The sequence below is a fragment of the Escherichia sp. WS568 genome, assembly GCF_046486085.1.
Classification (GTDB): domain Bacteria; phylum Pseudomonadota; class Gammaproteobacteria; order Enterobacterales; family Enterobacteriaceae; genus Escherichia; species Escherichia coli.
Window position 1 is genome coordinate 113,532 of record NZ_JBJQMC010000011.1, and the last position, 49,205, is coordinate 162,736.

The window sequence follows — 49,205 nt, forward strand, 5'->3', positions numbered from 1 at the left end:
GCTGGCAGAAATGTTGGCACGAATGGAAAATCGTGGCTTAGTCAGACGAGAACATGACTCTGCTGATAAGCGGCGACGCTTTGTCTGGCTGACTGCCGAAGGAGAAAAGGTACTTGCTGCGGCGATACCGATTGGTGACAGTGTGGATGAGGAATTTTTGGGGCGTTTGAGTGCAGAAGAGCAGGAGCTGTTTATGCAGCTGGTGCGCAAGATGATGAGCAAATAGGATGTTGATTGCCGGGTGGGACGCTGACGTGTCTTATCCAGGCGACAAAACACACCGACTCCCAAATAAAAGAAAAAGGCCAGCCTCGCTTGAGACTGGCCTTTCTGACAGATGCTTACTTATTCGCGGAACAGCGCTTCGATATTCAGCCCCTGCGTTTGCAGGATTTCGCGCAAACGGCGCAGGCCTTCAACCTGAATCTGGCGAACACGTTCACGGGTGAGGCCAATTTCACGACCTACATCTTCCAGTGTTGCCGCTTCGTACCCCAGCAAACCGAATCGACGTGCCAGCACTTCACGCTGTTTGGCGTTCAGCTCGAACAGCCATTTGACGATGCTCTGCTTCATATCGTCATCTTGCGTGGTATCTTCCGGACCGTTCTCTTTTTCATCGGCCAGGATGTCCAGCAACGCTTTTTCGGAATCACCACCCAGCGGGGTGTCTACCGAGGTAATGCGCTCGTTAAGACGAAGCATACGGCTGACGTCATCAACTGGCTTATCCAGTTGCTCTGCGATCTCTTCCGCACTTGGTTCATGGTCCAGTTTATGGGACAACTCGCGTGCGGTTCGCAGGTAAACGTTCAGCTCCTTTACGATGTGAATCGGCAAACGAATAGTACGGGTTTGGTTCATAATCGCCCGTTCGATCGTCTGGCGAATCCACCAGGTTGCGTATGTTGAGAAGCGGAAACCACGTTCCGGGTCAAACTTCTCTACCGCGCGGATCAGCCCCAGGTTGCCCTCTTCGATCAGGTCCAGCAACGCCAGACCACGATTGCCATAACGGCGGGCAATTTTTACCACCAGACGCAAGTTACTCTCGATCATCCGGCGGCGAGAGGCAACATCTCCACGCAGTGCGCGACGCGCAAAATAAACTTCTTCTTCGGCCGTTAACAGTGGTGAATAACCAATCTCACCAAGGTAAAGCTGAGTCGCGTCCAGCACACGCTGTGTGGCTCCCTGCGATAACAGTTCCTCTTCGGCCAAATCGTTATCACTGGGTTCCTCTTCTACTAAGGCCTTTTCGTCAAAAACCTCAACTCCGTTCTCATCAAATTCCGCATCTTCATTTAAATCATGAACTTTCAGCGTATTCTGACTCATAAGGTGGCTCCTACCCGTGATCCCTTGACGGAACATTCAAGCAAAAGCCTGGTTCCGCCGATTTATCGCTGCGGCAAATAACGCAGCGGGTTTACGGATTTCCCCTTGTAACGAATTTCAAAATGCAAGCGTGTTGAACTGGTTCCGGTGCTACCCATGGTTGCTATTTTTTGCCCCGCCTTCACTTCTTGTTGTTCCCGGACCAGCATTGTGTCGTTATGGGCGTAGGCACTCAGGTAATCATCATTATGTTTGATGATAATCAGATTACCGTAGCCGCGCAGCGCGTTACCGGCATAAACAACGCGGCCATCTGCAGTCGCGATAATTGCCTGTCCTTTGCTGCCTGCGATATCAATCCCCTTGTTGCCCCCCTCAGAAGCGCCAAAGGTTTCGATCACTTTGCCCTCAGTCGGCCAGCGCCAGGTGGAGATAGGCGTACTGGTTGATGTACTGCTGACAGTCGGCTCGGTTGTGCTTGCTGTTGGTACCGTTACAGGCGCTGTGACCGTGGTCGCAGTTGGCTTGTTGTTCGGCAACATTTTGTTAGCACTCTGTTCACCCGAAGACTCAGAATACGTAATTGTCGGTTGCGAAGCAACAGCAACGGTGGAATTTTGTGCAGGCTTGATCACAACTCCTTGCTCTGCTGCGTCGGCCTGGGTAATGGCATTTCCGCCAGTGATTGGCGTACCGGAAGCATTCCCCACCTGTAAGGTCTGACCGACGTTCAGCGCATATGGTGCCTGAATATTGTTGCGCTGAGCAAGGTCACGGAAATCGTTGCCAGTAATCCAGGCGATATAGAAAAGTGTGTCGCCTTTTTTCACTGTATAGGTACTGCCGCTATAACTGCCTTTCGGAATGTTCCCATACTGACGGTTATAGACGATGCGTCCGTTTTCCATCTGTACCGGCTGCTGAGCTACTGGCTGCACCGGCTGGATTTGCGGTTGTTGAGTGGCCTGAATTTGTGGCTGCTGTACCGGCTGAATTTGCGGTTGCTGCGCTGTAGACGTCGTCCCCATTTTCGGCGGCGGCGTAATCAACATACCAGAATTGGTATTTGCAGGCGCATTGCCATTAACGGAGCTGACCGGGGCCGGTGGATTTGAAGTGTCAGAACAGCCTGCCAGCCATAGCGAAACCAGTGACAAAGCCGCAATGCGGCGAACGGTGAATTTTGGGCTTCCCGCGCTCATTTATCCCCCAGGAAAAATTGGTTAATAACCAGTGACATAATTACCGTGCAAGGCACCATACTGAACACTGGAAAAGATGTTCACGATACGCTGACCTGCGGCAAAATAACCAGGAAAAATCCAGGTATTTCCTCACGTTTTAAGCCAGCTCACCCTTCACTAAAGGGACAAAGCGCACGGCCTCCACGGTATCGATAATAAATTCGCCTCCCCGACGACGCACCCGTTTCAAATACTGGTGCTCCTCCCCTACGGGTAAGACGAGAATCCCGCCTTCGTCCAGCTGCGTCATTAGCGCAGTTGGAATTTCCGGCGGTGCCGCCGTAACAATGATAGCGTCAAACGGCGCACGTGCCTGCCAACCTTGCCATCCATCGCCATGACGGGTTGAAACATTATGTAAATCAAGATTTTTCAGGCGGCGACGTGCCTGCCACTGCAAGCCTTTAATCCGTTCAACCGAGCAAACATGCTGGACAAGATGCGCCAGGATTGCCGTTTGATATCCCGAACCGGTGCCAATTTCCAGCACCCGCGACTGCGGCGTCAGCTCGAGTAATTCGGTCATTCGCGCCACCATATACGGCTGCGAAATTGTCTGCCCCTGACCTATCGGCAAGGCGATATTGTCCCAGGCTTTTTGTTCAAACGCTTCATCAACGAATTTTTCACGCGGCACGGCGGCAAGTGCATTCAGCACCTGCTCATCCTGAATACCTTGCGCACGTAATTGATCCAGAAGTGCTTGTACGCGTCTGCTTACCATTGCGTGCCAACTCCCACGCTGTTTAACCAGTCTGAAACCACATCTTGCGCGCTATGCGCAGTTAAATCCACATGCAGCGGCGTGATGGAGACATAGCCCTCATCTACCGCAGCAAAATCGGTCCCCGGACCGGCATCACATTTACCGCCCGGCGGGCCAATCCAGTACAGCGTATTGCCGCGCGGATCTTGCTGCGGGATCACCTGATCTGCCGGATGTCGTGTACCGCAGCGCGTCACGCGAATACCTTTGATTTGATCCAATGGTAAATCCGGAACGTTAATGTTAAGAATACGTCCGGTGCGCAGCGGCTCTTTACACAGTGCGCGCAAAATTGAACAGGTTACCGCCGCGGCAGTGTCGTAATGTTTATGCCCGTCAAGCGAGACGGCCAGCGCCGGAAAACCTAAATGACGGCCTTCCATCGCGGCGGCTACCGTACCGGAATAAATAACATCATCCCCCAGATTCGGCCCGGCGTTAATTCCGGACACAACAATGTCCGGGCGCGGACGCATCAGAGCATTCACGCCAAGATAGACGCAATCGGTCGGGGTTCCCATTTGCACAGCAATATCACCATTTTCAAAGGTAAACGTGCGCAGGGAGGATTCCAGTGTCAGAGAATTTGAAGCGCCGCTGCGGTTACGATCGGGGGCGACCACCTGAACGTCAGCAAACTCACGCAAGGCTTTCGCCAGCGTTTGTATACCGGGTGCATGTACCCCGTCATCATTACTCAGCAATATGCGCATAATCACCTGTTGTGTTGATAAGTTCCCTGACAACGCTGGTTGCAAAACTACCCGCCGGAAGCCAGAAACGGATTTCTACGGTGACGTCATCCCACCAGTTCCAGCTTAATTGTTGCGGATACAGCAGCATCGCTCTGCGCGCGGCTTCAACTTTTTCGCGCACCAGTAAAGCTTGTAATTCAGTTTCTGCGGCGACAGCTGCTTGTTCGAATGCCAGCGCTTCACGCTGAGTTCCCCATTCGCCACTGCCCGGCAATGCGGCGGTTATCATTAGCTCTTTATCGTTGACGCGACGCTGTAATTCCGCCACTTCTTCGGTGGTTGCAACAAACCAGCTACCACGTCCGGCTAATTGTAGCGCATCGCCGTCAACAACTTGATTAACGTCTGCTTTTTTGAGGCGCTCAGCAACAATCTGATTAAACAACGCACTGCGGGCTGCCGACAACCAAAAACTCCGTTTATTGCGATCGCGCACCGGAGTATTGGTTTGCGCCCAGCGCAGCGCGCCCTGCAAGTTGCTACCGCCAATCCCAAAACGTTGGGCACCGAAGTAGTTCGGTACACCTTTTACGCAAATATCGATCAGACGTTGTTCAACGTCATCGCGATTGCTCACTTCGCGTAGTACCAGGGTAAAGGCGTTACCTTTCAGCGCCCCTAAACGCAGCTTGCGCTTGTGCCGCGCATACTCCAGCACCTGGCAGCCTTCCAGTTGAAAGGCGCTCAGATCGGGCATCTCTTTGCCCGGCACGCGAGCGCATAACCACTGTTCCGTAACAGCATGTTTATCTTTTTGCCCAGCGAAGCTGACTTCACGGGCATGAATTTTCAGGAATTTCGCCAGTGCATCCGCCACAAAACGGGTATTGCAGCCGTTTTTGAGGATTCTAACCAGAATATGCTCACCTTCACCATCAGGCTCAAAGCCCAAATCTTCCACCACCACAAAGTCTTCCGGATTCGCTTTCAGCAGCCCGGTGCCTTGCGGTTTGCCGTGGAGGTAAGTGAGATTATCGAACTCAATCATTTCGTTGCCTTAATGAGTAGCGCCACCGCTTCACAGGCAATCCCTTCCCCACGTCCGGTAAATCCCAGTTTTTCCGTAGTAGTGGCTTTCACGTTAACATCATCCATATGGCAGCCGAGATCTTCGGCAATAAACACGCGCATTTGTGGAATGTGCGGCAACATCTTCGGTGCCTGAGCGATGATAGTGACATCGACGTTGCCGAGGGCATAACCTTTCGCCTGAATACGACGCCAGGCTTCGCGCAACAGCTCGCGGCTGTCGGCACCTTTAAATGCCGGATCGGTATCCGGGAACAGTTTGCCGATATCCCCCAGCGCCGCCGCGCCAAGCAATGCATCGGTCAACGCATGGAGCGCCACGTCGCCATCAGAATGCGCCAGCAGCCCTTTTTCGTAAGGAATGCGCACGCCACCAATGATAATTGGGCCTTCACCGCCAAAGGCGTGTACGTCAAAACCGTGTCCAATTCGCATTATGTATTCTCCTGATGGATGGTTCGGGTGAGGTAAAATTCGGCCAGCGCCAAATCCTCCGGGCGCGTGACTTTAATGTTATCCGCGCGGCCTTCGACCAACTGCGGATGAAATCCGCAATATTCCAGCGCCGAGGCTTCGTCAGTAATAGTCGCGCCTTCATTTAGAGCACGCGTCAGACAGTCATGTAACAGCTCACGAGGGAAAAATTGCGGCGTCAGCGCGTGCCATAAGCCGTTGCGATCAACGGTATGAGCAATGGCATTTTTGCCCGGTTCGGCACGTTTCATCGTATCGCGCACTGGTGCGGCGAGGATCCCTCCCGTGCGGCTGGTTTCGCTCAACGCCAACAATCGCGCGAGGTCATCCTGATGCAGACAAGGACGAGCGGCATCATGCACCAATACCCACTGCGCGTCGCCAGCGGCTTTCAAACCTGCCAGCACGGAATCGGCACGCTCATCACCGCCATCTACAACGGTGATTTGCGGATGATTCGCCAGAGGAAGTTTTGCAAAACGGCTATCGCCAGGACTTATGGCAATGACGACACGTGTCACCCGGGGATGCGCCAGCAGCGCATGCACCGAGTGTTCAAGAATGGTTTGATTACCGATTGAGAGATATTGCTTAGGACATTCCGTTTGCATTCGACGGCCAAATCCGGCCGCCGGAACCACGGCGCAAACATCCAAATGAGTGGTTGCCATGTTAATTCCTGGGCTGATTTATCGATTGTTTTGCCCCGCAGACTGTGCGCGCTTCGACGCGTCAGGCACCAGACGATAAAAAGTTTCGCCCGGCCTGGTCATGCTGAGTTCATTACGCGCACGCTCTTCGAGCGCCTCCTGGCCGCCATTGAGATCGTCAATTTCGGCAAAAAGTTGATCGTTTCGCGCTTTAAGTTTAGCGTTTGTAGCTTGCTGTGCCGCCACATCATCATTGACGCGGGTATAGTCATGTATACCGTTCTTACCGAACCACAGCGAATACTGTAGCCAGACCAGAATAGCCAGCAACAGCAGCGTTAGTTTACCCATCCTGCCCCCTGAAAAACGGCATCATCATCCCATGCATCCGAAGACGACTCTACATCCTCTGTTGGGGATACCGCGACAACGCGGGCAAATGTACCACATTTGTCCATTGTTACGTATACCCAGGGCGTGCAGAACATAATCTCATTATTAGTTACGGTTTGAATTATGAACAGAGGAGACAAGAAAGTACAAATTAGCCCAGTAGCCACATAAACAGTGCGCCAAACATAATGCCTACTGTCACCAGGGTGAAAACAATACTGTAGCGTAGCTTTCCGTCCATCAATGAATGCAGCGCAATCCCCACCACTACCGCGACAGGCATCAGTGCCAGAAAGAAAGGCCAGGTGTAGATAAAGAAGAACAGCGTGTTAGAGCCATAAATCAACATCGGCATCGCCAGCGCAAATAACCATGAGATAAAACCGACCACGGCACCAGGCAGTGACCATGTGGTTTCTTCATCCTCAGTAAGGCTGTCGTTATTTGTTAGTGTAATGTTATGGCTATTACGCATATTTGATCCTGTTACTTTGACGAACCGGGCATGGAAACCCGGTGGTGTCTCAGGATCTGATAATATCGTTCTGTCTCAACAGATCTAATAATTGCTGTACCAAATTTGTTACTAATTGTTCACCATTGAGATGAATTTCTGCCGATTCAGGCGCTTCGTAAACAGAATCTATTCCCGTAAAGTTACGCAGTTCACCGGCACGCGCTTTCTTATATAAGCCTTTTGGATCGCGGGCTTCGCAAATCGCCAGCGGCGTATCGACAAACACTTCGATAAAGCGCCCTTCTCCTACGCGTTCGCGAACCATCTGGCGTTCGGCGCGGTGTGGCGAGATAAATGCGGTCAGCACCACCAGTCCGGCTTCAACCATCAAATTCGCCACTTCACCGACGCGACGGATATTCTCTTTACGGTCGGCATCGCTAAAACCGAGATCGCTGCATAATCCGTGGCGAACGTTGTCGCCATCCAGCAGATACGTACTGACGCCAAGTTTATGTAACGCCTCCTCCAGCGCCCCGGCGACCGTTGATTTACCGGACCCGGAGAGGCCGGTAAACCACAGCACTACACCACGATGACCGTGGTGTAGCTCGCGTTGTTGCACAGTGACTGGGTGGCTATGCCAGACGACGTTTTCGTCATGCAGAGCCATTATTTATCTCCCAGTAAATCGCGCGCACCCCAATGCGGGAAATGGCGGCGAACCAGGGCATTCAATTCCAGTTCGAATGCACTGAATTCAGATGGCGCAGCAGTTGCCTGGCTAACTGGTTCGTGCACCATACCGGCACCTACGGTCACATTACTCAGGCGATCGATAAAAATCAGCCCACCGGTAACCGGGTTTTGCTGATAACGATCTAACACCAGCGGCTCGTCAAAGGTGAGATCTACCAGGCCGATGCCGTTCAGCGGCAGGTTTTCAACTTCGCGTTGGGTAAGGTTATTGATATCAACCTGATAACGAATGCCATCAACACGAGCACGCGTCTTCTTACCGGCAATTTTGATGTCGTAACTCTGGCCTGGGGAAAGCGGCTGTTCCGCCATCCATACCACATCCACCGACGCGCTCTGCACAGCCGGTAACGCTTCGTCTGCCGCCAGCAGCAGATCGCCACGGCTGATGTCGATCTCATCCGTCAGCACCAGGGTGATCGCTTCTCCGGCAAAGGCTTCTTCGCGATCGCCATCAAAAGTCACGATCCGCGCGACGTTTGATTCCACACCAGAGGGCAACACTTTTACACGTTGCCCGACTTCCACGCGACCGGATGCCAGCGTTCCGGCGTAGCCACGAAAATCGAGATTCGGGCGGTTAACGTACTGCACCGGGAAGCGCATAGGCTGTGCATCCACCACTCGCTGGATCTCCACGGTTTCCAGCACTTCGAGCAGTGTCGGACCGCTGTACCACGGCATACTTTCACTTTGCGAAGCCACGTTGTCGCCTTCCAGTGCGGAGAGCGGCACAAAGCGGATATCCAGATTACCCGGCAGCTGCCCGGCAAAAGTCAGATAATCTTCACGAATACGGGTGAACGTCTCTTCACTGTAATCCACCAGATCCATTTTGTTGATCGCCACGACCAGATGTTTGATCCCCAACAGTGTGGAGATAAAACTGTGACGACGGGTTTGATCGAGCACGCCTTTACGGGCATCGATCAGTAAGATCGCCAGTTCACATGTCGATGCGCCAGTCGCCATATTGCGGGTGTACTGCTCGTGCCCTGGGGTGTCGGCGATAATAAATTTACGCTTCTCGGTAGAGAAATAGCGGTAGGCCACATCAATAGTGATGCCCTGTTCGCGCTCAGCTTGCAGGCCGTCCACCAGCAGTGCCAGATCCAGCTTTTCGCCCTGGGTGCCGTGACGCTTACTGTCGTTATGCAGCGATGAGAGCTGATCTTCGTAGATTTGGCGGGTATCGTGTAGCAGGCGACCAATCAGGGTACTTTTGCCGTCATCGACGCTACCACAGGTCAGAAAACGCAGCAGGCTTTTATGTTGTTGCGCAATCATCCAGGCTTCGACGCCGCCTTCATTGGCGATTTGTTGTGCAAGTGCGGTGTTCATCTTAAAAATACCCCTGACGTTTTTTCAGCTCCATAGACCCCGCCTGGTCGCGGTCAATCACGCGGCCCTGACGTTCACTGGTGGTGGAAACCAGCATCTCTTCGATGATCTCCGGCAGTGTTTGTGCATTTGACTCCACCGCACCGGTCAGCGGCCAGCAGCCCAGCGTACGGAAACGCACCATCCGTTTTTTAATCACTTCGCCCGGTTGCAGGTCGATACGGTTGTCATCAATCATCATCAACATACCGTCGCGTTCCAGAACCGGACGTTCCGCAGCGAGATACAGCGGCACAATGTCGATATTTTCCAGCCAGATGTATTGCCAGATATCCTGCTCGGTCCAGTTAGAGAGCGGGAAGACGCGGATGCTTTCGCCTTTGTTAATTTGCCCGTTGTAGTTGTGCCACAGCTCCGGGCGCTGATTTTTCGGATCCCAGCGATGGAAGCGGTCACGGAAAGAGTAGATTCGCTCTTTAGCGCGGGATTTCTCTTCGTCACGGCGCGCACCACCGAAGGCGGCATCAAAACCGTATTTGTTCAGCGCCTGTTTCAGGCCTTCAGTTTTCATAATATCGGTATGTTTCGCGCTGCCGTGTACGAATGGATTAATCCCCATCGCCACGCCTTCCGGGTTTTTATGCACCAGCAGCTCGCAGCCGTAGGCTTTCGCCGTACGATCGCGGAACTCATACATCTCGCGGAATTTCCAGCCGGTATCGACATGCAGCAACGGGAAAGGCAGCGTACCTGGATAAAACGCCTTGCGCGCCAGATGCAGCATGACGCTGGAATCTTTACCGATAGAGTAGAGCATCACCGGATTTGAGAATTCTGCCGCCACCTCGCGAATAATGTGGATGCTTTCCGCCTCCAGTTGCCGCAGGTGAGTAAGTCGTATTTGATCCATAACCGTTCCTTTGCAATACCGCTATTTTCTTGCCATCAGATGTTTCGACTATAGGGAGCGTAAGAGAACGAATGAAATTACCAATTAGAATGAGTAGTTCCTTAACGGAATAACGATTTGGCAAAGCTAATATCAAAAAGTGCTTAAGGCACCGGATTTCGGGCGTTTAGGAAGATTTGAAATTGTTTTAGCGCAGCGGCAGTTTCATACTATGGCGGTAAAAAAATTTGCATGGTATTTAAGGACTCACTATGTTTTCCGCATTGCGCCACCGTACCGCTGCCCTGGCGCTCGGCGTATGCTTTATTCTCCCCGTACACGCCTCGTCACCTAAACCTGGCGATTTTGCTAATACCCAGGCACGACATATTGCTACTTTCTTTCCGGGACGCATGACCGGAACTCCAGCAGAAATGTTATCTGCCGATTATATTCGCCAACAGTTTCAGCAAATGGGTTATCGCAGTGATATTCGGACATTTAATAGTCGGTATATTTATACCGCCCGCGATAATCGCAAGAGCTGGCATAACGTGACGGGAAGTACGGTGATTGCCGCTCATGAAGGCAAAGCGCCGCAGCAGATCATCATTATGGCGCATCTGGATACTTACGCCCCGCTGAGCGATGCTGACGCCGATGCCAATCTCGGCGGGCTGACGTTACAAGGAATGGATGATAACGCCGCAGGTTTAGGTGTCATGCTGGAATTGGCAGAACGCCTGAAAAATACGCCTACCGAGTATGGTATTCGATTTGTGGCGACCAGCGGCGAAGAGGAAGGGAAATTAGGCGCTGAGAATTTACTCAAGCGGATGAGTGACTCCGAAAAGAAAAATACACTGCTGGTGATTAATCTCGATAACTTAATTGTTGGCGATAAATTGTATTTCAACAGCGGTGTAAAAACCCCTGAAGCAGTAAGGAAATTAACGCGCGACAGGGCGCTGGCAATTGCGCGTAGTCATGGAATTGCCGCAACGACCAATCCGGGTTTGAATAAAAATTATCCGAAGGGTACTGGCTGTTGTAATGACGCCGAAGTTTTCGACAAAGCCGGTATTGCGGTACTTTCGGTGGAGGCGACCAACTGGAATCTTGGAAATAAGGATGGTTATCAGCAACGCGCAAAAACAGCTGCATTCCCTGCGGGAAATAGCTGGCATGACGTAAGACTGGATAATCAACAACATATTGATAAGGCACTTCCTGGAAGAATAGAACGTCGCTGCCGTGACGTTATGCGGATAATGCTACCTCTGGTGAAAGAGCTGGCGAAGGCGTCTTGATGGGTTTGAAAATGGGAGCTGGGAGTTCTACCGCAGGGGCGGGGGGAACTCTAAGTGATATCCATCATCGCATCCAGTGCGTCCGGTTTATCCCCGCTGGCGCAGGGAACACGCGGTTATCCGTTACTTCCAATTCATCACTCCCGGTTTATCCCCGCTGGCGCGGGGAACACATACAGAGGAAGTTAAGGAACTTAAGGCGCAACGGTTTATCCCCGCTGGCGCGGGGAACACTGTTGCGTACTCTGGTCCGGTCGCTAAAACCCCGGTTTATCCCCGCTGGCGCGGGGAACACGCGGAATGGTTGAGGAGCAGCCAGTTACCCTGCGGTTTATCCCCGCTGGCGCAGGGAACACGTACCGGTGCTGGCTGGTAGCGAATACACAGAGGGTTTATCCCCGCTGGCGCAGGGAACACTCGTGAGCGCGAGAACGCGCGAACGTTTACTGCGGTTTATCCCCGCTGGCGCAGGGAACACAGCATTAATCCCCACCAGCTCGACGTGTGCGGCGGTTTATCCCCGCTGGCGCAGGGAACACGGCCAGTTGATAGCCTCGCCGGATTCAGTCGTCGGTTTATCCCCGCTGGCGCAGGGAACACTTTTTTTTGTACACTCATCACACCATCAACGACGGTTTATCCCCGCTGGCGCAGGGAACACCATTTGAGCGACGTAGCGGAAAATACGATCGCCGGTTTATCCCCGCTGGCGCAGGGAACACTCCTGGAGTGACTACATTCCCGTTAATACCAACGGTTTATCCCCGCTGGCGCAGGGAACACCGCACCAACAAACGCACTACACCACGGAGTTTCGGTTTATCCCCGCTGGCGCAGGGAACACTCATACTGCTCCCACACCGAAAGCGCGGCAGCCGGTTTATCCCCGCTGGCGCAGGGAACACCGGAGGAAGTACCACGCCTGACCAGCGTTGACCGGTTTATCCCCGCTGGCGCAGGGAACACGCGTGTCGGCAAATCCCGAGGAAATAGAACCCCGGTTTATCCCCGCTGGCGCAGGGAACACCCTTTCAGCATGGCCACAGCTTCGCTCCCTGGCGGTTTATCCCCGCTGGCGCAGGGAACACTTTACGTCTATTTTTGCGTAAGGTGCGCCAGCCGGTTTATCCCCGCTGGCGCAGGGAACACTTCACCATCAACGCCCGTTTCGAAATTAATTTCGGTTTATCCCCGCTGGCGCAGGGAACACGCTGAACTGGAACCCGCTTTACCGCTTCTTCCCGGTTTATCCCCGCTGGCGCAGGGAACACGACGTTTCTGTCGCGGGCGTTGTCACGTTCACCGGTTTATCCCCGCTGGCGCAGGGAACACAGCAAGGCAGTATGAAATGCCCTTATGGTCACCGGTTTATCCCCGCTGGCGCAGGGAACACACTAAGCATACGTATCTGTTTTTAAACAATTTTATTCCACAACAACAATCTACCAACTAAATTCAAACTTTTCCTTATTTTTAAAGAACGGGTAACTTATTGATTCTCAACAGGAAGAAACGAAACCAACCGTAACCCATCCAAATCCACCGGAATACGTCTGTTTTCACCCCAGGTCTGAAATTCAAAACCCGACTCGGTATTGGTCGCCCAGGCCATGACCACATTTCCGCAACCTGCCAGTTGGGAGATTTGCTGCCAGATCATCTCCCGAATACGTTTTGATGTATCACCAACATAAACACCGGCACGTACTTCCAGGAGCCAGATTGCAAGCCGTCCACGTAAGCGCGGAGGGACATTTTCTGTAACAACCACGACCATGCTCATCCGCTGCGCCCCCGGTGACCACTATCACCTAGCAATTCAGGTTCCGGGATAGCTGGTGGTAACATATCCGGCGCAGGTTGTGGTGGTTCAATTTCACCGGCGGCAAGGACTTCCTCAATTAACGGAATTAATTTGCCCGTTAATTTACTACTACGGAAAATATCACGGCAGGCCAGTCTCACTTCTTTATCAGGTTCTGCCGGGTGTCTTGCCGCTATTTCAAATGCCTTTGGCACAACCAAATCAAATTTAATGATATCGGCTATGTCATAAACAAATGAAAGCGGTTTGCCACTATGGATAAATCCAATAGCGGGCGCATATCCCGCGGCTAATACCGCCGCTTCAGATATACCGTACAGGCATGATGTGGCAGCACTGATGCAGCGATTGACAACATCGCCTTTTTCCCAGTCTTTAGGATCGTATTTGCGACCATTCCATTTCACACCATATTGCTTCGCCAGTAATGCATAGGTCTGGCGAACACGGGATCCCTCAATTCCCCGTAACTGCTCCACTGAACGGCGAGCTGGCGGTGGTTCACGAAAACGTAATTCATACATTTTGCGCACCACCTTCAACCGTAGATCTTCCGTTAAAGCCAGCTTTGCCTGGTAGAGTAATTTATCTGCCCGCGCCCCTCCGGGTTGTCCGGAGGAGTAAACGCGAACGCCCGCTTCACCGACCCAGACCAGCAGTGTTCCCACCGTGGCGGCCAGATGGACTGCCGCGTGGGAAACTCTTGTTCCCGGTTCGAGCATAATGCAGGCGACCGATCCCACTGGAATATGCGTGCGGATCCCGGTTTTGTCGATCAGCACGAAAGCGCCGTCCAGTACGTCGACCTGACCGTACTGGAGGAAGATCATAGATGTGCGATCTTTTAACGGGATCGGACTCAGTGGTACAAACGTCACGCCTCTGCTCCGGGTTTGATTAACATCAGACCACAGCCGAACGCCCGGCTTTTGCCATACCCCAGGCAGAGACGTTGCAGAAATAACCCTGGATCGGTGACTGTAAGCATCCCTGTATAATCCACGCTACTGAACTGGATCAGTTGCCGGGAGTTTTCCCGCCGCAGTTGCTGTTGTCGGTAGGCATCGACCGAGGTATCCAGCAGTGTAAAACCGCTTCTCTCCCCCTGCGCTGCCAGCCAGTCCAGCGCCGCCTGTTGTTGATGCAACCAGACATTTCTTCCTTCCGCCTGCCCCCTCACCTGCCGTTTCGCCTCCATCAGCAGATCGTGGCGCTTACCCGCTTTACAGACTGTTGGATTCGCCCGCAGGTTGAAACAAAGGGATTGTCCGGTATGCAGTTCAGGCGCAAATGACCGGCATTCGATGGTGAACGTTTCACTTTCCGCCGGGCGTTCCTGCGACAGGACAAAAAAGCGAAACGCGCCCTGGAGTTCTTCCCGACGATAAAGAAATTGCCTTTCTTTGCCGCCAGGAAAAAGATCCCACAGCCACTGATGCATCACATATTCCCCGCGATCCACCAGATGCAGCAACTGCGCAGGCGAAAGCTGGCCGGTATGTAAGGTTATTCTTGAGAGGTACATGGTTCCTCCTTGCTGAGCCACGGCCCCTGATTGACGGTGCGTTCCCCAAACAGCCACTGCTGACGATTTAAAGGAACATCCCGGCGGCGTAATATTTTGCTCGAGACCAGGCCATCGTGCTCCCCTTCCCACCAGCATTCATCCTGAAGTTTCGGGAGTGAGACTTTTAGTTCGTGGAAACGATCCTGATACTGTTGGTATGCGTTACGTAAGGCATCAGACGCGTTGCCTTCGAGCAGTAACGGCGCAAGGGGTAATGCCAGCGGATGGCTTTTTCGCCCCAGATAAAGCGGAAAAACCGGATGGCGTAAACCTTCCTGCAACTGTTCGAGGCTGTAAGGCGCATCAGCTGTTGTTGCCACGGCCACCATCCACCAGGCATCGGTGTAGTAGTCGCGCCGGGAGATAATCGCGCTTAGAAGATCAGGGTCGCTCAACTCTTCGCGACGGCTGAAATAACGCGCTTTACGCACCTCTTTTGGCATCTGGACCGTGTGATAATCCCGTGCCCAGCGCGGGTTACGGCTGGCGCAAACCACCAGTGAATAGTGGCGATTAAACGCGTTTAAGCATTCGGTGTCATCACGCCGTATCCCTACCCCGGCAGCCAGCAGCCCCAGCAATGCTGAACGCGAAGGCAGTTCATGGCTATGACGCACCTCACCGGGTGCATCAACGCCCCAGGATGCCATTGGCCCATGAAGCTGAAAAATCAGATATTGGCTCATAAGCCGCCCCTTACGCGCAGATAAAGTCCAGCACGTCCTTCATGCTTCCCTGTTTGTTCATCACGTCAAAACTTGCGCATTCGGTCTTCTGTTCGTAAACCGTATTCATGTTTTCGCGAAGCGTTGTAATACGCTGCACCGCCACATCTAACTGACGTGTGCCATTAATGGGTTCATAGAAAGCCGCCGCCAGAGAACGCGGTTGTTCGGTGCCTTTTTCTGCCAGCGCCCAGGAGGCGTAGGCACGGCTGGCAAAGCTGTTTTGTTTACCGGTTGGGGAAACTTTAAACGCTGCTTCCGTAAAGGCGCGCAGGGTCTGATTAGCTAATGCTTCGTCACCGCCGAGGTTTTCGACCAGCAGATCTTTATCAATGCAGATATAGGTGTAGAACAGCGCAGAACCAAATCCAGTTTCACCAAGATGCCCTGCACCAGCATCTTCAGAGGCCTGGCGCAAATCATCAACGGCGGTGAAAAAATCATCTTCGACAATCGTTTCACTGACACCAAACGCGTGCGCGACCTGACAGGCGGCTTCAACATTAAACTCGGGTTTATTCGCCAGCATACGACCAAACATGGCGATATCTACCGCCATACGATCTTTACGTAACAAAGCGAGATCGTCCTCTTTTGGCGCGCGCTTTTCTTCTGCCAGTTGATGGGCCAGCGCTTTTACGGCGTCAAATTCTGCCGGGCTGATATGGACGAGCTGTTCAGTTTCAGCGTTAGTGAGCGGATCTTTTGGTTTTTTGTCTTTTTTGGCTTTACCAAGATAATCGGCAATATCTGCCGCCCATTCGATGGCTTTTTTTTCTTCGATTCCTTTCTCTATCATGATAGTTGCTGCCTCGCGCGCGATACGCCCACTACGAATACCAATATGGCCCGCCAGCGCCTGTTCAAAAAGTGCAGAAGTGCGCCACGCACGTTTCAGACTTTGCGAGGAAACGCGCAGACGCGTTGCTCCACCCAGCACCACGGTTTTCGGCGCACCGGTGTCATCACGGTTAAGGTTGGCTGCAGGGTAAGCGGTTAACAAATGAAGCTGAATAAATGTCGTCATGAGATAGTCCTTTATTAATTTTGTTCGTTATCGGCGTCGCCAGCCTGGTAATATTCCAGCGCCCAGCGGATACGGATAAATTCTGTTGGCCGCTGCTGACGGCGGTGATGGTTGAGCAGGTCGTCACTCTCCTGGCACCAGCGGAAAATATCGTCTGCCAAAGAGATAAGATTGACGGAACCGTTTAATAATTTGACCGCGCGACGTAACTGGCGCAGTAAATCATCCGGCGTTTTGATTGCCGACAGGCGAGTAAAACGCCCCTCAGACATTACCGCCGCCAACTGCGCGGCAAAAGGCTGCCGTTCATCAATGGCTTTTACATTGGCGGCAACGGCGGCAACCAGCGCCAGTGCGGTAAAACGCCACTCCTGTGATTCAATTTTCCACAACGTGTGGGTCTGCATCAGCAGAGAACGAAAACCTTCTGACAGACAAACATCATTAACCGTTGTGCTACGCCGCAGACTGGCACGATTGCCGCGTTTTTCCTGCAACTCTTCGTGCCATTTACGCAGCGTGGCTTTGTGCTCCTCTTTTACAATACTCATTCAGCAGCCTCCTGCTTTTTCTCCCTGGCGGCTTTAGCACTTTGCTTCTCCGCCGATGTTGTAAAATATTTCTTGCGCGCGGTCATGACGCGTTTCAAATCAACGGGCTCATAAGGATTAGTGAATACACGCTCGTCAAAATCCTGACGCGCGAATAACCACATTTCCTTTTGCCATTTGCCGAGTAATTCATCCGCATCCTGACCTTCTTCAATTTGGCGCACTAACCTCAGGAAGCGATGCTGAGTTTTGTTCCAGAAGTCGATATCCACAAAACTGAAATCACCCCTTGCACCTTTTGGATCGGAGAACCATGCTTCTTTCAATGCACTCCGTAACAGACTCAGAATCCGTGAAGCCGTTTGCGCAGCCAGCCGCAGCTTCGGTATCTGGCCTTCTTTTTTATTGAGCAGTAGCGGGAAATGGTGTTCGTACCAACAGCGCGCTTTCATGTTGTCAAAATCATAACCAAATCCCCATAGGCCCACTTTTGCCTGTTTCAGACTGCTGGCATTAAAGAGTTTCACCACCAACGCGGGAAGTTCCGTATTGTTTTCTGATTTACCCGTTTCGATAAGGCCTAACCAGTCGCGCCAGATTAAACCGCCCGGTTGTGGTTTAACGGAGTAAAACTCGCCACCCTCTTTAAGTGGTACACGGTAAGGCGTTAAGGGATGCTGCCACATGGCATAATTGGCACCATAATTTTTGGTCGTCATCAGGCTCAGGAGCGCGTCGTTCTGCTCGTCGCAAATATCGCAGTTGCCGACTGTCGTGGTATTAAAATCAATACGTATACGCCGCGGCATTCCCCAGTACGCCTGGAGTTTATTGACCTGATCATGGGTTACCACCGCACCGACCAGTTCGCTGGTACGCGTCGGGCCTAGCCAGGGGAAAATCAGATCGTCAAATTTTTTGGGTAGCGGTAAGTCGGCTTCATCCTGCGGCATCACGTTGAGCCACAGTTTGCGCCACAAGGGTGTTTGTTGATTGCCCTGATATTCCTGTAATTCAATGAGAGTCGTCATCGGCCCACCGCCTCGTAAACCGGTGCGATAGCCTTTGCCGCCCGCGGGTGCATTCAACTGTAAAGAGAACAAGGCCAATGCTAAGCAATGGGGGCACAGATATTCCGTTACACCCCGCTTGATAAAATGGTCTTTATTAAACTTCGTCGTTTGAGAGCCGGGAATCTCAGGCAGTAGCGAAGCGACCGGAACTTTATCTCCCGTGAGCGCCTCAAAATCCTGCATAAATGAAGATGAATCAGGCCCAAACTGGAAAGCATGTTCTAAAGACAGCAATGCTTCTCGTAGCTTTTCAGCTTCCAGTCCGTCTTCCCAGATATCATCCCAACGACGATGATCTTTTGGCGCGAAGCTGGTTTGTAGTAGTCCCAGCAAAAACTGCCAGGCCGCACCTTGTAAATCTGCTCGCGGTGCGGCGATATCGACAACATTTTCATCAGCCAGATCGACTGGTGCCAGCTTGCCTGTCGTTCCGTCTTTGAAACGAACAGGCAACCACGGGGTTGTCAGAAGTGAAAACGAGTTCATACGCATCCTCTCGTAAAAAAGACCATCCCTGGTCGGTTGTCCATCCTTCCATCCTTTTTTGTGTATCAACTATTCAGAGAATCCTGTCGCAGACATCTCAACCAACCTTGCCAATCAATCCCTCCGTAGCCGAATACCCACAACTTTCGTCATCGGTGACTAAAATCACGTTTGCCATCTCCGGATCATGCCGCTGTTCAACGCACCACTGCCTGAACGCATCCCCTTCCAGTAAAGAAAACTCATCCCGATGTTTTTTCCACCAGCTTCGGCGCACTCTGACAACGCTCATTTCCCATGCGTGTGCACCTGTGGCATAAGGCTTCACCACACCGTCAATACAGGTAGCCAGCCACAGGGAAACAGACTCTTCAGCCAGACGTGTCGACAGTTTTTCCGGGAGGTAATCGTTGATATTGGCGGCATAGCCGGGCCTGAAGTTCAGTACAAACTTTTTAGCCATTGCGCGATCGCAGTAATATTTGCCCACTTGCTCCTGCTCGCTGCGGGCAAACCCTTCCGGCATTACTACGTCCTCACCGTAGACTGATTCAATCAGAAGCCGGGCTGAGTGTGGCATCTGAATAGCACCTTGCTCACGCAGCACACGCTGCGTCAGCCAGATTCGCCCATGATCGGGATAGACAAATGCACTGTTACGCATGGCACTGCCAAACCATTCGTCACCCGGAGAGTCGTCCCAGACGGGGGCCAGAATCAGCAATTCAGGAGGGTGACGCTCGTCTTTACCGTCACGCTTTAACTGGCCATTCATATCGCGGATATGTCGCTGTAATCGCCCTGCTCGCTGGATCAGTAAATCAACAGGGGCAAGGTCGGAAATCATTTCGTCCAGGTCGCAGTCAACGCTCTGCTCCAGGACTTGAGTACAAATGAGGACTTTTCCGGCACGCTGTGAACAGTCTTCTTTACCAAAGCGTGCCAGCGTCTCCGTTTCAATTCGCTGGCGATCGCTAAAAGCAAAGCGGCTATGAAAAAGTGAAAGGCTGGAAGCAGGAATGACGCCGCGGGCAAGTAACTGACGATGAACCTGGATGGCGTCATCGACAGAATTTCGGATCCAGGCGATACATTTCCCCTGACTTACCGCCGATGCGATACGCGCAATACACTCTTGTTCGCTATGAAGCCAACCCACACTCACGCTGCGCTCAACGTCTTTGCGCGTCGCTACCCGGTGTGAATGCACATCGGATTTCGTAACGTGCGTCAGCCAGGGGTAATCATCCTTTTCCAGGAACGGAGCTTCTTGCTGGCCCTCTATACCACGCGCAAAGGCAGCAACGAGTTTGTCGCGCTGCTGTTGAGATAACGTGGCAGAAAGCAAAATGACGCTGTTTCCGCCACGCGCCTGCCGCTCGATCAGCCCTTCAAGAATGCATGACATGTAAGCGTCACAGGCATGGATCTCATCAGCCAGCAGGATTTTGTTACTCAGTCCCAGAAGCCGCAGATTATTATGTTTGAACGGCATCACAGCCATCATCGCCTGATCCAGCGTGCCGACGCCAATTTCAGCCAGTAGCGCCTTCTTGTTACTGTCGGCAAACCAGGCCGCACATCCCTGACTGAACGTTTGTTCATCCGGTTCTTCTGACCCGACTAAATCACCGGACCAGAGTGATTCATTAAAGCGGTCCATTAATGTTCGGGCACTGTGTGCCAGCACCAGGCTGGGGCGGGACTCTGGCGAATAGAAAGCAAGCCAGGTTTTGACCAGTCGATCGTACATGGCATTGGCCGTTGCCATTGTTGGCAGGCCAAAAAACAAACCCTGCGCTTTCCCCGCAGCCATCAACCTGTGCGCCAGGATAAGCGCCGCTTCTGTTTTACCTGCGCCGGTTACATCCTCCAGAATAAATAACTGTGGTCCCGGCTGGCTGATATCCAGATCCAGCACCTTTTGCTGTAGCGGTGTCGGATTCTCAATAAAAGGAAACAGCGTATTAATTCCGGTGAAAGGCGCGCTTTCTGCTTTTGGAGGAAAGACGGTTAAGGCGTTTTGAGCCTGAACTAAAGTTTTCTGCCAGTAATCTTCAATATCCATTGTCTGTGCGACGCGTGGAAAATATCGCGTTGACGATCCCGTCCAGTCTGCAAGTACGACGGTTGCAGAGATATGCCAGGAAAGTTGTTTTATAAGTTCAACGCCCTCGTCATCATCCCAGAATGTGGGGATCTCTATGAGCGGAAACAGTACCTTGATTGCAAGGAGAAAATCTCGTGCGGCACCTTTGTCTTCAGGCAGAAAATTATCCAGTTCATCCATACGCTCAGGGGGTCGACCATGATGCCCGGTAGTCATGGGCATCCACATCTCCATCACCCGTTTAAGTTTGCGCGGAGAGAGTGAAGATGAAGGAAGCAACTCCTGACATTCACTTAAATAATGGTTCCACAACCAGTAGCCCAGCGTTGAATGAGAGATCTTTTCGTAATTCTTTCTTGCGCCTTCCGGGACCTTGAGTTGTGGGTGCAGGTAAAGTTGCTGAAAAGAGCGGGCAAATTTTCCAATATCGTGCCAGCACAGCAGCCAGGCGAAAAATTGTGCTGCCTGCTCCGTGTCAGCGAAACCTAATTGACGAAAATAGTCAGCCAGTCCGAAGCAATTGCTTTTAACCATTAAATAGCCCATCGCGGCTACATCCAGCGAATGCCAGCAAAGAAGGTGATAGTCGTCGCCCCCGTCTTTCTCGCCGCGTCGGGTTTTTCCCCAGAAATCAAAAAAAGTCACAATATTTTTATCCTTCAGTAAACTTAAAGGATATTTACGCATATATTAAAAATTATCTGTGATATATATCGTTCAATAAAATATTTACATTATGAATAATCAAATAATTTTCATCCGTAATATATATGAATAATAAACATAGGCATAATATTCACATAAACAATATAAATTAAAAAAGGGTGCAGGAGACCAAACCATCACAATTCAGTACGCGGGGTTTTACCCCCGCGTGGTGGCTACTTCTTCGATTCGTAAGCGAGAACCGCCTTAAACTCCATACCACGTTCTCTGATACTCAACTCACACAACGAGTCGCCTACCATCAGCGTGAATCCCAGTACTGTAAAACACAGCACTATGATTGCCACAAGGGCATATTTTGTCAGCATGTCTTGCCTCCCTGCAAAGAAGAGACTAACATTCGAATTGTTTGGGTTCGAACGCTGGCCTCAGGTTGATAGAAATATCGCCTGGGGCTTTTGTCCATCTGGAACCTCGCGAATGCTTAACGCCAGACAGCCTCAAGCACCCAACGCCATTCTATACCTGTTAATTCTTCCAACGACGTTCACGTTTAAAATCAGGAATGCTGCTCGCAAAATAAAAACGCCCCCATCATTTCTGACAGAGGCGTTTAATTTATCCGGCAATATTTACCCTTCGTGTAACCCACATTCTCTTTTTAAGCCAAAGAAACGCGTTTCTTCTTCCGCCATGCCGGGTTCCCATTTACGGGTTGTATGGGTATCACCGACCGATAAATATCCTTCATCCCATAATGGGTGATATTTCAGGCCATGTTTTTGCAGGTACTGATAAATAGTTCGGTTATCCCAGTCGATAATCGGCAGCACTTTAAATACGCCACGCTGAATTGCCAGCACCGGTAAATTGGCACGACTGCCGGATTGTTCACGGCGCAGGCCGGCAAACCAGGTTTGCGCGTTCAGTTCTTTTAGCGCCCGGTTCATCGGTTCGACTTTGTTGATATCGTTGTACTTTTCAATACCTTCAACGCCCTGTTCCCACAGTTTGCCGTAGCGCGCTTCCTGCCAGGCAGCGCTTTCGGTAGCACGGTACACTTTCAGGTTGAGTTTGAGTTTGTCCGTTAACTCGTCAATAAAGCGGTAGGTTTCCGGGAACAGATAACCGGTATCGGTGAGGATCACTGGAATATCCGGGTGAATCTGATTCACCAGATGCAGGCTCACCGCCGCCTGAATGCCAAAGCTGGAAGAAAGTACATATTCACCGGGCAGATTATCCAGCGCCCAGGCAACGCGGCCTTCAGCGTCCAGTTTTTCCAGTTCGGCGTTAGTTTCCGCCAGCGCCAGAATGCGATCTACCTTCGGCAGTTCGTTCAGGGCGTTTAGATCGAGTTTGGACATAGATTCCTCACTGTTTGCCTTGCCTGATGCGACGCTCACGCGTCTTATCAGGCCTTCAAGACCGGGCTGATGGTTAATCCCACAAATCGCGCGCCGGATCGAGCACCGGGCGAATGATGCCCGCACGCACCGTAAAGTCGCCGAAGCCTTCACCCGCTTCGCGCTCTTTCGCCCAGCGCCCTATCAGTTCATCAAGCGACGCCAGGATTTCCGGTTCGGTGATGTTTTCTTTATACATCCGTGGGATACGTGTCCCAATGCGGTTGCCGCCAAGATGCAGGTTGTAGCGACCCGGCGCTTTCCCCACCAGACCCACTTCCGCCAGCATCGCGCGACCACAACCGTTCGGGCAGCCTGTTACACGCATCACGATATGCTCATCGCTGACACCATGTTTCGCCATTAAATTATCGATTTTGTCGATAAAAGACGGCAGGAAACGCTCCGCTTCCGCCATCGCCAGCGGGCAAGTCGGGAATGACACGCAGGCCATTGAGTTTTCACGCTGCGGCGTGACGGCATTCATTAACCCGCTTTCTTTGGCGATCTTCTCGATCTTCGCTTTCTCGCTTTCCGGCACGCCGGCGATGATCAGATTCTGGTTCGCCGTAATGCGGAAATCACCTTTGTGGATCTTCGCGATCTCCAACAAGCCGGTTTTCAGCGGACGCCCCGGATAATCAAGGATGCGACCATTTTCGATAAACAGCGTCAGGTGCCAGTTATCATCAATGCCCTTAACCCAGCCGATACGATCGCCGCGCCCGGTAAATTCATACGGACGGATCGGTTCGAACTTGATCCCCGCGCGACGTTCCACTTCTGCTTTAAACGTCTCGACCCCCACGCGCTCCAGCGTGTATTTGGTTTTGGCATTTTTACGATCGGTTCGGTTACCCCAGTCACGCTGAGTTGTCACGACGGCTTCCGCCACCGCTAGCGTATGCTCCAGCGGCAGATAGCCAAACTCACTCGCCGTGCGGGCGTAGGTTTTCTTGTTGCCGTGTTCGATAGAAAGCCCACCCCCCACCAGCAGGTTAAAGCCCACCAGCTTGCCGTTTTCGGCGATTGCCACGAAGTTCATGTCGTTGGCATGCAGATCGATATCGTTCTGCGGCGGGATCACTACCGTGGTTTTGAATTTACGCGGCAAATAAGTCTGACCGAGGATCGGTTCTTCATCGGTGGTGGCGACTTTTTCCTGATCGAGCCAGATCTCCGCATACGCGCGGGTACGCGGCAGCAGATGTTCAGAGATTTTCTTCGCCCATTCATACGCTTCCGCGTGTAGCTGCGACTCGTAAGGGTTCGAGGTGCAGAGTACGTTACGGTTCATGTCGTTAGCAGTCGCCAGCGCATCAAGACCGACCGAGTGCAGCATCTGGTGCACCGGTTTGACGTTCTTTTTCAGAATGCCGTGGAACTGAAACGTCTGGCGGTTGGTCAGGCGAATGCTGCCATAGATGGTGTTTTCACCGGCAAATTTATCGATCGCCTGCCACTGTTTGGTGGTGATCACGCCACCCGGCAGACGGCAGCGCAACAGCATCGCGTGGCGCGGCTCCAGCTTCTGTTCAGCACGTTCGGCGCGGATGTCGCGGTCATCCTGCTGATACATGCCGTGGAAGCGGATCAGCAGGAAGTTGTCGCCCTTAAAGCCGCCGGTCAGACCGTCGTTTAAATCTTCCGCAATGGTGCCGCGCAGGTAGTTGCTTTCAAGCTTCATGCGCTCGGCGTCTGTCAGTTTTCCTTCGACCACTAAAGGCCCTGGATGTTTTTCGCTCATTAGTAGACATCTCGCTGATAACGGCGCTCTACGCGCAGCTCACTTAAAAATTCATCCGCCGCTTCGGTGTCCATGCCACCAAATTCGGCAATCACTTCCAGAAGTGCCTGTTCAACGTCTTTCGCCATGCGATTAGCGTCGCCGCAGACATAAATGTGGGCACCGTCATTGATCCAGCGCCACAGCTCCGCGCCCTGTTCGCGCAGTTTGTCTTGTACGTAAATTTTTTCTTTTTGATCGCGCGACCAGGCAAGATCGATACGCGTCAGCACGCCCTCTTTGACGTAGCGCTGCCATTCCACCTGGTAGAGGAAATCTTCCGTAAAGTGCGGGTTGCCAAAGAACAGCCAGTTTTTCCCCGGCGCTTCGTCGGCGGCGCGTTGCTGCATAAAGGCGCGGAACGGCGCAATGCCGGTGCCTGGGCCAATCATAATCACCGGCGTTTCCGGATTGGCTGGCAGGCGGAAGTTATCGTTATGTTCGATAAAGACGCGGACTTCACCCTCTTCTTCCACACGATCCGCGAGGAAGCTGGAGGCACCACCGGCACGGGCGCGGCCTTCCACGTCGTAACGCACCACACCAACGGTGACGTGTACTTCGTTCTCGACTTCCGCCTGCGAAGAGGCGATGGAATACAGGCGCGGCGTCAGCGGGCGCAGCAGATTAATCAGCGCTTCGGCATCCAGTTGCGCCGGAGAGAAACGCACCATGTCAACAATCGGCGTCGTCGCGGCGTAATGCTGCAACTTCGCTTTATCGCCCACCAGCGGCAGCAGCGTTTCGCTGCGGGTAAGCGTGGCATAGTTCTCAACAATGTTGGCGGTGTTGACGGTCAGTTCAAAATGCCACTGTAGCGCCTCATTCAGCGGCAGGGTTTTGCCCTCAACGGTGACAGGTTCATCGCCTTTCAGCCACAGCAGTTCGACAAGTTCTTTCACCAGTGCCGGATCGTTCTGATACCAGACGCCCAGCGCGTCACCCGGCTGGTAACGCAGGCCCGAGTCACCTAAGTCAATTTCGATATGGCGAACGTCTTTTTCAGAGTTACGCCCGGTAATTTTCTGGTTAACAGAGAGGCTCGCCACCAGCGGCGCGTCTTTGCTATACGGGCTGGTGTGGATTTCATTTACCGTGCCAGTAGCGACGGATTGCGAAGGTGCCGCGACAGGCGCACGCGATTTAAGCGCATCAACCACGCGGGCGCGCCACTCGCTGGCAGCGGCCTGATATTCAACATCGGCATCGACACGGTCGAGCAGGCGTTCACCGCCCAGTTCCGCCAGCTTGCTGTCAAAATCTTTCCCGGACTGGCAGAAAAATTCATAAGAGCTATCGCCGAGGCTAAACACGGCAAATGCGGTGTTTTCCAGCTTCGGCGCTTTTTTGGAGAACAGGAACTTATGCAGCGCGACGGCTTCTTCCGGCGGTTCCCCTTCCCCTTGCGTTGACGTCACCACGATAAGCAGTTTTTCGCTGGCGATTTGTTTGAATTTATAGTCGCCCGCGTTCACCAGCTTAACGTTTAGTTTTGCCGCTAATAAGTCATCGCGTAACGCTTCAGCAACCCGGCGCGCATTGCCGGTTTGCGAGGCGGAGATAATAGTTATACCCGGCATTTCTGCGGCGGGCGCTGGCGTCGCTGCAAGCGCAGCAGGCTGCTGGTTGAGCACGCCCCAGAAATAGCCAGAAACCCAGGCAAGCTGGGTGGGAGTTAAATCGGTCGTGGCCGCCTGAAGGCGTGCCAGTTGCTCCGGGTTCAACGGAAGCAACGCGGAAGGTGAGACCTGTGTCGTCATGCGTCGTTATGTTCCAGTAAGCAAAGCTGTTTCTGCGCCCTGTCAGCGCCCATAAAACAGAAGAGAAGGTAAGGTTAACGGGGTGAACGGTGTGGATTAAAGACGGGATAGCGATAACTAATAACCAAATCGACTAACCTGTTTTAGCAATAGTCTTTAACAACAAAATAGATTACTCAACCCAATGAAAAACAAATGAATTTAGCCAATCATTAAGATAAATCAGCGATTTTGCGCAACAAAGTCGTTTTAGATAATGCGAAAAAACAGCCTTTCCGGTACTCTACGGCGGTTTTATCGTCCTGTAGAGAAATTATGATGTCCACCACGTTATTTAAAGATTTCACCTTCGAAGCCGCTCACCGCTTACCACACGTCCCGGAAGGACATAAATGTGGTCGCCTGCACGGGCATTCCTTTATGGTGCGACTGGAAATTACCGGGGAAGTCGATCCGCATACGGGCTGGATTATCGATTTCGCTGAACTGAAAGCGGCGTTTAAGCCAACCTACGAGCGCCTCGATCACCATTATCTCAATGATATTCCAGGTCTGGAAAACCCAACCAGCGAAGTTTTAGCAAAATGGATTTGGGATCAGGTTAAACCCGTTGTGCCGCTGTTAAGTGCGGTGATGGTAAAAGAAACCTGCACCGCAGGTTGTATCTATCGCGGCGAATGATAAGAGTGTGTCGGCGGTCAATTTCCCTTAAGTAACGCTATGTTAGGGTGTTGTGTTCTGGATATCTGGGGCATGACATGGAAGACGACTGCGACATTATTATTATTGGTGCCGGTATTGCAGGCACCGCTTGCGCGTTACGCTGCGCGCGAGCGGGTTTATCCGTTTTGTTACTGGAACGCGCTGAAATCCCCGGCAGCAAAAATCTTTCCGGCGGGCGTTTATATACCCAGGCGCTCGCGGAACTCCTCCCACAATTTCATCTGACCGCGCCTCTTGAACGACGCATCACTCACGAAAGCCTTTCCCTGTTAACGCCGGATGGCGCAACGACGTTTTCCAGCTTACAGCCCGGCGGTGAATCCTGGAGTGTATTACGTGCACGGTTCGATCCGTGGCTGGTTGCCGAAGCCGAAAAAGAAGGTGTCGAATGCATCCCCGGTGCGACGGTGGATGCGCTGTATGAAGAAAACGGCAGGGTGTGTGGTGTCATTTGTGGTGACGATATTCTCCGCGCCCGTTATGTGGTGCTGGCAGAAGGTGCCAACAGCGTCCTGGCTGAACGTCACGGGTTAGTGACTCGTCCTGCTGGCGAAGCGATGGCGTTGGGGATCAAAGAAGTGCTGTCGCTGGAAACATCCGCTATTGAAGAACGTTTTCATCTGGAGAATAACGAAGGCGCAGCGTTGCTGTTCAGCGGCGGGATCTGTGATGACTTACCCGGCGGCGCATTTCTTTATACTAATCAACAAACGCTCTCGTTAGGGATTGTTTGCCCGCTCTCTTCACTTACGCAAAGTCGTGTTCCGGCAAGCGAGCTGCTGGCTCGCTTTAAAACGCATCCGGCAGTGCGCCCGCTTATCAAAAACACGGAATCACTGGAGTATGGTGCGCATCTGGTGCCAGAAGGTGGCTTGCACAGTATGCAGGTGCAATACGCCGGTAACGGCTGGCTGCTGGTGGGCGATACGTTGCGCAGTTGCGTCAATACCGGAATTTCCGTGCGCGGCATGGATATGGCGCTAACTGGCGCGCAGGCGGCGGCACAAACGCTGATAAGCGCCTGCCAGCACCGCGAGCCGCAAAATCTGTTTGCGCTTTATCATCACAACGTAGAGCGCAGCCTGCTGTGGGATGTTCTACAACGTTATCAGCATGTTCCGGCGCTTTTGCAACGCCCTGGCTGGTATCGGGCGTGGCCTGCGTTAATGCAGGATATTTCCCGCGATTTATGGGATCAGGGTGATAAACCTGTTCCACCGCTGCACCAGTTATTCTGGCGTCATTTACGTCGTCACGGCCTGTGGCATCTGGCGGGCGATGTTATCAGGAGTCTGCGATGTCTGTAGCCCGTAATCTCTGGCGCGTTGCCGATGCGCCGCACATTGTTCCGGCTGACTCCGTTGAGCGTCAGACGGTACAATGGTTGATTAACGCTTGTCCGGCTGGTCTTTTTTCGCTCACACCAGAAGGTGACTTACGTATTGACTATCGCAGTTGCCTGGAGTGTGGCACCTGCCGTTTGCTGTGCGACGAAAAAACACTACAACAGTGGCGCTATCCACCTTCCGGATTCGGCATCACCTACCGTTTTGGATAAATAATAAGGATAATTTATGCCCCTCTTACACCTGCTCCGCCAGAATCCGGTGATTGCTGCCGTTAAAGATAATGCCAGCCTGCAACTGGCAATCGACTCTGAATGCCAGTTTATTTCCGTGTTGTACGGCAATATCTGCACCATTAGTAATATCGTTAAAAAGATTAAGAACGCCGGGAAATATGCTTTTATTCATGTTGATTTGCTGGAAGGCGCGTCAAATAAAGAAGTGGTGATTCAGTTTTTGAAACTGGTGACCGAGGCGGACGGAATTATCAGTACCAAAGCCTCAATGCTGAAAGCAGCAAGAGCGGAAGGTTTTTTCTGTATTCATCGACTGTTTATTGTTGATTCGATTTCGTTTCACAACATTGATAAGCAAGTTGCGCAATCGAATCCGGATTGTATTGAGATCCTGCCTGGCTGTATGCCCAAAGTGCTGGGCTGGGTGACGGAGAAAATCCGCCAACCGCTGATTGCCGGCGGGCTGGTGTGCGATGAAGAAGATGCGCGTAATGCGATTAACGCGGGTGTCGTGGCGCTTTCCACCACGAATACCGGGGTCTGGACGTTGGCGAAAAAATTGCTTTAACGGGATAATCGTAACGAATTGAATTTGTGTGATTTGTAGGCTGCACGCCACATCCGACATTCAGCGCCTGATGCGACGCTTGACGCGTCTTATCAGGCCTACAAGTCCCCAGGCCAGAACCGTAGGCAGGATCATCCGGCAACACGTTATTGGCAATCTGCGTGAATGTTTGTCACCAGTGCCTCCAGCACCACTTTCCAGTCATCAACCACGCCAACATCTGCCTGTGAAAATACCGCTGCGCTGGCGTCATGATTAATCGCCACCACAAACTTGCTATTGCGTACGCCCGCCATTAACGCTGCTGCGCCGGAAGCACCAACAACAATACACACCTCAGGTGCCAGCAGATGTCCGGAAATACCAATGACTTTTTCGGCATCAACGCCACCGTTCATCACTCGTGCCCGACTGTAGCCCACTTCGGCTCCCAGCTTTTCTGCCAGCATAGCGATTTCCTGGTTATCTGCCTCTCCGCCCTGCCCCACCACCAGCACCCGTCTGGCTTCAGCTAATGGGTCGCGGGTAACATTTTTCAGGTTTTCTAGGCTAACCAGCCAGTCGGGAAGCGCGCCGGGGACAATGTTCAGTTGCTGCATCCCAGAGGACAACGTGGCGTTTTTATCTGCTCCCGCCTGACGTGCCAGCGAAAGGCATAGCGGGCGTTTGTCTGTTTGCAGCGTCGCCGTCAACGCATTTCCCCAGTGGGATTTGCGCACGCTTACGGTTGGAATATCTAACGAAGTCACCTGGCAGATGCTTGCACCATGTAAACGCCAGGCCAGCCGGGTCGACAGTTCATCGCCAAACGTTCCCGGCGGAAAGAGAACAACGTCCGCAGGCGTTCGCTGCCACTGTTCCACCAACGCATCCAGCACCTGTTCCGCCACTACGGGCTGAGGTTCAATCTGCCAGTGCGCCAGGGTACAACCGCTGAAATCCTGTTCTGCCAGCCAGCTCGCTATTGCGGCATTCTCCTGATTTATTGTCACAATGGCGATATTCATGGCTGCATCCTTTGGCGTAAATAGTCCTGCCATAGCTTTTGCGCTTTTTCTGCTACCGTTTGCCCATCAATCAGCGTCGCTCCGCGTCGTTGCTCTGCTCTTGCCAGTTGCAGACACTGCATCGCTGGCAATTCGACAGCAACAGTTTTACGGATAATTTCTGCTTTCCCCGCAGCCATTCGCTGGCGCATTCCCGGTACTGGCAAGGCCACTTCACCGCACTGACGCACGGCAATCACCGCAGGCAAGCGAACCCGGCAACAGCGCACCCCATTTTCAGTACGCTGTTCGAGGGTGATAAACGGCGCGTCGAGTGTGAAACGCTCCACCTGGGTGAAACAGGGCCAGCCCAGCATTTCCGCCAGCAAAAATGGCGTTTGCCCATTCTGTCCTTCGCTGCTTTGGCAGCCGGTAATGATCAGATCCAGCGGATTCTGATGCTGCCACTCGGCAATATGGCGAGCGACAAATTCCGGCGCAAAGCGCAGATCTGCCGCCGTCTCCAGCAATACAGCTTCCTCAAACCCAAGAGCCATGAGATAGCGCAGCCAGTGCAACGCCCGTTCATCCCCCATGCTCAACGCGGTTAAAGACATCGGAGTACCATTTTTTCTCTGCGCCAACAGCAGCGCGGCGGCAGCCTGTTCATCAGCACCGAGTAAACTTCGCAGTAGCGAAACATCTGGTCCAATATTACCCTGAGCCGCCGCCTGCCACTCTTTTTCCGCCAGCATTCCGGCATCCGGTTCGGCTTTAAACGCTAACAGAATGTTCATTCGCACCTCCTACATTTCCCGCCGCCACCAGCGGGAGTGCTTTGGTTTCTGGTGCCCATAGCCAGGTCACAACAAAACCAACCAACAACACTGCCGCCAGGAGCAATAAGGTGGCTTGCATTCCCCACTGCGCCAGCACCCACGGCAGCAGGCCAGTACTTACCGCCGCCCCCAACCGACTCATGGCGGTGGCAAAACCGACGCCCAGCGAGCGAATGTCAGTAGGAAAACTTTCCGCAGGCAAAATGCCCACCAGATTACTGACTGCCGAAATGGTGGTGCTGAAGAGAACAAAAAGCAGCAGCGTTAATGAACTGCCGGAAGGCAAACAGGCCATCACTACCAGCGTTGCCGCCAGCAGCAAAAAACTTCCCAGCAAAAACTTGCGATGTGCCAGCAGGTGCGTCAGAACTAATCCCAGCAGCGCGCCCACAATTAACAACGCATTAAGCATCAGGCTGGCGGTCAGCGCATCCTCCAGACCAATAGTCTGGGCGATGGTCGGCAGCCAGGTATAAATCACAAACCATGGGATTACGAGGCAGACAAAGAAGACGCTGTTAAACGCCGTGCGTCGCCAGTAGCGCGAAGAAAACAAGGTTTTGATGTGTTTATGGGTCGCCGCTGCCACTTCATCGCCCAGTAAAACATGTGGCCCCAAATAGCGATGCACAATAGCGTGAGCTTCAGCAAAACGTCCCTGGCGCAGTAGCCAGCGTGGCGATTCCGGCGTGCCCCAACGTAGCAGCGTAATCAGCAAGGCTGGTAACGCCGCTGATGCCAGCAGCCAGCGCCAGGCCTCCGGGTTTTCGGAAATAAAGTGATGTCCGGCAATACTTGCCAACACATAGCCTACGGTCCACACCACGCTGAATGCGCCCAGTAAAATACCGCGATGGCGGCGCGGGGAAAATTCAGCCAGCAAGGTGTGACCGACTGAGTAATCGCCTCCCAGACCAATGCCGATCAAAATGCGCAGCCCAATAAGATGCTCTGGCGTGGTGGCAAAAAATTGCAAGAACGAAGCGAGCGTAATCAGCAAAAAGCTGAAGGTGAAGATTTTTTGCCGACCAATATGGTCGGAGATCCATCCAAGAACCAGGCTGCCAAGAAACAAACCAAGGAGTGCTGAGCCGCCAATCATTCCCGCCATAAACGGCGTCAGTTGCATGGCGGGCGTAAGCTGAATAATGGCGTAACCAATGACGCCGAGGACATAACCGTCGGTCAGGTGCGCACCGAAAGTGAGCGCAGCAATGCGGCAGTGAAAACGGTTAAGTGGTAAATCATCCATTCGCACCGGTGAAGTGTTCATCTTTACCCCTTCATTGTCCGGTAATAAGAACGGCTTCTCGCCTGAGAAGCCGAAAAGGCAACGCCCCGTCATCGCGGAACGCTGCCTCACACATTATTTTTCAATCGGATAGATAGTACCCGTATTCATAATGCCGTTAGGATCGAACTGTTTTTTCAGCCCTTCCAGCAACGTCCACGCGCTGCCGTGTTCCAGTTTGCTCCAGTGAACGCGATGTTTACCAATACCGTGGTGGTGCACCATCGAACCGCCGAGGCGAATGGTTTCTTCGCAAATGATTTTGTTGAGCGGATTGTGGTACTTGTCGATTTCCTCTTCCGGCTTACAGTCAACGACGTTGTAGTCGTAGACGAAGTACATGTTGGTGCCGTTCTGATAGCTATGAGAGGAGTGACCGCCCAGCATGGTGATGTCGTCGGCGTGCGGGAACTCGGTGCGAATACGGTTAATAACGCTTTCGTAGATTTCGTGGATGCAGCTCCAGCAGCCGGACACTTCGGTGGTAAAGCCCATGTTGCCGGTTTTGAGGATCTGCACACGTTCGGCAGCCACTTTATCCGGTCCCCAGTTCAGGTTGTTAAACCAGGTTTCGATCAGCTTGCTGTCCACGCGCTGGCACTGCGGGTAGCGCGCCACGATTTCAGCAATCCCTTCACCCGTCGCCTTCGCAATGCGAGGGTTACCTTCAGCCATAAAGATCAGCACACATTTACCGTCGGCAAAATGGGTGAAGTGTTGGGTGCCATCTTCAACGTCATACAAACGAGCGATCGACGGACGATACCCTTCCACCATGATTTCACGCAGGATGTTGAAGCCGGTTTTCATGTCTTCCAGGATATAGCCGTAGAAGAGGTTGTTTTCCGGGGTGAACTTAAAGATTTTCACTGTTACTTCAGTGATATAGCACAATGCACCTTCGTTGCCGATGATAATGTGACGAATGTCCGGGCCTGCCGCGCGGCGTGGTACGTTTTTAATACGTGTGACGGTGCCATCAGCCAATACTGCTTCCAGACCAACGACCATATCTTCGATTGCGCCGTAGAGTGTGGAGAACTGCCCGATACTGCGGGTTGCTACCAGGCCGCCCATCTGCGCCAGCGGTTTTGATTGCGGTGAATGCCCCGTGGTGTAACCTTTTTCACGCAACGCGTTTTCCAGCACCTCCAGCGGAACGCCACATTGCGCCGTGGCCTGCATATTCTCAATATCAACATTAATGATTTGATTCATGGCAGAGCCGTCGAGCACCACCGAGTTTTCCACAACGGTTTCCAGCCCGCCTTCAGTGGCGGAAGCACCGGTACGCGGCACACCGTTAATTTTGTGCGCATTCATAAAATTCAGCACACGGGACACTTGCTCTGTGGAACCGAGTTTTACGACCGCTGCCGGAATAGGCAAAGTATAAATGCCATGAATATCCGGAAATTTGCGAAAACGGTCAATACTGTTTTTCTTTAATACTGTTTCATCGGTAATTACGCGATCTGCACCAACAATTTCCTTTAGCTGGTCGACAATCGCTGCGCGAGATAAAGACATAGTAATTCCTTCCTGATAATAAAAATGGAATAATCATTAATAAGAGAAAACAGAAACCACCGTTATGGATTAGCGCACTAAATAACCGCCATCAACCACTAATAAATGTCCGTTGACATAATTCGATGCCGGACTTGCGAGAAATATGGCTGTGCCCATTAAATCCTGAGTATCGCCCCAACGGTTTGCTGGAATATGATCAAGAACGCGCTGATTGGTTTCTGGATTACTGCGTGTCGCCAGGGTGATATCGGTAGCGTAATATCCAGGGGCAATACCATTTACCTGAATATTATATTGACCTAGTTCATCACAATAAGCTTTGGTGAATCCGGCAAGAGCATGTTTAGTGGCAGAATATGCAGGTGACCATTGTCCACCTAAGTAAGAGAATAATGAACAGATATTAATGATTTTACCGCTTTTCTGCGGGATCATAATTTTTGCAGCTTCATAGCTTAACTCGAATGCGGCGGTCAGGTTCACGTCAATCATCGGGTCCCAGTCGGCACGACCAAAGTCCAGCACCTTATTCAGCTTACAAATACCGGCATTGTTAACCAGAATATCTACGGTACCGAAGCGCTCACAGCAGGCAGCGATAATCTTCTGCGGCGCGCCTTCTGCGGTGATATCCACCTGCATAAAATCAACTTCGACACCCTGTTTTTCAATCATTTCCTTTGTTTCGCCGTTATCTTTGACGAAGCTAGGGATAAAGACATTTGCGCCAGCTTTGGCCAACGCCATGGCAAATGCCTGGCCTAAACCGCTATTCCCGCCGGTAACAATTGCTGTTTTACCTTTCAGGGAGAAAAAATCCATTGAGAACGCATTGAGAGATTCGATTGACATAGTTAACTCCAATTTCCGTAAAGCAAAAAAAAGAAAGGTAACTTCCCCCGCGAGAGGGAAGTTACCTTTCTCATTATCTCTGGTAACTGGAGATAATTTTTAGCATAAGGGCATAAGCGCTAATGTGATCGTAATCACAGTGTGATATTCGTATTGTCAAATAATTTTAAAAAGCAGAAGCGTGACTACTCTCACACAACACCACTGCTTTCCATGTTATTTCTTATTGCAATTACTAGAGACCTGAGAAAAGTAATCCACCTGAAAGGGCGGCTTACTTTTCTCTTTTTTTTGTCTATTACAAATGGGAATACGATATGCAACACAACTCATATCGCCGTTGGATAACCCTCGCGATAATTAGTTTTAGCGGCGGCGTTAGTTTCGACCTGGCTTATTTACGTTATATTTATCAAATTCCCATGGCGAAATTTATGGGATTCAGCAATACCGAGATAGGTTTAATAATGAGTACCTTTGGTATTGCAGCTATTATTCTTTATGCGCCCAGTGGCGTTATTGCCGATAAATTCTCACATCGCAAAATGATTACTTCCGCGATGATCATTACCGGATTACTGGGTCTGTTAATGGCAACTTATCCACCGCTGTGGGTAATGCTCTGTATTCAGGTTGCCTTTGCGATAACGACGATTTTAATGCTGTGGTCGGTGTCGATTAAAGCCGCATCGTTGCTGGGCGATCATAGCGAGCAAGGGAAAATTATGGGCTGGATGGAAGGGCTGCGCGGCGTCGGTGTAATGTCGCTGGCGGTGTTTACCATGTGGGTCTTTTCTCGCTTTGCACCGGATGACAGCGCCAGCCTGAAAACGGTCATTATCATCTATAGTGTGGTTTACATCTTGTTGGGGATTCTGTGCTGGTTTTTTGTTAGCGATAACAACAACCTGCGCAGTGCCAATAACGAAGAAAAACAATCATTCCAGCTTAGCGACATCCTGGCTGTTTTGCGCATCAGCACCACCTGGTATTGCAGCATGGTGATTTTTGGCGTCTTCACCATCTACGCCATTCTGAGTTACTCCACCAACTATCTCACCGAAATGTACGGCATGTCGCTGGTGGCGGCGAGCTACATGGGGATTGTGATCAACAAAATCTTCCGCGCGCTGTGTGGTCCACTTGGCGGCATTATCACCACCTACAGTAAAGTGAAATCCCCTACCCGCGTAATTCAAATCCTTTCCATCATCGGCCTGCTGGCACTGACTGCCCTGCTTGTTACCAACTCTAACCCGCAATCGGTCGCTATGGGGATTGGCCTGATTTTACTACTGGGATTCACCTGCTACGCCTCACGTGGACTGTACTGGGCCTGCCCCGGCGAAGCGAGAACACCGTCTTACATTATGGGCACCACGGTAGGTATTTGTTCGGTGATTGGATTCCTGCCGGATGTCTTCGTTTACCCGATTATCGGCCACTGGCAAGACACCCTGCCCGCTGCAGAAGCCTACCGCAACATGTGGCTAATGGGCATGGCGGCGCTTGCCATGGTGATCATCTTTACCTTTTTGCTGTTCCAAAAAATTCGTACTGCTGATAGCGCCCCTGCTATGGCTAGCAGCAAGTAAGTCCAGAAAATTACAGGAGAAAAATCATGTCGAAAAAATACATCATAGGGATTGATGGCGGAAGTCAGAGCACAAAAGTGGTGATGTATGATCTGGAAGGTAATGTGGTTTGCGAAGGCAAAGGCTTATTGCAGCCGATGCACACGCCAGATGCCGATACCGCAGAACATCCTGACGACGATTTATGGGCATCATTATGTTTTGCCGGTCACGATTTGATGAGTCAGTTTGCCGGAAATAAAGAAGATATTGTCGGTATTGGTCTGGGATCCATCCGTTGCTGCCGTGCGTTATTGAAAGCCGATGGCACGCCAGCTGCGCCGTTGATTAGCTGGCAGGATGCACGCGTTACACGTCCCTACGAGCACACCAATCCTGATGTGGCATATGTCACCTCTTTTTCAGGTTATCTGACACACCGTTTAACCGGCGAGTTTAAAGACAATATCGCCAACTATTTTGGTCAGTGGCCGGTGGATTATAAGACCTGGGCATGGAGCGAAGATACCGCGGTAATGGAGAAGTTTAATATTCCCCGACAGATGCTTTTTGATGTGCAAATGCCGGGCACTGTTCTTGGGCATATCACACCACAAGCCGCGCTGGCGACACATTTCCCGGTTGGACTGCCCGTTGTTTGTACCACCAGTGATAAACCGGTAGAAGCACTGGGAGCAGGGTTACTGGATGATGAAACGGCGGTAATTTCTCTTGGCACTTACATCGCGTTGATGATGAACGGCAAAGCACTGCCGAAAGATCCGGTAGCGTACTGGCCGATTATGTCTTCTATTCCGCAAACCTTGCTGTATGAAGGTTACGGTATTCGCAAAGGCATGTGGACGGTGAGCTGGCTACGCGACATGCTAGGCGAGTCGTTAATTCAGGATGCCAAAGCACAGGATCTTTCACCGGAAGATTTGCTCAACAAAAAAGCGTCTTGTGTGCCGCCTGGCTGTAATGGTCTGATGACGGTGCTGGACTGGCTGACCAATCCGTGGGAACCATACAAACGCGGGATTATGATCGGCTTTGATTCCAGCATGGATTACGCATGGATATATCGTTCGATACTGGAAAGCGTGGCGCTGACGCTGAAGAACAATTACGACAATATGTGTAATGAAATGAATCACTTTGCAAAGCATGTGATCATTACTGGCGGCGGTTCGAACAGCGATCTGTTTATGCAGATTTTTGCCGACGTGTTCAACCTTCCGGCACGCCGAAACGCCATTAATGGTTGTGCAAGTCTGGGGGCTGCGATCAATACGGCGGCAGGTCTGGGGCTATACCCGGATTACGCAACGGCTGTCGACAAAATGGTTCGCGTGAAAGATATCTTTATGCCTGTTGAGAGCAACGCCAAACGCTACGACGCGATGAATAAAGGCATTTTCAAAGACCTAACCAAGCACACTGATGTGATCCTGAAAAAATCGTATGAAGTGATGCATGGTGAGCTGGGGAATGAAGATTCGATCCAGAGCTGGTCGAATGCGTAAGTGAGATAAACAGTGCCGGGTAGATGATTAATCCCGGCATATTCACGTTTCCACCACAAAATACCGGGTAACCACTGCTGAATATTGTTCTCTCCTGAGCAGCGTTTATGCTTTAATTGCTAAACCGATTTAATTAGTTTAGCAATTAGTATATTGGAGCCTTTATGAGCGCAAGAGTATGGGTACTCGGTGATGCGGTTGTTGATTTATTACCCGAAAGCCAGGGGAGACTACTACAGTGTCCTGGCGGGGCGCCTGCTAATGTTGCAGTCGGTATCGCAAGGCTGGGGGGGAAAAGTGCCTTTATTGGCAAAGTTGGCGATGATCCTTTCGGTCGCTTTATGTATCAGACACTGAGTACAGAAAATGTTGATACACATTATATGTCTCTTGATCCTCAACAACGCACCTCAATTGTGGCTGTAGGACTTGATGAGCAAGGAGAAAGAAACTTTACCTTTATGGTACGCCCAAGTGCCGATCTTTTTTTACAACCTGGTGACCTTCCTGCATTTGGGCCGGGTGAATGGCTCCATCTTTGTTCCATTGCGCTCAGTGCAGAACCTTCCCGAAGTACCGCATTTCTGGCTATGGAGAAAATACGTCAGGCTGGCGGAAACATCAGTTTTGATCCCAATATCCGCAGCGATCTCTGGCAGAGTGAAGCGCTATTAAGGAAATACCTTGATCGCGCACTTTCGCTGGCGAATATCGCTAAATTGTCCGAAGAAGAGTTGCTATTCATCAGTGGCGAAAGCCAGGTTCAGCAAGGCGCATATTCATTAGTACAACGTTATTCGTTGACTTTATTGCTTATTACACAAGGAAAAAATGGCGTACTTGTGTATTTTCAGGGGCAGTTTATCCACTATCCCGCCAAACCTGTTTCTGTCGTCGATACGACCGGGGCAGGAGATGCTTTTGTCGCTGGATTACTTGCAGGTCTGGCTGATTCTGGAATACCAACAAATACCAGACAGCTTGAACGAATCATTGCACAAGCTCAGATTTGTGGTGCTCTGGCGACCACGGCTAAAGGCGCGATAACCGCCTTACCCCGACAACACGATCTCCCTTCACAATAGTGATCCTGCTGTTGTATCTGTAACCCGATTTGTCGTGCCTGTCACATTTACTAAATCGGTTTAGCGAAAATAATTGCTCTGGCTAAAAAGTCAGCTTTATTATCAACACCTAAACCGGTTTAGCATTTTAGCAATTTTTATAATTCTCTGATGGGACGCGACAAATTATGTATAAAAAAACAACTTTGGCAATGTTAATTGCTTTGCTGACCGGTGCTACAACGGTACATGCGCAAACGGATATTAGCAGTATCGAATCTCGACTGGCGGCGTTGGAACAACGTTTAAAAAATGCGGAATCCCGCGCCCAGGCGGCAGAAGCAAGGGCCAAAACAGCTGAATTACAGGTTCAGAAACTGGCTGAAACACAACAACAAAATCAGCTAACAACTCAAGAAGTAGCACAGAGAACAGTTCAGCTCGAACAGAAATCCGCAGAAAACAGTGGTTTTGAGTTTCATGGCTATGCCCGTTCCGGGTTACTGATGAATGATGCCGCTTCCAGTAGCAAAAGTGGGCCGTATCTGACTCCCGCAGGTGAAACTGGTGGAGCTGTTGGCCGTCTGGGAAATGAAGCCGATACCTATGTCGAGTTAAATGTAGAACATAAACAAACACTAGATAACGGTGCGACCACACGCTTTAAAGCAATGTTGGCTGACGGACAAAGAGATTACAACGACTGGACTGGCGGCTCCAGTAACCTGAATATCCGACAGGCTTTTGCCGAACTGGGCGCATTACCAAGTTTTACCGGAGCATTCAAAGACAGTACTGTCTGGGCTGGTAAACGCTTTGATCGCGACAATTTTGATATTCACTGGTTAGACTCCGATGTCGTATTTTTAGCGGGAACGGGCGGCGGTATCTATGACGTAAAATGGAACGATACATTCCGCAGTAACTTTTCTCTCTACGGACGTAATTTCGGCGATCTTGATGATATCGACAATAACGTTCAGAACTACATCCTCACCATGAATCATTATGCAGGCCCCTTCCAGTTGATGGTTAGCGGATTACGGGCAAAAGATAATGATGATCGAAAAGATGCCAATGGTGATCTCATTCAAACTGATGCTGCAAATACTGGCGTACATGCGTTAGTTGGTCTGCACAATGACACTTTCTATGGCCTGCGTGAAGGGACGGCAAAAACAGCACTGCTATATGGCCATGGCCTGGGTGCGGAAGTCAAAGGGATTGGCTCCGATGGCGCTCTGCTGTCTGAGGCGAATACCTGGCGCTTCGCATCTTACGGCACAACACCTCTGGGAAGCGGTTGGTATGTTGCGCCAGCAATTCTCGCACAAAGCAGTAAAGATCGTTACGTCAAAGGCGATAGCTACGAATGGGTGACCTTCAATACACGTCTGATCAAAGAGGTAACACAGAATTTTGCTCTGGCCTTTGAGGGTAGCTATCAATATATGGATCTGAAGCCAAAGGGGTATCAAAACCACAACGCCGTAAACGGCAGCTTCTATAAACTCACCTTTGCTCCAACTCTAAAAGCTAACGATATCAATAATTTCTTTAGCCGTCCGGAGCTTCGCCTGTTTGCCACCTGGATGGACTGGAGCAGCAAACTTGATGATTTTGCCAGCAATGACGCTTTCGGCAGCAGTGGTTTCAATACTGGTGGAGAGTGGAATTTTGGTGTCCAAATGGAAACCTGGTTTTAATACCAGACAGCCTCACGAATGTGAGGCTTTTACTGAAATAACAATGAATTAGAGGGTTATATGGATTTCGATAAAATCGCCCAATCGTTGCTTCCTTTATTAGGTGGTAAGGAGAACATCGCCAGTGCAGCACATTGCGCCACTCGCCTACGGCTGGTACTGGTTGACGACACACTTGCCGATCAACATGCCATTGGCCAGATTGATGGAGTGAAAGGTTGTTTTCGTAATTCAGGGCAAATGCAGATCATCTTTGGCACCGGCGTGGTTAATAAAGTCTATGCTGCCTTTATTCAGGTTGCGGGTATTAGCGAATCCAGTAAAGCAGATACCGCTCGACTCGCCGCTCAAAAACTCAATCCTTTTCAGCGAATAGCACGGCTGCTTTCTAATATTTTTGTCCCCATCATTCCTGCCATTGTTGCTTCTGGTTTATTAATGGGGCTTCTGGGAATGGTGAAAACATATGGCTGGGTGAATGCCGATAATGCGATTTATATCCTGCTGGATATGTGCAGTTCAGCCGCATTTATTATTCTCCCCATCCTGATTGGCTTTACTGCTGCTCGTGAATTTGGTGGAAATCCTTATCTTGGCGCGACATTAGGAGGGATTCTGACTCACCCGGCACTCACAAATGCCTGGGGCGTTGCTGCGGGATTTCAGACAATGAACTTCTTCGGTTTTGAAATCGCCATGATTGGCTATCAGGGAACGGTTTTCCCCGTGCTTCTGGCAGTATGGTTTATGAGCATAGTGGAAAAACAGTTACGCAGGTTTATCCCTGATGCTCTGGATCTCATTCTGACGCCATTTCTGACTGTCGTCATTTCTGGCTTTATCGCTCTTTTAATTATTGGTCCGGCAGGGCGAGCGTTAGGTGATGGTATCTCTTTCGTTCTCAGCACGCTGATTGCACACGCTGGCTGGTTAGCGGGGTTGTTATTCGGCGGGCTATATTCAGCGATTGTTATTACGGGTATTCATCATAGCTTCCACGCAATTGAAGCAGGACTTTTAGGTAACCCTGCAATCGGTGTTAATTTCCTGCTGCCTATTTGGGCAATGGCAAACGTTGCGCAAGGCGGTGCATGTCTGGCGGTATGGTTTAAAACCAAAGATACAAAAATTAAAGCAATCACCCTACCCTCGGCTTTTTCCGCAATGTTAGGGATTACTGAAGCCGCTATTTTTGGTATCAACCTTCGTTTTGTTAAACCTTTTATTGCGGCCTTAATTGGTGGCGCTGCCGGCGGTGCCTGGGTTGTCTCTGTTCACGTTTATATGACTGCCGTTGGTCTGACCGCAATACCCGGCATGGCAATCGTTCAGCCAACATCGTTGGTTAATTATATTATTGGAATGGTGATTGCTTTCGCTGTCGCTTTTAGTCTCTCTTTATTGCTCAAATACAAAACAGACGAGGAGTAATGTCGATGCCTTCACAAATGCCCGCGATTTTACAGGCAGTGATGAAAGGTCAGTCCAAAGCACAGGCAGATGCCCACTATCCTTGTTGGCATCTCGCTCCCGTCACCGGACTAATGAACGATCCAAATGGCTTTTGCTGGTCAGGAGGCCGCTATCATCTGTTTTATCAGTGGAATCCATTGGATTGTAATCATAAGTACAAATGTTGGGGGCACTGGAGTTCGACGGATTTATTGCACTGGCAGCATGAACCATTAGCGCTAATGCCCGATAAAGAGTATGACCGTAATGGTTGTTACTCAGGAAGCGCGGTTAATAATCAGGGCGTTCTCACACTTTGCTATACCGGTAATGTTAAGTTTGATGATGGCAGCAGAACGGCATGGCAATGTCTGGCCACCGAAAATAACCAGGGCGGGTTTGATAAATTAGGCCCTGTCATACCGTTACCTGATGGTTACACCGGACATGTTCGTGATCCAAAAGTCTGGAAGCACAACAGCCGATGGTACATGGTGCTTGGCGCGCAAGATAAAGAGAAACGGGGGAAAGTGCTGCTGTATTCCTCTGTCGATCTCTATACCTGGTCTTTTCATGGAGAAATTGCTGGTAATGGTCTGAATGAAATTGATAACGCAGGATACATGTGGGAATGTCCTGATCTTTTCGCCCTTGATGGTGAATACATTCTCCTCTGCTGCCCCCAGGGAATGGCGCGCGAACATGAGCGCTATCTGAATACCTATCCCTGCGCCTGGCTACATGGACAGTTTGATTACGAGACAGGCAAATTTACGCATGGCGCTTTCTCAGAGCTGGATGCGGGATTTGAATTCTATGCACCACAGACGATGGAAGCCCCGGACGGGCGACGATTACTGGTCGGCTGGATGGGGGTTCCTGATGGCGAAGAGATGTTGCAACCAACCAGAAAGCATCATTGGCAGCATCAAATGACCTGTTTTCGCGAACTCTCATTCCAGAAGGGAAAATTATTTCAGATGCCAATCAGGGAACTCGCGCAACTGCGTGAAGCTGAACACTTCTGGCAAGGAAAAGCGGATCATGCGCCGCCTGTCGCAATTGAACGTCTGGAAATGGACATCATTCCATCAGGCGAGCTACATCTGAATTTTGGCAACGCACTGGCACTGCATCTTAATGACGATGGTATTCAACTACAGAGGAAAAGCCTTGCAGGGCAAGAGAAACTAACTCGTTACTGGCGAGGAAGCGTAACGTCACTGAAGATTCTCTGTGACAGTTCCAGCATAGAGATATTCATCAATAATGGCGAAGGCGTAATGAGCAATCGTTATTTTCCCCATCATCCAGCTTCGCTGATATTACAGGGCGAGTCTGACGTCACGTTACACTACTGGTCGCTACGCGCCTGCATGGTAGAATGAGGGTTTTGAATTACGGATCCTCGTCGTGAGAAAAACCAAACGCGTTACTATTAAAGACATTGCTGAACTGGCGGGAGTGTCGAAAGCAACCGCCAGTCTGGTTCTCAATGGTCGTGGCAAAGAGTTACGTGTTGCGCAGGAAACGCGTGAGCGTGTGCTGAGTATTGCCCAACAGCAGCATTATCAGCCCAGCATTCATGCCCGCTCATTACGGGACAACCGCAGTCACACCATTGGTCTCGTCGTTCCTGAAATCACTAACTACGGATTTGCAGTATTTTCCCATGAACTGGAAACATTGTGTCGGGAAGCGGGAGTCCAACTCCTCATATCCTGTACTGATGAAAATCCTTCACAGGAAACAATGGTGGTGAACAATATGATTGCCCGCCAGGTTGATGGGTTAATCGTCGCATCCAGTATGCTGCATGATAATGACTATCAAAAACTTAGCGAGCAATTACCTGTTGTGTTGTTCGATCGCCACATGAACGGCAGCACATTGCCATTGGTCATTACTGACTCTGTTTCTCCCACCGCCGCTCTGGTGGCAGATATTGCACGGAGTCACCCGGATGAATTCTATTTTCTGGGCGGACAACCCCGTTTGTCACCGACTCGCGATCGACTGGAAGGATTTACACAAGGCTTGCAGCAAGCCGGAGTAACGCTACAACCTGAATGGATTATTCACGGTAATTATCATCCGAGCTCAGGCTATGAAATGTTTGCCGCGCTATGCGCTCGTTTAGGACGTCCCCCTAAAGCCTTATTCACTGCCGCTTGTGGATTACTGGAAGGCGTTCTGCGCTATATGAGCCAATATAATTTACTCGACAGTAAAATCCACCTGGCGAGTTTTGATGATCATTACTTGTATGATTCACTTTCGGTAAGAATCGACACAATACAACAGGATAATCGCCAACTTGCTTTTCACTGCTTTGAACTTATTTCGCAACTGATTGAAGGTGAAACGCCATCCCCATTACAGCGTTATCTTCCTGCCAGTCTACAAAAACGCTACCGATAATCCCGTCACTATCTTGCATCGCCCCTGTAAAACGGGGCGATTGTTTTTCAACCTGAACGTTAAATATTAATGATGAATAATCAAATCAGGCAATATTTAGATATTTATGTGTTTGCATCGACAAACGCCAATTACGCGCAATGCAGGTTTCAATGCACAAACGTGTGGCATCATCCTTTTGGCTAATCGGCTGGAGTGCAATGACTCGCGGTTTATCATCGGTCAGCGTTGCCAGTAGTTCATCCAGTGCTTCAATATCACGTACGCGTCCCACTGGATGCTTGATTTCGTTGGCTCGCTCCAGTGCCTGTGACAACACTTCATAGCCGCCGCGCATGTTCAGCTTTGGCGATACGGTAACCCAGGTATTCGGCGTGCAGCGTACTTCATGAGTACCGCTGGTTTCGATCTGGCAGCTAAAACCGTTCTTTTCGAGCAGGTCAGTCAGTGGCAGCAAATCATGAATGCAAGGCTCACCACCCGTAATCACCACATGCCGCGCGGTATATCCCTGCCGACCAATGACAGCCAGCAAATCTTCACTGCTCGCCGCCCCCCACTTATCACTCTCTTTGGTCTTCGCCAGAATGCTGAAAAGGGAGACTTCCCGATCCTCAAGCTTTTCCCAGGTGTGTTTGGTGTCGCACCAGGCACAGCCAACCGGGCATCCCTGTAAACGAATAAAAATGGCGGGGACGCCGGTAAAGTAACCCTCACCTTGCAGGGTCTGGAACATCTCGTTAATCGGGTACTGCATAGCATTCTCTGTGAAGTGGATAATTGTTAATTATTGCAGATCCTGCCACAACAATCATGTCTTATTAACATTCTGTTACAGGCAGGTTTAAGGCAAAAAGTGGATGAGATCATAAAGAATAAAATGAAGCGGCGTATTATGTTTTAAGGAATTAATTAAAAGGGACATAGACATGCTCAGGATATTCATCGTAATTATATTTATTGTCAATTTATCAGGCTGTGGATATAACGATATTCAAACCTATGATGAGCAGGTTAACGCCTCCTGGTCTGAGGTATTGAATCAATATCAACGTCGCGCCGATCTTATTCCTAATCTTGTCGCCAGTATTAAAGGTTATTCTAGCCATGAACAAGAGGTACTGGAAGCCGTAACATTGGCACGTAGCCAGGCTAATCGCGCCAGTAGCGATCTTCAGCAAGCTCCGGGAGATGCGCAAAAATTACAAGCCTGGCAACAAGCCCAGGCGCAGGTGTCTCGCACTCTCGGTCAGTTAACGATAATTAGTGAACGTTACCCTGAGTTAAAAGCTCAGGAACTCTATCAAAACTTAATGGTACAGCTCGAAGGAAGTGAAAATAGAATTGCCGTTGCGCGAGGAAGATATATTAAAGCCATTGAACAATATAATGTCACTATCCGCAAATTCCCCGCTGTATTAACCGCAAAGGTCATGGATTACACACCAAAGAAAAATTATTTGCCGGATGATGTCACCGCAGTAAGTAAAGCCCCAACAATAGATTTTAGCCAGAATGCTAATGCGCATTAAGCGGGGAAGTTCTATGCGAAATTTTATCTTCCTTATGGCTTTCTTCTGTTCATCTGTGTTTGCCACACAAATTCCAGTACCTGAATCCCCCAAGTATGTGAATGACTTAACCGGCACATTAACAAACAGCGAAGTAAACACCCTGACCAACCAGATTAAAGCCCTGACGCAAAAAAACCACGCACAGTTGGTCGTGTTAGTGGTTGATACAACAGGCGATGAAACCATCGAGCAGTACGCAACGCGGGTATTCGATAGCTGGAAACCGGGTGATAAAGACCGCGATGATGGCGTTCTACTGTTAGTCGCCTGGCAGGATCATACCGTGCGTATTGAAATCGGTTACGGACTGGAAGGTATTATTACGGATGTACAGTCCGGGAAAATTATTCGCAACAGTATTATTCCGGCATTTAAAAAAGGCGACCTGGCTGGTGGTTTACAAAAGGGGATCAACGATATTGAAAGTCGCCTGACGGGGAATAATTCAGCAACGATAACACCGACCGATCACCCTTTGCCCTTTAGCGGTTGGTGGGCTTTGTTAGTCTGGGCGATAATACTGACGTTTATTTCTGCCAGAGGATATATCAAAACGCTGGGACTGATTTGCTTCGCAGCTATTGTACTGGCCTTTGTTTTACCTATAGCAGGTTTCAGCGGAAGCTGGGGAGTGCTCGCAACATTACTCTGCTTCGCCACACCGTTCCTGGCTGTCGCCATCGCTTTTACTCCCTTCGGCAAAAAGGTTCGGGATTCGATGCGTAATACCAACCAGCCATCACGCCATACAAGAAGTAATTCTTCCTCCCACTATTCGTCATCGTCATCCTCTTCATTCGACAATGACAATTTCCGCGGCGGCGGCGGTTCATCTGGCGGCGGTGGCGCCTCCGGGCGCTGGTAACAAAAGGAATTGAAATGCGTATTTTTCTCTTACTTCTGATGCTATATGGTTTCCAGGCATTCGCTGAACAATTGCCTTCAGTAACTGACTTAACCGGGACATTAACGACAGAAGAACAAACTGCTTTAAATCAACAATTACAGACTCTCGAGCAGCAAAACCACTTCCAGGTGGCCGTGTTGGTTACGCCGACCACAGGGGGCAAAAACATTAAACTTGCAGCCTCTCAGAGCTACGGGTTATATCACTGGAAACCCGTTGGAGAGAAGCGGTACGGCGAAGGTATCTTAATTCTCGTCGTTTGGCCGGAAGGGCTGGCGTCAATGAAGATTGGGCATGGACTGAAAGAGATGCTGCCACCGGAACAAGCTGCGCAAATTGTTCATTACCATATGCAACCGGAATTCAAAAAAAATAATCTCTTCTCCGGGTTAACGCAGGGAATTGAAGGCATCGCACAGTTTACCTATATAAAAGCGAATCTTAGCCCTTTGGATGCTTTAGCCAATCATCTGTTTGCTAATCCGCAACGCTCGCTGCCATGTCTTGCCTGGACATTACTGATGATCGTTGCCATCGTTGTCCTCTGGCGATTTACCAGCCGTCCCGGGCCTGGCATATGGATGATATCGATGATTACTCCTATGGTCTGGTTTTTCTTCTTTCAGGATGATGTCATCATTCGGCGGGTATCGCTCGTTTGTTTTAGTTTATTTTTCGCAGCAACCTGCTGGCAGCGTCTCGCGGTAATTTTTCATATGTATCGCGTATTTCCTATGATGCTGGCCCCAAAAAATAAAAACGCTAAAGTGAAAAAACAAAAGACGACTCAGCAGGTTTCTCAATCCGAACGAAACTCATTGTTTGTCGTGCTGCTGATAATTGTTGTGGGATGGTGCCTGGTATTCGCCAGTAATAAAGATATAGCATTCATCTCAACAATTATTGGGTTAATTGATCATTTTATCGGCCCAATAACCATTGCTGGCATCGTTCTGCTGATCATTGTGGCCAAATTTACTGGCAATCTTAAGCTGGGGTCAGGAGAAAAAAGCAACAGGAAAACGGGGAATCGTAATGCTCATTCTCGCTCTTCGTCGAAAAATTCTTTCCGCGGTGGCGGCGGTTCTTCAGGAGGCGGCGGTTCATCCGACCGTTGGTGATCGTTATGCGTATAATCCTTTTTCTACTCACTTTATGGTGCCTTCCTGTGCTTGCCCAGCAAATTGCTGTGCCGGAGCTGCGCCAACAGGTGACCGATATTACTGGTACCTTAAGCACGTCTGAACAACAATCACTAACACAACAGCTGCAGGATATTACACAAAAAACACGGGCACAGGTCGCTGTATTAATAGTGCCATCCACCGGAGACGATTCTATTGAACAATATGCTACAAGAGTTTTTGACAATTGGCGTTTAGGAGATGCCAAACGTAATGATGGGATACTGATCATTGTTGCCTGGTCGGATCGTACTGTCCGCATCCAGGTAGGTTATGGGCTGGAAGAAAAGGTAACCGATGCTCTGGCTGGCAATATCATCCGTAGCATCATGATACCCGCCTTTAAAAAACAAAAATTAGCTAAGGGATTAGAATTAGCTATAATCGCTTTGAATAACCAACTCACTTCACAACACCAATATTCGTCTAATCCTTCAGAAAGTGAATCAGCGTCTTCCAGTGATCATTACTACTTTGCTATTTTTTGGGTATTTGCAGTGATGTTCTTCCCTTTCTGGTTTTTTCATCAAGGCAATAATTTTTGTCGGGCATTTAAAAGCAGTGTTTGTATTTCAACAGTCTATCTTATAGATTTATTCCTGTTCTCCGATCAAACTTTTTCCATTGCTGTATTTTCCTTCTTTTTTGCTTTCACCATCATTATGGTCTTTACCTGGTTATGTGTCCCACAGAAAAAAGCATCAGGTAGAAGTTATCATTCAGACAGCGGCGGTTCTGGTGGCGGCTCAAGTGGCGGCGGATTTAACGGAGGTGGCGGTTCTTCTGGCGGTGGCGGCGCGTCTGGCCGCTGGTAACTCAGCCATAAAAAATGCCAGCCCGAAGGCTGTAATGCCGATCAGTTAAGGATCAGTTGACCGATCCAGTGGCTGTGTAAGAATCCGGAAACGCTCACTTGTTTCCGGATTTTTTTATGCACATTGGACAGGCTCTTGATCTGGTATCCCGTTACGATTCTCTGCGTAACCCACTGACTTCTCTGGGGGATTACCTCGACCCCGAACTCATCTCTCGTTGC

The 49,205-nt window shown here is 50.7% G+C and carries 47 protein-coding genes, 1 pseudogene and 1 CRISPR repeat array (1 of these 49 only partly in view); of the genes and pseudogenes, 18 read left to right on the forward strand and 30 right to left on the reverse strand.

The genetic code is table 11. The features are described from left to right. Positions 1 to 226, forward strand: partial view of a MarR family winged helix-turn-helix transcriptional regulator gene (locus tag ACJHWR_RS14230; protein WP_001208071.1) — the 3' portion only. 182 nt of this gene lie to the left of the window's left edge; 226 of the gene's 408 nt are visible here — the last part of the coding sequence; the start codon falls outside the window, past its left edge; the stop codon is at positions 224 to 226. A gap of 119 nt (positions 227 to 345) precedes the next feature. Here ACJHWR_RS14230 and rpoS read toward each other — a convergent pair whose 3' ends face one another. From rpoS to cysD, 12 genes are all read right to left on the reverse strand, one after another. Continuing rightward, positions 346 to 1,338: an RNA polymerase sigma factor RpoS gene (gene rpoS / locus ACJHWR_RS14235; RefSeq protein WP_000081550.1), complete on the reverse strand. Its 993-nt coding sequence runs from the start codon at positions 1,336 to 1,338 to the stop codon at positions 346 to 348. A 62-nt stretch (positions 1,339 to 1,400) separates the two neighbouring features. After that, a complete protein-coding gene (nlpD, locus tag ACJHWR_RS14240; protein ID WP_306174120.1) occupies positions 1,401 to 2,495 on the reverse strand; it encodes a murein hydrolase activator NlpD in 1,095 nt (364 codons plus the stop codon). A gap of 184 nt (positions 2,496 to 2,679) precedes the next feature. Further along, positions 2,680 to 3,306: a protein-L-isoaspartate O-methyltransferase gene (pcm, locus tag ACJHWR_RS14245; RefSeq protein WP_000254708.1), complete on the reverse strand. Its 627-nt coding sequence runs from the start codon at positions 3,304 to 3,306 to the stop codon at positions 2,680 to 2,682. Further along, entirely contained in the window at positions 3,300 to 4,061 is a 762-nt protein-coding gene (surE, locus tag ACJHWR_RS14250; protein ID WP_001295182.1) for a 5'/3'-nucleotidase SurE, read from the reverse strand. Before surE ends, pcm begins: the two co-directional genes overlap by 7 nt. Then, positions 4,042 to 5,091: a tRNA pseudouridine(13) synthase TruD gene (gene truD, locus ACJHWR_RS14255; RefSeq protein WP_000568936.1), complete on the reverse strand. Its 1,050-nt coding sequence runs from the start codon at positions 5,089 to 5,091 to the stop codon at positions 4,042 to 4,044. The genes surE and truD overlap by 20 nt, the downstream gene beginning before the upstream one ends. Next, positions 5,088 to 5,567, reverse strand: coding sequence for a 2-C-methyl-D-erythritol 2,4-cyclodiphosphate synthase (ispF, locus tag ACJHWR_RS14260; protein WP_001219237.1), 480 nt, complete (start codon positions 5,565 to 5,567; stop codon positions 5,088 to 5,090). Before ispF ends, truD begins: the two co-directional genes overlap by 4 nt. Then, entirely contained in the window at positions 5,567 to 6,277 is a 711-nt protein-coding gene (gene ispD / locus ACJHWR_RS14265; RefSeq protein WP_000246153.1) for a 2-C-methyl-D-erythritol 4-phosphate cytidylyltransferase, read from the reverse strand. The genes ispF and ispD overlap by 1 nt, the downstream gene beginning before the upstream one ends. Positions 6,278 to 6,295: 18 nt before the next feature. Next, positions 6,296 to 6,607, reverse strand: coding sequence for a cell division protein FtsB (gene ftsB, locus ACJHWR_RS14270; protein ID WP_000517476.1), 312 nt, complete (start codon positions 6,605 to 6,607; stop codon positions 6,296 to 6,298). A 193-nt stretch (positions 6,608 to 6,800) separates the two neighbouring features. Continuing rightward, a complete protein-coding gene (locus tag ACJHWR_RS14275; RefSeq protein WP_001246104.1) occupies positions 6,801 to 7,124 on the reverse strand; it encodes a DUF3561 family protein in 324 nt (107 codons plus the stop codon). A 49-nt stretch (positions 7,125 to 7,173) separates the two neighbouring features. Then, complete coding sequence (gene cysC, locus ACJHWR_RS14280) at positions 7,174 to 7,779, reverse strand: adenylyl-sulfate kinase (RefSeq protein WP_001173673.1); 606 nt, start codon at positions 7,777 to 7,779, stop codon at positions 7,174 to 7,176. Further along, positions 7,779 to 9,206 carry a sulfate adenylyltransferase subunit CysN gene (gene cysN / locus ACJHWR_RS14285; protein ID WP_001090361.1) on the reverse strand — a complete coding sequence of 476 codons (1,428 nt, stop codon included), beginning with the start codon at positions 9,204 to 9,206 and terminating at the stop codon, positions 7,779 to 7,781. Before cysN ends, cysC begins: the two co-directional genes overlap by 1 nt. A 1-nt stretch (position 9,207) precedes the next feature. Beyond that, positions 9,208 to 10,116 (reverse strand): sulfate adenylyltransferase subunit CysD, encoded by a 909-nt coding sequence (gene cysD / locus ACJHWR_RS14290; protein ID WP_000372108.1) that lies wholly within the window; start codon positions 10,114 to 10,116, stop codon positions 9,208 to 9,210. Positions 10,117 to 10,367: 251 nt separating this feature from the next. Between cysD and iap the strand changes: the two genes are divergently transcribed. Continuing rightward, positions 10,368 to 11,405, forward strand: a complete 1,038-nt coding sequence (iap, locus tag ACJHWR_RS14295) for an alkaline phosphatase isozyme conversion aminopeptidase (RefSeq protein WP_000490422.1) — start codon at positions 10,368 to 10,370, stop codon at positions 11,403 to 11,405. Positions 11,406 to 11,488: 83 nt separating this feature from the next. Next, positions 11,489 to 12,798: direct repeats of the CRISPR family, unit length 29 nt; unit sequence CGGTTTATCCCCGCTGGCGCAGGGAACAC. A gap of 96 nt (positions 12,799 to 12,894) precedes the next feature. On the opposite strand, the gene cas2e is transcribed toward iap, so the two are convergent. From cas2e to cysJ, 12 genes are all read right to left on the reverse strand, one after another. After that, the gene (cas2e, locus tag ACJHWR_RS14300; protein WP_000063171.1) at positions 12,895 to 13,188 is read right to left on the reverse strand and encodes a type I-E CRISPR-associated endoribonuclease Cas2e; all 294 of its coding nucleotides are present in this window, start codon (positions 13,186 to 13,188) and stop codon (positions 12,895 to 12,897) included. Further along, positions 13,185 to 14,108, reverse strand: coding sequence for a type I-E CRISPR-associated endonuclease Cas1e (gene cas1e, locus ACJHWR_RS14305; RefSeq protein ID WP_000144879.1), 924 nt, complete (start codon positions 14,106 to 14,108; stop codon positions 13,185 to 13,187). The genes cas2e and cas1e overlap by 4 nt, the downstream gene beginning before the upstream one ends. After that, positions 14,105 to 14,755, reverse strand: a complete 651-nt coding sequence (gene cas6e / locus ACJHWR_RS14310) for a type I-E CRISPR-associated protein Cas6/Cse3/CasE (protein WP_000281457.1) — start codon at positions 14,753 to 14,755, stop codon at positions 14,105 to 14,107. Before cas6e ends, cas1e begins: the two co-directional genes overlap by 4 nt. After that, on the reverse strand, positions 14,737 to 15,483 hold the full coding sequence (cas5e, locus tag ACJHWR_RS14315) for a type I-E CRISPR-associated protein Cas5/CasD (protein ID WP_000085041.1): 747 nt from the start codon (positions 15,481 to 15,483) through the stop codon (positions 14,737 to 14,739). Before cas5e ends, cas6e begins: the two co-directional genes overlap by 19 nt. Before the next feature lie 10 nt (positions 15,484 to 15,493). Beyond that, positions 15,494 to 16,549 carry a type I-E CRISPR-associated protein Cas7/Cse4/CasC gene (cas7e, locus tag ACJHWR_RS14320; RefSeq protein ID WP_000206454.1) on the reverse strand — a complete coding sequence of 352 codons (1,056 nt, stop codon included), beginning with the start codon at positions 16,547 to 16,549 and terminating at the stop codon, positions 15,494 to 15,496. A gap of 14 nt (positions 16,550 to 16,563) precedes the next feature. Then, complete coding sequence (gene casB, locus ACJHWR_RS14325) at positions 16,564 to 17,100, reverse strand: type I-E CRISPR-associated protein Cse2/CasB (protein ID WP_000029333.1); 537 nt, start codon at positions 17,098 to 17,100, stop codon at positions 16,564 to 16,566. Then, on the reverse strand, positions 17,097 to 18,659 hold the full coding sequence (gene casA, locus ACJHWR_RS14330; protein ID WP_012311912.1) for a type I-E CRISPR-associated protein Cse1/CasA: 1,563 nt from the start codon (positions 18,657 to 18,659) through the stop codon (positions 17,097 to 17,099). Before casA ends, casB begins: the two co-directional genes overlap by 4 nt. Positions 18,660 to 18,756: 97 nt before the next feature. After that, the gene (gene cas3, locus ACJHWR_RS14335; RefSeq protein ID WP_410226702.1) at positions 18,757 to 21,456 is read right to left on the reverse strand and encodes a CRISPR-associated helicase Cas3'; all 2,700 of its coding nucleotides are present in this window, start codon (positions 21,454 to 21,456) and stop codon (positions 18,757 to 18,759) included. Between the two features lie 194 nt (positions 21,457 to 21,650). Next, positions 21,651 to 21,803, reverse strand: a complete 153-nt coding sequence (locus tag ACJHWR_RS14340; RefSeq protein ID WP_000956460.1) for a Hok/Gef family protein — start codon at positions 21,801 to 21,803, stop codon at positions 21,651 to 21,653. 264 nt (positions 21,804 to 22,067) lie between these two features. Then, on the reverse strand, positions 22,068 to 22,802 hold the full coding sequence (gene cysH / locus ACJHWR_RS14345) for a phosphoadenosine phosphosulfate reductase (RefSeq protein ID WP_000039841.1): 735 nt from the start codon (positions 22,800 to 22,802) through the stop codon (positions 22,068 to 22,070). A 73-nt stretch (positions 22,803 to 22,875) separates the two neighbouring features. Beyond that, entirely contained in the window at positions 22,876 to 24,588 is a 1,713-nt protein-coding gene (gene cysI, locus ACJHWR_RS14350) for an assimilatory sulfite reductase (NADPH) hemoprotein subunit (RefSeq protein ID WP_001290704.1), read from the reverse strand. Further along, the gene (gene cysJ / locus ACJHWR_RS14355) at positions 24,588 to 26,387 is read right to left on the reverse strand and encodes an NADPH-dependent assimilatory sulfite reductase flavoprotein subunit (protein ID WP_000211986.1); all 1,800 of its coding nucleotides are present in this window, start codon (positions 26,385 to 26,387) and stop codon (positions 24,588 to 24,590) included. Before cysJ ends, cysI begins: the two co-directional genes overlap by 1 nt. 318 nt (positions 26,388 to 26,705) lie before the next feature. On the opposite strand from cysJ, the gene queD reads away from it, so the two are divergent. The 4 genes from queD (at position 26,706) to ACJHWR_RS14375 (ending at position 29,260) form a co-directional block, all read left to right on the forward strand. After that, positions 26,706 to 27,068, forward strand: a complete 363-nt coding sequence (gene queD / locus ACJHWR_RS14360; protein WP_000108294.1) for a 6-carboxytetrahydropterin synthase QueD — start codon at positions 26,706 to 26,708, stop codon at positions 27,066 to 27,068. Between the two features lie 77 nt (positions 27,069 to 27,145). After that, on the forward strand, positions 27,146 to 28,417 hold the full coding sequence (locus ACJHWR_RS14365; protein WP_012311925.1) for an FAD-dependent oxidoreductase: 1,272 nt from the start codon (positions 27,146 to 27,148) through the stop codon (positions 28,415 to 28,417). After that, entirely contained in the window at positions 28,408 to 28,668 is a 261-nt protein-coding gene (locus ACJHWR_RS14370; protein WP_000109537.1) for a ferredoxin family protein, read from the forward strand. The genes ACJHWR_RS14365 and ACJHWR_RS14370 overlap by 10 nt, the downstream gene beginning before the upstream one ends. Positions 28,669 to 28,684: 16 nt before the next feature. Beyond that, positions 28,685 to 29,260 (forward strand): glycerol-3-phosphate responsive antiterminator, encoded by a 576-nt coding sequence (locus tag ACJHWR_RS14375; protein WP_001130266.1) that lies wholly within the window; start codon positions 28,685 to 28,687, stop codon positions 29,258 to 29,260. A 146-nt stretch (positions 29,261 to 29,406) separates the two neighbouring features. Here ACJHWR_RS14375 and ACJHWR_RS14380 read toward each other — a convergent pair whose 3' ends face one another. The 5 genes from ACJHWR_RS14380 to ACJHWR_RS14400 form a co-directional block, all read right to left on the reverse strand. After that, a complete protein-coding gene (locus ACJHWR_RS14380; RefSeq protein ID WP_012311882.1) occupies positions 29,407 to 30,267 on the reverse strand; it encodes an electron transfer flavoprotein subunit alpha/FixB family protein in 861 nt (286 codons plus the stop codon). After that, complete coding sequence (locus ACJHWR_RS14385; RefSeq protein ID WP_012311682.1) at positions 30,264 to 31,043, reverse strand: electron transfer flavoprotein subunit beta/FixA family protein; 780 nt, start codon at positions 31,041 to 31,043, stop codon at positions 30,264 to 30,266. The genes ACJHWR_RS14380 and ACJHWR_RS14385 overlap by 4 nt, the downstream gene beginning before the upstream one ends. After that, positions 31,021 to 32,430, reverse strand: coding sequence for an MFS transporter (locus ACJHWR_RS14390; protein ID WP_000147668.1), 1,410 nt, complete (start codon positions 32,428 to 32,430; stop codon positions 31,021 to 31,023). Before ACJHWR_RS14390 ends, ACJHWR_RS14385 begins: the two co-directional genes overlap by 23 nt. A 21-nt stretch (positions 32,431 to 32,451) precedes the next feature. Next, on the reverse strand, positions 32,452 to 33,906 hold the full coding sequence (locus ACJHWR_RS14395) for an FAD-binding oxidoreductase (protein WP_000059326.1): 1,455 nt from the start codon (positions 33,904 to 33,906) through the stop codon (positions 32,452 to 32,454). 69 nt (positions 33,907 to 33,975) lie between these two features. Next, positions 33,976 to 34,761 (reverse strand): SDR family oxidoreductase, encoded by a 786-nt coding sequence (locus ACJHWR_RS14400; RefSeq protein WP_000021343.1) that lies wholly within the window; start codon positions 34,759 to 34,761, stop codon positions 33,976 to 33,978. A gap of 317 nt (positions 34,762 to 35,078) precedes the next feature. Between ACJHWR_RS14400 and ACJHWR_RS14405 the strand changes: the two genes are divergently transcribed. The 7 genes from ACJHWR_RS14405 to ACJHWR_RS14435 all read left to right on the forward strand — a co-directional run bounded on the left by ACJHWR_RS14405 (position 35,079) and on the right by ACJHWR_RS14435 (position 44,504). After that, positions 35,079 to 36,356 (forward strand): MFS transporter, encoded by a 1,278-nt coding sequence (locus tag ACJHWR_RS14405; protein ID WP_001164562.1) that lies wholly within the window; start codon positions 35,079 to 35,081, stop codon positions 36,354 to 36,356. Between the two features lie 26 nt (positions 36,357 to 36,382). After that, complete coding sequence (locus ACJHWR_RS14410; protein WP_000039728.1) at positions 36,383 to 37,861, forward strand: FGGY-family carbohydrate kinase; 1,479 nt, start codon at positions 36,383 to 36,385, stop codon at positions 37,859 to 37,861. Between the two features lie 164 nt (positions 37,862 to 38,025). Next, positions 38,026 to 38,946 (forward strand): aminoimidazole riboside kinase, encoded by a 921-nt coding sequence (locus ACJHWR_RS14415; RefSeq protein ID WP_001276281.1) that lies wholly within the window; start codon positions 38,026 to 38,028, stop codon positions 38,944 to 38,946. Positions 38,947 to 39,113: 167 nt separating this feature from the next. Further along, complete coding sequence (locus ACJHWR_RS14420) at positions 39,114 to 40,631, forward strand: carbohydrate porin (protein WP_000277207.1); 1,518 nt, start codon at positions 39,114 to 39,116, stop codon at positions 40,629 to 40,631. 60 nt (positions 40,632 to 40,691) lie between these two features. Then, on the forward strand, positions 40,692 to 42,062 hold the full coding sequence (locus ACJHWR_RS14425) for a sucrose-specific PTS transporter subunit IIBC (protein WP_000344912.1): 1,371 nt from the start codon (positions 40,692 to 40,694) through the stop codon (positions 42,060 to 42,062). Next, positions 42,062 to 43,471, forward strand: a complete 1,410-nt coding sequence (locus ACJHWR_RS14430; RefSeq protein ID WP_023141769.1) for a sucrose-6-phosphate hydrolase — start codon at positions 42,062 to 42,064, stop codon at positions 43,469 to 43,471. The genes ACJHWR_RS14425 and ACJHWR_RS14430 overlap by 1 nt, the downstream gene beginning before the upstream one ends. Positions 43,472 to 43,496: 25 nt before the next feature. Further along, a complete protein-coding gene (locus ACJHWR_RS14435) occupies positions 43,497 to 44,504 on the forward strand; it encodes a LacI family DNA-binding transcriptional regulator (RefSeq protein ID WP_001232702.1) in 1,008 nt (335 codons plus the stop codon). Positions 44,505 to 44,589: 85 nt separating this feature from the next. On the opposite strand, the gene queE is transcribed toward ACJHWR_RS14435, so the two are convergent. Then, the gene (queE, locus tag ACJHWR_RS14440; RefSeq protein ID WP_001199973.1) at positions 44,590 to 45,261 is read right to left on the reverse strand and encodes a 7-carboxy-7-deazaguanine synthase QueE; all 672 of its coding nucleotides are present in this window, start codon (positions 45,259 to 45,261) and stop codon (positions 44,590 to 44,592) included. Between the two features lie 172 nt (positions 45,262 to 45,433). Here queE and ACJHWR_RS14445 point away from each other — a divergent pair, with 172 nt between their 5' ends. The 5 genes and pseudogenes from ACJHWR_RS14445 to ACJHWR_RS14465 form a co-directional block, all read left to right on the forward strand. Further along, entirely contained in the window at positions 45,434 to 46,036 is a 603-nt protein-coding gene (locus tag ACJHWR_RS14445; RefSeq protein WP_000944228.1) for a LemA family protein, read from the forward strand. Positions 46,037 to 46,049: 13 nt separating this feature from the next. Next, positions 46,050 to 46,721, forward strand: a pseudogene (locus ACJHWR_RS14450) (TPM domain-containing protein); the annotation flags it as partial. A gap of 236 nt (positions 46,722 to 46,957) precedes the next feature. After that, a complete protein-coding gene (locus tag ACJHWR_RS14455; protein ID WP_001217997.1) occupies positions 46,958 to 48,106 on the forward strand; it encodes a TPM domain-containing protein in 1,149 nt (382 codons plus the stop codon). Positions 48,107 to 48,111: 5 nt separating this feature from the next. Next, positions 48,112 to 48,984 (forward strand): TPM domain-containing protein, encoded by an 873-nt coding sequence (locus tag ACJHWR_RS14460; protein ID WP_024175812.1) that lies wholly within the window; start codon positions 48,112 to 48,114, stop codon positions 48,982 to 48,984. A 98-nt stretch (positions 48,985 to 49,082) separates the two neighbouring features. Beyond that, on the forward strand, positions 49,083 to 49,205 hold a 123-nt coding region (locus tag ACJHWR_RS14465), incomplete at its 3' end, for a hypothetical protein (protein ID WP_227894989.1).

Coding starts and splice junctions, on each gene's coding strand:
- rpoS (WP_000081550.1), bottom strand. CDS start 1,338: ATGAGTCAGAATACGCTGAAAGTTCATGATTTAAATGAAGATGCGGAA.
- pcm (WP_000254708.1), bottom strand. CDS start 3,306: ATGGTAAGCAGACGCGTACAAGCACTTCTGGATCAATTACGTGCGCAA.
- surE (WP_001295182.1), bottom strand. CDS start 4,061: ATGCGCATATTGCTGAGTAATGATGACGGGGTACATGCACCCGGTATA.
- truD (WP_000568936.1), bottom strand. CDS start 5,091: ATGATTGAGTTCGATAATCTCACTTACCTCCACGGCAAACCGCAAGGC.
- ispF (WP_001219237.1), bottom strand. CDS start 5,567: ATGCGAATTGGACACGGTTTTGACGTACACGCCTTTGGCGGTGAAGGC.
- ispD (WP_000246153.1), bottom strand. CDS start 6,277: ATGGCAACCACTCATTTGGATGTTTGCGCCGTGGTTCCGGCGGCCGGA.
- ftsB (WP_000517476.1), bottom strand. CDS start 6,607: ATGGGTAAACTAACGCTGCTGTTGCTGGCTATTCTGGTCTGGCTACAG.
- ACJHWR_RS14275 (WP_001246104.1), bottom strand. CDS start 7,124: ATGCGTAATAGCCATAACATTACACTAACAAATAACGACAGCCTTACT.
- cysC (WP_001173673.1), bottom strand. CDS start 7,779: ATGGCTCTGCATGACGAAAACGTCGTCTGGCATAGCCACCCAGTCACT.
- cysN (WP_001090361.1), bottom strand. CDS start 9,206: ATGAACACCGCACTTGCACAACAAATCGCCAATGAAGGCGGCGTCGAA.
- cysD (WP_000372108.1), bottom strand. CDS start 10,116: ATGGATCAAATACGACTTACTCACCTGCGGCAACTGGAGGCGGAAAGC.
- iap (WP_000490422.1), top strand. CDS start 10,368: ATGTTTTCCGCATTGCGCCACCGTACCGCTGCCCTGGCGCTCGGCGTA.
- cas2e (WP_000063171.1), bottom strand. CDS start 13,188: ATGAGCATGGTCGTGGTTGTTACAGAAAATGTCCCTCCGCGCTTACGT.
- cas6e (WP_000281457.1), bottom strand. CDS start 14,755: ATGTACCTCTCAAGAATAACCTTACATACCGGCCAGCTTTCGCCTGCG.
- cas5e (WP_000085041.1), bottom strand. CDS start 15,483: ATGAGCCAATATCTGATTTTTCAGCTTCATGGGCCAATGGCATCCTGG.
- cas7e (WP_000206454.1), bottom strand. CDS start 16,549: ATGACGACATTTATTCAGCTTCATTTGTTAACCGCTTACCCTGCAGCC.
- casB (WP_000029333.1), bottom strand. CDS start 17,100: ATGAGTATTGTAAAAGAGGAGCACAAAGCCACGCTGCGTAAATGGCAC.
- casA (WP_012311912.1), bottom strand. CDS start 18,659: ATGAACTCGTTTTCACTTCTGACAACCCCGTGGTTGCCTGTTCGTTTC.
- cas3 (WP_410226702.1), bottom strand. CDS start 21,456: ATGCGTAAATATCCTTTAAGTTTACTGAAGGATAAAAATATTGTGACT.
- ACJHWR_RS14340 (WP_000956460.1), bottom strand. CDS start 21,803: ATGCTGACAAAATATGCCCTTGTGGCAATCATAGTGCTGTGTTTTACA.
- cysH (WP_000039841.1), bottom strand. CDS start 22,802: ATGTCCAAACTCGATCTAAACGCCCTGAACGAACTGCCGAAGGTAGAT.
- cysI (WP_001290704.1), bottom strand. CDS start 24,588: ATGAGCGAAAAACATCCAGGGCCTTTAGTGGTCGAAGGAAAACTGACA.
- cysJ (WP_000211986.1), bottom strand. CDS start 26,387: ATGACGACACAGGTCTCACCTTCCGCGTTGCTTCCGTTGAACCCGGAG.
- queD (WP_000108294.1), top strand. CDS start 26,706: ATGTCCACCACGTTATTTAAAGATTTCACCTTCGAAGCCGCTCACCGC.
- ACJHWR_RS14365 (WP_012311925.1), top strand. CDS start 27,146: ATGGAAGACGACTGCGACATTATTATTATTGGTGCCGGTATTGCAGGC.
- ACJHWR_RS14370 (WP_000109537.1), top strand. CDS start 28,408: ATGTCTGTAGCCCGTAATCTCTGGCGCGTTGCCGATGCGCCGCACATT.
- ACJHWR_RS14375 (WP_001130266.1), top strand. CDS start 28,685: ATGCCCCTCTTACACCTGCTCCGCCAGAATCCGGTGATTGCTGCCGTT.
- ACJHWR_RS14380 (WP_012311882.1), bottom strand. CDS start 30,267: ATGAATATCGCCATTGTGACAATAAATCAGGAGAATGCCGCAATAGCG.
- ACJHWR_RS14385 (WP_012311682.1), bottom strand. CDS start 31,043: ATGAACATTCTGTTAGCGTTTAAAGCCGAACCGGATGCCGGAATGCTG.
- ACJHWR_RS14390 (WP_000147668.1), bottom strand. CDS start 32,430: ATGACGGGGCGTTGCCTTTTCGGCTTCTCAGGCGAGAAGCCGTTCTTA.
- ACJHWR_RS14395 (WP_000059326.1), bottom strand. CDS start 33,906: ATGTCTTTATCTCGCGCAGCGATTGTCGACCAGCTAAAGGAAATTGTT.
- ACJHWR_RS14400 (WP_000021343.1), bottom strand. CDS start 34,761: ATGTCAATCGAATCTCTCAATGCGTTCTCAATGGATTTTTTCTCCCTG.
- ACJHWR_RS14405 (WP_001164562.1), top strand. CDS start 35,079: ATGCAACACAACTCATATCGCCGTTGGATAACCCTCGCGATAATTAGT.
- ACJHWR_RS14410 (WP_000039728.1), top strand. CDS start 36,383: ATGTCGAAAAAATACATCATAGGGATTGATGGCGGAAGTCAGAGCACA.
- ACJHWR_RS14415 (WP_001276281.1), top strand. CDS start 38,026: ATGAGCGCAAGAGTATGGGTACTCGGTGATGCGGTTGTTGATTTATTA.
- ACJHWR_RS14420 (WP_000277207.1), top strand. CDS start 39,114: ATGTATAAAAAAACAACTTTGGCAATGTTAATTGCTTTGCTGACCGGT.
- ACJHWR_RS14425 (WP_000344912.1), top strand. CDS start 40,692: ATGGATTTCGATAAAATCGCCCAATCGTTGCTTCCTTTATTAGGTGGT.
- ACJHWR_RS14430 (WP_023141769.1), top strand. CDS start 42,062: ATGTCGATGCCTTCACAAATGCCCGCGATTTTACAGGCAGTGATGAAA.
- queE (WP_001199973.1), bottom strand. CDS start 45,261: ATGCAGTACCCGATTAACGAGATGTTCCAGACCCTGCAAGGTGAGGGT.
- ACJHWR_RS14445 (WP_000944228.1), top strand. CDS start 45,434: ATGCTCAGGATATTCATCGTAATTATATTTATTGTCAATTTATCAGGC.
- ACJHWR_RS14455 (WP_001217997.1), top strand. CDS start 46,958: ATGCGTATTTTTCTCTTACTTCTGATGCTATATGGTTTCCAGGCATTC.
- ACJHWR_RS14460 (WP_024175812.1), top strand. CDS start 48,112: ATGCGTATAATCCTTTTTCTACTCACTTTATGGTGCCTTCCTGTGCTT.